At 71.0% G+C, this 57,671-nt stretch carries 50 protein-coding genes (1 of these 50 running past the window's edge); 10 read left to right on the forward strand and 40 right to left on the reverse strand.

Annotation, left to right across the window (positions count from 1 at the left end; all coding sequences use genetic code 11):
- Window positions 1–625 precede the first annotated feature (625 nt).
- From tyrS to argC, 9 genes are all read right to left on the reverse strand, one after another.
- The gene (gene tyrS, locus IL992_RS32270; protein WP_193207227.1) at window positions 626–1,891 is read right to left on the reverse strand and encodes a tyrosine--tRNA ligase; all 1,266 of its coding nucleotides are present in this window, start codon (window positions 1,889–1,891) and stop codon (window positions 626–628) included.
- A gap of 132 nt (window positions 1,892–2,023) precedes the next feature.
- Entirely contained in the window at window positions 2,024–2,707 is a 684-nt protein-coding gene (locus IL992_RS32275; RefSeq protein ID WP_193207113.1) for a DNA-3-methyladenine glycosylase, read from the reverse strand.
- A complete protein-coding gene (gene argH / locus IL992_RS32280; protein ID WP_193207228.1) occupies window positions 2,689–4,101 on the reverse strand; it encodes an argininosuccinate lyase in 1,413 nt (470 codons plus the stop codon). Before argH ends, IL992_RS32275 begins: the two co-directional genes overlap by 19 nt.
- Before the next feature lie 410 nt (window positions 4,102–4,511).
- The gene (locus IL992_RS32285; protein ID WP_193207114.1) at window positions 4,512–5,096 is read right to left on the reverse strand and encodes an arginine repressor; all 585 of its coding nucleotides are present in this window, start codon (window positions 5,094–5,096) and stop codon (window positions 4,512–4,514) included.
- Entirely contained in the window at window positions 5,093–6,049 is a 957-nt protein-coding gene (argF, locus tag IL992_RS32290) for an ornithine carbamoyltransferase (RefSeq protein WP_319018965.1), read from the reverse strand. Before argF ends, IL992_RS32285 begins: the two co-directional genes overlap by 4 nt.
- Before the next feature lie 136 nt (window positions 6,050–6,185).
- Window positions 6,186–7,331, reverse strand: coding sequence for an acetylornithine transaminase (locus tag IL992_RS32295; RefSeq protein WP_264295141.1), 1,146 nt, complete (start codon window positions 7,329–7,331; stop codon window positions 6,186–6,188).
- Between the two features lie 41 nt (window positions 7,332–7,372).
- Window positions 7,373–8,326, reverse strand: a complete 954-nt coding sequence (gene argB / locus IL992_RS32300) for an acetylglutamate kinase (protein ID WP_193207117.1) — start codon at window positions 8,324–8,326, stop codon at window positions 7,373–7,375.
- Complete coding sequence (gene argJ, locus IL992_RS32305; protein WP_193207118.1) at window positions 8,323–9,477, reverse strand: bifunctional glutamate N-acetyltransferase/amino-acid acetyltransferase ArgJ; 1,155 nt, start codon at window positions 9,475–9,477, stop codon at window positions 8,323–8,325. Before argJ ends, argB begins: the two co-directional genes overlap by 4 nt.
- A 108-nt stretch (window positions 9,478–9,585) precedes the next feature.
- Window positions 9,586–10,608 carry an N-acetyl-gamma-glutamyl-phosphate reductase gene (argC, locus tag IL992_RS32310; RefSeq protein WP_193207119.1) on the reverse strand — a complete coding sequence of 341 codons (1,023 nt, stop codon included), beginning with the start codon at window positions 10,606–10,608 and terminating at the stop codon, window positions 9,586–9,588.
- Between the two features lie 192 nt (window positions 10,609–10,800).
- Between argC and IL992_RS32315 the strand changes: the two genes are divergently transcribed.
- A complete protein-coding gene (locus IL992_RS32315; RefSeq protein ID WP_193207120.1) occupies window positions 10,801–12,456 on the forward strand; it encodes a class I adenylate-forming enzyme family protein in 1,656 nt (551 codons plus the stop codon).
- Between the two features lie 72 nt (window positions 12,457–12,528).
- Here the strand turns inward: IL992_RS32315 and IL992_RS32320 are convergent, their stop codons facing one another.
- Entirely contained in the window at window positions 12,529–14,157 is a 1,629-nt protein-coding gene (locus IL992_RS32320; protein ID WP_193207121.1) for an ABC-F family ATP-binding cassette domain-containing protein, read from the reverse strand.
- Between the two features lie 251 nt (window positions 14,158–14,408).
- On the opposite strand from IL992_RS32320, the gene IL992_RS32325 reads away from it, so the two are divergent.
- From IL992_RS32325 to IL992_RS32350, 6 genes are all read left to right on the forward strand, one after another.
- The gene (locus tag IL992_RS32325; RefSeq protein ID WP_193207122.1) at window positions 14,409–14,774 is read left to right on the forward strand and encodes a nuclear transport factor 2 family protein; all 366 of its coding nucleotides are present in this window, start codon (window positions 14,409–14,411) and stop codon (window positions 14,772–14,774) included.
- A gap of 358 nt (window positions 14,775–15,132) precedes the next feature.
- A complete protein-coding gene (locus IL992_RS32330; protein ID WP_193207123.1) occupies window positions 15,133–16,218 on the forward strand; it encodes a polysaccharide deacetylase family protein in 1,086 nt (361 codons plus the stop codon).
- A gap of 147 nt (window positions 16,219–16,365) precedes the next feature.
- A complete protein-coding gene (locus IL992_RS32335) occupies window positions 16,366–17,664 on the forward strand; it encodes an MFS transporter (RefSeq protein ID WP_319018966.1) in 1,299 nt (432 codons plus the stop codon).
- A gap of 206 nt (window positions 17,665–17,870) precedes the next feature.
- A complete protein-coding gene (locus tag IL992_RS32340) occupies window positions 17,871–18,902 on the forward strand; it encodes a polysaccharide deacetylase family protein (protein WP_193207124.1) in 1,032 nt (343 codons plus the stop codon).
- Between the two features lie 250 nt (window positions 18,903–19,152).
- Window positions 19,153–19,659 (forward strand): Uma2 family endonuclease, encoded by a 507-nt coding sequence (locus tag IL992_RS32345; protein WP_319018976.1) that lies wholly within the window; start codon window positions 19,153–19,155, stop codon window positions 19,657–19,659.
- A gap of 184 nt (window positions 19,660–19,843) precedes the next feature.
- Window positions 19,844–23,023, forward strand: coding sequence for a penicillin acylase family protein (locus tag IL992_RS32350; protein WP_193207126.1), 3,180 nt, complete (start codon window positions 19,844–19,846; stop codon window positions 23,021–23,023).
- A gap of 8 nt (window positions 23,024–23,031) precedes the next feature.
- Here the strand turns inward: IL992_RS32350 and IL992_RS32355 are convergent, their stop codons facing one another.
- The 17 genes from IL992_RS32355 to IL992_RS32435 form a co-directional block, all read right to left on the reverse strand.
- Window positions 23,032–23,277, reverse strand: coding sequence for a hypothetical protein (locus tag IL992_RS32355; RefSeq protein WP_193207127.1), 246 nt, complete (start codon window positions 23,275–23,277; stop codon window positions 23,032–23,034).
- A 109-nt stretch (window positions 23,278–23,386) separates the two neighbouring features.
- Window positions 23,387–25,957 carry a phenylalanine--tRNA ligase subunit beta gene (locus IL992_RS32360; RefSeq protein ID WP_193207128.1) on the reverse strand — a complete coding sequence of 857 codons (2,571 nt, stop codon included), beginning with the start codon at window positions 25,955–25,957 and terminating at the stop codon, window positions 23,387–23,389.
- Window positions 25,957–27,057, reverse strand: coding sequence for a phenylalanine--tRNA ligase subunit alpha (pheS, locus tag IL992_RS32365; RefSeq protein ID WP_142648954.1), 1,101 nt, complete (start codon window positions 27,055–27,057; stop codon window positions 25,957–25,959). Before pheS ends, IL992_RS32360 begins: the two co-directional genes overlap by 1 nt.
- A 109-nt stretch (window positions 27,058–27,166) precedes the next feature.
- The gene (locus tag IL992_RS32370; protein WP_193207129.1) at window positions 27,167–28,261 is read right to left on the reverse strand and encodes a sensor histidine kinase; all 1,095 of its coding nucleotides are present in this window, start codon (window positions 28,259–28,261) and stop codon (window positions 27,167–27,169) included.
- Between the two features lie 96 nt (window positions 28,262–28,357).
- Window positions 28,358–29,191, reverse strand: a complete 834-nt coding sequence (locus IL992_RS32375; RefSeq protein WP_193207130.1) for a TrmH family RNA methyltransferase — start codon at window positions 29,189–29,191, stop codon at window positions 28,358–28,360.
- 70 nt (window positions 29,192–29,261) lie between these two features.
- Complete coding sequence (rplT, locus tag IL992_RS32380) at window positions 29,262–29,642, reverse strand: 50S ribosomal protein L20 (RefSeq protein WP_193207131.1); 381 nt, start codon at window positions 29,640–29,642, stop codon at window positions 29,262–29,264.
- A 22-nt stretch (window positions 29,643–29,664) separates the two neighbouring features.
- Window positions 29,665–29,859, reverse strand: coding sequence for a 50S ribosomal protein L35 (rpmI, locus tag IL992_RS32385; protein ID WP_030504936.1), 195 nt, complete (start codon window positions 29,857–29,859; stop codon window positions 29,665–29,667).
- A 141-nt stretch (window positions 29,860–30,000) separates the two neighbouring features.
- Complete coding sequence (gene infC, locus IL992_RS32390) at window positions 30,001–30,675, reverse strand: translation initiation factor IF-3 (RefSeq protein ID WP_319018967.1); 675 nt, start codon at window positions 30,673–30,675, stop codon at window positions 30,001–30,003.
- A 199-nt stretch (window positions 30,676–30,874) separates the two neighbouring features.
- A complete protein-coding gene (locus IL992_RS32395; RefSeq protein ID WP_193207133.1) occupies window positions 30,875–31,714 on the reverse strand; it encodes a shikimate dehydrogenase in 840 nt (279 codons plus the stop codon).
- The gene (gene mltG, locus IL992_RS32400; protein WP_193207134.1) at window positions 31,711–32,865 is read right to left on the reverse strand and encodes an endolytic transglycosylase MltG; all 1,155 of its coding nucleotides are present in this window, start codon (window positions 32,863–32,865) and stop codon (window positions 31,711–31,713) included. The genes IL992_RS32395 and mltG (IL992_RS32400) overlap by 4 nt, the downstream gene beginning before the upstream one ends.
- A gap of 198 nt (window positions 32,866–33,063) precedes the next feature.
- The gene (gene mltG / locus IL992_RS32405; RefSeq protein ID WP_193207135.1) at window positions 33,064–34,098 is read right to left on the reverse strand and encodes an endolytic transglycosylase MltG; all 1,035 of its coding nucleotides are present in this window, start codon (window positions 34,096–34,098) and stop codon (window positions 33,064–33,066) included.
- Window positions 34,095–34,598: a Holliday junction resolvase RuvX gene (gene ruvX / locus IL992_RS32410; protein ID WP_193207136.1), complete on the reverse strand. Its 504-nt coding sequence runs from the start codon at window positions 34,596–34,598 to the stop codon at window positions 34,095–34,097. Before ruvX ends, mltG (IL992_RS32405) begins: the two co-directional genes overlap by 4 nt.
- Window positions 34,599–34,605: 7 nt before the next feature.
- Complete coding sequence (gene alaS, locus IL992_RS32415; RefSeq protein WP_193207137.1) at window positions 34,606–37,278, reverse strand: alanine--tRNA ligase; 2,673 nt, start codon at window positions 37,276–37,278, stop codon at window positions 34,606–34,608.
- 1 nt (window position 37,279) lies between these two features.
- Complete coding sequence (locus IL992_RS32420; protein WP_079316531.1) at window positions 37,280–37,549, reverse strand: hypothetical protein; 270 nt, start codon at window positions 37,547–37,549, stop codon at window positions 37,280–37,282.
- Complete coding sequence (locus IL992_RS32425; RefSeq protein WP_193207138.1) at window positions 37,546–38,016, reverse strand: DUF948 domain-containing protein; 471 nt, start codon at window positions 38,014–38,016, stop codon at window positions 37,546–37,548. Before IL992_RS32425 ends, IL992_RS32420 begins: the two co-directional genes overlap by 4 nt.
- Before the next feature lie 104 nt (window positions 38,017–38,120).
- Window positions 38,121–39,428, reverse strand: coding sequence for a replication-associated recombination protein A (locus IL992_RS32430; protein ID WP_193207139.1), 1,308 nt, complete (start codon window positions 39,426–39,428; stop codon window positions 38,121–38,123).
- Window positions 39,429–39,444: 16 nt separating this feature from the next.
- Window positions 39,445–39,912, reverse strand: a complete 468-nt coding sequence (locus tag IL992_RS32435) for a DUF2231 domain-containing protein (protein ID WP_193207140.1) — start codon at window positions 39,910–39,912, stop codon at window positions 39,445–39,447.
- Window positions 39,913–40,166: 254 nt separating this feature from the next.
- On the opposite strand from IL992_RS32435, the gene IL992_RS32440 reads away from it, so the two are divergent.
- Window positions 40,167–41,048: a peptidylprolyl isomerase gene (locus tag IL992_RS32440; RefSeq protein WP_319018968.1), complete on the forward strand. Its 882-nt coding sequence runs from the start codon at window positions 40,167–40,169 to the stop codon at window positions 41,046–41,048.
- A 61-nt stretch (window positions 41,049–41,109) separates the two neighbouring features.
- Here the strand turns inward: IL992_RS32440 and aspS are convergent, their stop codons facing one another.
- From aspS to IL992_RS32455, 3 genes are read right to left on the reverse strand one after another with little or no spacing between them, the layout of a single operon-like run.
- Window positions 41,110–42,870, reverse strand: coding sequence for an aspartate--tRNA ligase (gene aspS, locus IL992_RS32445; RefSeq protein WP_079316526.1), 1,761 nt, complete (start codon window positions 42,868–42,870; stop codon window positions 41,110–41,112).
- Window positions 42,867–44,123, reverse strand: coding sequence for a histidine--tRNA ligase (gene hisS / locus IL992_RS32450; RefSeq protein ID WP_139575019.1), 1,257 nt, complete (start codon window positions 44,121–44,123; stop codon window positions 42,867–42,869). Before hisS ends, aspS begins: the two co-directional genes overlap by 4 nt.
- On the reverse strand, window positions 44,123–44,806 hold the full coding sequence (locus tag IL992_RS32455; RefSeq protein ID WP_193207230.1) for an MBL fold metallo-hydrolase: 684 nt from the start codon (window positions 44,804–44,806) through the stop codon (window positions 44,123–44,125). Before IL992_RS32455 ends, hisS begins: the two co-directional genes overlap by 1 nt.
- A 268-nt stretch (window positions 44,807–45,074) precedes the next feature.
- Between IL992_RS32455 and IL992_RS32460 the strand changes: the two genes are divergently transcribed.
- Together IL992_RS32460 and IL992_RS32465 are read left to right on the forward strand one after the other, a co-directional pair.
- Window positions 45,075–45,923, forward strand: coding sequence for a peptidylprolyl isomerase (locus IL992_RS32460; RefSeq protein ID WP_193207142.1), 849 nt, complete (start codon window positions 45,075–45,077; stop codon window positions 45,921–45,923).
- A gap of 59 nt (window positions 45,924–45,982) precedes the next feature.
- On the forward strand, window positions 45,983–47,212 hold the full coding sequence (locus tag IL992_RS32465; RefSeq protein ID WP_193207143.1) for a DUF349 domain-containing protein: 1,230 nt from the start codon (window positions 45,983–45,985) through the stop codon (window positions 47,210–47,212).
- Between the two features lie 146 nt (window positions 47,213–47,358).
- Here the strand turns inward: IL992_RS32465 and IL992_RS32470 are convergent, their stop codons facing one another.
- The 10 genes from IL992_RS32470 to IL992_RS32515 all read right to left on the reverse strand — a co-directional run.
- Window positions 47,359–49,539, reverse strand: coding sequence for a RelA/SpoT family protein (locus IL992_RS32470; protein ID WP_193207231.1), 2,181 nt, complete (start codon window positions 49,537–49,539; stop codon window positions 47,359–47,361).
- A 280-nt stretch (window positions 49,540–49,819) separates the two neighbouring features.
- Window positions 49,820–50,326: an adenine phosphoribosyltransferase gene (locus tag IL992_RS32475; RefSeq protein WP_193207144.1), complete on the reverse strand. Its 507-nt coding sequence runs from the start codon at window positions 50,324–50,326 to the stop codon at window positions 49,820–49,822.
- Between the two features lie 84 nt (window positions 50,327–50,410).
- The gene (secF, locus tag IL992_RS32480) at window positions 50,411–51,451 is read right to left on the reverse strand and encodes a protein translocase subunit SecF (protein WP_193207145.1); all 1,041 of its coding nucleotides are present in this window, start codon (window positions 51,449–51,451) and stop codon (window positions 50,411–50,413) included.
- Window positions 51,451–53,241 carry a protein translocase subunit SecD gene (gene secD / locus IL992_RS32485; protein WP_319018969.1) on the reverse strand — a complete coding sequence of 597 codons (1,791 nt, stop codon included), beginning with the start codon at window positions 53,239–53,241 and terminating at the stop codon, window positions 51,451–51,453. The genes secF and secD overlap by 1 nt, the downstream gene beginning before the upstream one ends.
- A 41-nt stretch (window positions 53,242–53,282) precedes the next feature.
- Window positions 53,283–53,639, reverse strand: a complete 357-nt coding sequence (yajC, locus tag IL992_RS32490; protein ID WP_193207146.1) for a preprotein translocase subunit YajC — start codon at window positions 53,637–53,639, stop codon at window positions 53,283–53,285.
- A 243-nt stretch (window positions 53,640–53,882) separates the two neighbouring features.
- Window positions 53,883–54,932: a Holliday junction branch migration DNA helicase RuvB gene (ruvB, locus tag IL992_RS32495; RefSeq protein WP_193207147.1), complete on the reverse strand. Its 1,050-nt coding sequence runs from the start codon at window positions 54,930–54,932 to the stop codon at window positions 53,883–53,885.
- 112 nt (window positions 54,933–55,044) lie between these two features.
- Entirely contained in the window at window positions 55,045–55,665 is a 621-nt protein-coding gene (ruvA, locus tag IL992_RS32500; protein WP_193207148.1) for a Holliday junction branch migration protein RuvA, read from the reverse strand.
- Window positions 55,662–56,264: a crossover junction endodeoxyribonuclease RuvC gene (gene ruvC, locus IL992_RS32505; protein WP_193207233.1), complete on the reverse strand. Its 603-nt coding sequence runs from the start codon at window positions 56,262–56,264 to the stop codon at window positions 55,662–55,664. Before ruvC ends, ruvA begins: the two co-directional genes overlap by 4 nt.
- A 121-nt stretch (window positions 56,265–56,385) precedes the next feature.
- Window positions 56,386–57,558 (reverse strand): GNAT family N-acetyltransferase, encoded by a 1,173-nt coding sequence (locus IL992_RS48585; RefSeq protein WP_193207149.1) that lies wholly within the window; start codon window positions 57,556–57,558, stop codon window positions 56,386–56,388.
- A 70-nt stretch (window positions 57,559–57,628) separates the two neighbouring features.
- A protein-coding gene (locus IL992_RS32515) for a YebC/PmpR family DNA-binding transcriptional regulator (protein ID WP_079316516.1) crosses the window boundary here: on the reverse strand, window positions 57,629–57,671 show its end. Its footprint extends 710 nt past the window's final position; 43 of the gene's 753 nt are visible here — the last part of the coding sequence; the start codon falls outside the window, past its right edge — the gene reads right to left on this strand; it ends in the stop codon at window positions 57,629–57,631.

Consider the following 57,671-nt stretch of genomic DNA (forward strand, 5'->3'; position numbering starts at 1 on the left):
TGCCGTCAAAGGAATCCGTCACCGACACCACAAGAGTGCCGCTATGACGGGGTCATGCATGATTCATGCACTGGCTTTTAGCACACTGTTGAGTTCTCAAGAAACGGACGCGACCACCATCACCCGAGACCCCTCAAGGAGTCCTGAGATCCAGGGCGATTACTTCCGTTCGGCCGACTCTACGACGATCGCCGCATCGCAGACCTGGAGGGCCATGCGATCTCGGCCGATGCTCTTGTTAGAGTGACCGCCCCTCTCGGGGCAACCACTCCATACTAAACCCTCGCCCGCTTCGTGTCAAACCTTTCGGCCTGACCGCGACACGAACGACCCGGACTCGACGCGGACGCCTCGTCTGGATGGCTGTCGGAGTGGCTTGCCCGCCGGGTCCGGCCGCCTGTCGGCGTCCCGCACTCCCCGGGGCGAAGAAAACATTAGGCAACGCCGACCCGACCGTCAAATCACGCCGAGATGGCCGAAACCCTAGGTCAGACGGGCACTTACGGCGATCGCCACCCTCGACGCCATACGATTGTTACCTTCGTCACAACAACTCTTGGCCATGAAACAGCCGCCCCGGTCCGGGACCGGGGCGGCTGCCAGTGCGGTAGGTCAGTGCGGTAGGTCAGGCGACCTCGACGCCGCCGACCGTCTTCTTGCCCCTGCGCAGCACGAGGAATCGGCCGTGCAGCAGGTCGTCCGCCGAGGGCACGTACTCCTCGTCGGTGATCTTCGTGTTGTTCAGGTACGCGCCGCCCTCCTTGACGGCCCGGCGCGCCGCGGACTTCGACTCCACCAGGCCGCTCTGCGCGAGCAGCTCGACGTACGGCGCGCCCAAGGTGGGCACGACCGCCTTGGGCACCTCGGCGAGAGCGGACTCCAGTGTGCGGGCGTCGAGTTCGGCCAGTGAGCCCTGCCCGAACAGCGCGCGCGAAGCGGCGATCACGCGGGCCAGCTCATCGGAACCGTGCACCAGGGTGGTCAGATCCTCAGCCAGGGCGCGCTGTGCCTCGCGGGCCGCCGGCCGCTCGGCCACGGCCTTCTCGAGCTCCTCGATCTCCTCCCGTGTCCGGAAGGTGAAGACCTTCAGGAACCGCACAACGTCGCGGTCGTCGGCGTTCAGCCAGAACTGGTAGAACGCGTACGGCGAGGTCAGCGCGGGATCGAGCCAGATCGCCCCGCCTGCCGTCTTGCCGAACTTCGTCCCGTCGGCCTTGGTGATCAGCTTGCCGGTGAGCGCGTGGACGTGGCCGCCCTCGACCCGGCGGATCAGATCGACACCCGCGGTGATGTTGCCCCACTGGTCGCTGCCGCCGAGCTGCAACGCGCATCCGTGCCGCCGGTACAGCTCCAGGTAGTCGTTGGCCTGCAGGATCTGGTAACTGAACTCGGTGTAGCTGAGTCCCTCACCGGCCAGCCGGGCGGACACCGACTCCCTCGCCAGCATGCGGTTGACGGGGAAGTGCTTGCCGACGTCCCGGAGGAAGTCGATCGCCGACAGATTCGCGGTCCAGTCGAGGTTGCTGACCAGCGTGGCCGCTGTCGGTCCCTCATCGAACGACAGGAACTTCTCGACCTGCACTCGGATTCGTGACACCCATTCGGCGACGATGTCGCTGGAGTTCAGCGCCCGCTCGGTGCTGCGGCCGCTCGGGTCTCCGATCAAACCGGTGGCGCCTCCGACCAGGCCGATGGGCCGGTGGCCCGCCCGCTGGAAGCGGGTCAGGATCAGCAGCGTGGCCAGGTTGCCCACGTGCAGCGAGGGCGCGGTCGGGTCGAAGCCCGCATAAACGGTGATCGGACCGTCGGCCAGCGCCTTGCGCAGCGCGTCGATGTCGGTCGTCTGCGCGATCACGTCGCGCCACTCGAGCTCGTCGAGGATGTCAGCCATCTCCGACGTCGGCACGAGGTTGCCTGAAGTTGCGGTCACGGTCGTGGCTTTCGCTTATCGAATGGTGGATGTACGGGCTTCCGTACAAGCCTGCCTGATCACGAAACCTTATCGCCACTTCATACCTGCGCGTCAGCTCGTGGCGCGGCCTCGGCGCCGGGGAACATGCGCACGGTACGGCGAGACAGTGGGGTCGCCGTCGATCCAGAACCTCCAGGGCGTCTCGGCGCCCGCCGACACGCCAGTGCGGGGACCTGTCCTGACCTGGCCGGACGGCACGGGCCGGCCCTCGTGCACCTGGATCGGGCCGCCGGAGCAGCAGTCCGTTCCGTTGTGCTCCCGGACCAGGCCGAGCGCCACCGTGAGCCGGGCCGGTCCACGCGCGAGGTCGCGGTCCGGAATGCGCCGCACCAACCCCTCCAGGTCCGGGCCGTCGGCGTGCGGCATGCGCCGGACGCGTGCGGTGTGCACGCCCGCGATCACCTCGCCGGCGCGTAACAGTACGGCCGAACCGGTGCCCGCGGGCATGCACACCAGATTGGCGCAGTAGTGCATGCCGTACGTGAAGTAGACGTAGAGGTGCCCCGGCGGCCCGAACATGACCGAGTTGCGCGGAGTGCGCCCCCGATAGGTGTGGGAGGCCGGGTCCTGCCCCGGCCCGCCGTACGCCTCGACCTCGCTCAGCCGCACCGCCACCGACCCGTGCACGACCACGCGGCCGAGCAGGTCGGGGGCGACCGCGTCAGAGGGGCGGTCGAAGAAGTCGCGGCCGAGCGGAGCGCCCGCGACGTCCTCGATCAGTTCTCGCTCGCCCATGCCGCCTGACCGTCGACGACCTCCCGGAGGTTCGCGATCTGGTCGCGGACCCGGTCGGGCGCGGTGCCGCCGAAGGCGCTGCGGGCGGCCAGCGCGCCGTGCACGTTCAGCACGTCACGGACGCTCGCACCGGTGGCGTCGACGGCGAAGTGCGGCGAGACCTTGGCCAGCTCGTCGTCGGTGAGCTCGCCGAGGTCCTTGTCGTTCACCTGGCACCACACCACCAGGTGGCCCACGGCCTCGTGTGCCTCACGGAACGGGACCCCGCGGCGGACCAGCAGTTCGGCGAGATCGGTGGCCAGGGCGAAGCCGTCGGGCGCGCTGGCCTCCAGCTTGGCCTTGTTCACGCGCATCGTGGAGACCATGCCCGACACGGCGGGGAGGACCAGGAGCAGGGTGTCGACCGCGTCGAACACCGGCTCCTTGTCCTCCTGCAGGTCGCGGTTGTAGGTGAGCGGCAGGCCCTTGAGGGTCGTCAGCAGCGACATCAGCGAACCGATCAGCCGGCCGCTCTTGCCCCTGGCCAGCTCGGCGACGTCGGGGTTCTTCTTCTGGGGCATGATCGACGAGCCGGTGGAGTAGGCGTCGTCCACCTCGATCCACCGGAACTCCTGCGAGGCCCACAGCACGATCTCCTCGCCGAGCCGGGAGATGTGCACGCCGATCAGCGCCGCGCAGAACAGGAACTCGGCAGCGAAATCGCGGTCGGCGACGGCGTCCATCGAGTTCGGCGCTGGGGCGTCGAACCCGAGTTCGGCGGCGACGGCGGCGGGGTCGAGCGGGAGGGAGGACCCGGCCAGCGCGCCCGAGCCGAGCGGCGAGACCGCCGCGCGCCTGTCCCAGTCCCGGAGGCGGTCCACGTCCCTGGTGAGCGCGTGGACGTGGGCCAGAAGCTGGTGGCCGAACGACACAGGCTGGGCGTGCTGCAGGTGCGTCATGCCGGGGGCGGCGACGTCGGCGTTCTCCTCGGCCTGGCTGATCAGCGCCGTCTCCAGCTCGACGAGCCGGGAGACGATCATGCGGACGTGGTCACGCAGGTAGAGGCGCAGGTCGGTGGCGATCTGGTCGTTGCGGCTGCGGCCGGCGCGGAGCTTGCCGCCCAGCGAGCCGAGCCGTTCGAGCAGGCCGCGCTCCAGCGCCGTGTGCACGTCCTCGTCGGCCACGGTGGGGCGGAACTCCCCCTTGCGGCACGCCCGGTCGAGGTCGTCGAGCGCGCCCAGCATGCGGTCGAGTTCCTCCTGCGTCAGCAGCCCGGCGCGGTGCAGCACGCGCGCGTGCGCGCGTGAGGCCAGCAGATCGTACGGCGCGAGCCGCCAGTCGAACTGCACGCTCACCGACAGGCGCGTGAGGGCGTCCGCGGGTCCCCCCTCGAACCTGCCACCCCAGAGCCGCATCGGCTTGTTGTCCGCCACCGTCTTCTCCCTCCGATATTCAAGTCCCTGCAGAAAAGATGACCCCGCGCCGTTCCCGCCCGGGGCCGTCGTACGTTGATCCTTGCGCCTTCCGGTTTTCTCGGATGAACCTTCGGCGCCGATCCTTCACGCGGATCCTGCTGCGGGACTAATCCGCGACCTTAGCCGACATACGCCCCGGTCCCTGCACCGGAACCGGGGCGTGCACCGAATGAATCAGGCCTGGCGGGCGTCCCGCGCGGCCGCGATCTCGTTGTGGTCCGTCGAGTGCGGGGGTCTCCTGCCGACGTCGACCGGCAGGCCCTTCCCCGACGGCCTCCGCACCGGTCCTCCCGGCGAGGTAGGGGATGGCCACCGACGTACCGAGTCCGCCCGCAAGTGAACCCCGTCCGTCATGGTTCCTGATTCTCACTGCCGTGGTCGCGGACCTCCGCGGTGAGCTTGTGCCTGGTCACGTCGGGCGGACGGCGGGTGGCCAGGTTGAGCAGGGTCTCCGCCAGCGCCTGCCCCCCGGTCGGGTCACGACTGATGACGAGGATCGTGTCGTCACCGGCCACCGTGCCGAGGATGGACTCCCAGCCCGCGTGGTCGATGGCCGAGGCGAGGAACTGTGCCGCTCCCGGCGGCGTGCGCAGTATCACGAGGTTGGCCGACGCCTCGGCCGACACCAGGAGCTCCTCCGCGATCCTCCGAAGCCGCGCGTCCGGGTTCTCCGGAAAGCCGTTCGCGGGACCGGTGCGGTAGAGCGGTATCCGTCCTCCACCCTCACCGGGCAGCGCGTAGACCAGCGTGCCGTCGTCGGCCCGCAGCTTCAGCGCGCCCAGCTCGTCGAGATCGCGGGAGAGCGTGGCCTGGGTGACCTCGACTCCCTGCTCCGCCAGGAGCTTGGCCAGCTCGGGCTGCGAGCGGACCTTGTGCCTGGTCAGCAGCTCCACGATCCGCGCGTGCCGGGCCGCCTTCGTCAGCGGGATGGTCACGACCCCTCCGCACCCCGCGTCGCCAGCCAGTGCAGCAGCGCCTTCTGGGCGTGCAACCGGTTCTCCGCCTGGTCCCACACCACGCTCTGCGGCCCGTCGATGACGTCCGCGGCGATCTCCAAGCCCCGGTAGGCCGGGAGGCAGTGAAGCACGATCGCGTCCGGGTCAGCCAGGCCGAGCAGGGCCGTGCTCACCTGGTAGGAGGCGAAGGCCGCGACTCGCTCGTCCTTGCCGTCCTGGCCCATGGACACCCACGTGTCGGTCGCGACGACATGCGCTCCGGCCACCGCGGCCTCCGGATCGCTCACCGCCGTGACCGAACCGCCCGTAGCCGCCGCGATCTCGGCAGCCCGCTCCATGACCAGGGCGTCGGGCAGGTAGCCCACAGGCGCCCCGATCCGGACGTGCATGCCGGCCGTGGCGCCGCCGAGCAGGTAGGAGTGGGCCATGTTGTTGGCGCCGTCGCCGAGGTAGGCGAGCGTGAGGCCCCGCGGCGAGCCCTTGTGCTCCCGGATCGTCTGCAGGTCGGCGAGGATCTGGCAGGGGTGGAACTCGTCGGTCAGCGCGTTCACCACCGGCACCGACGAGTGGGCCGCCATCGCCTCGATGCGCTCCTGGCCCGCCGTTCGCCACACGATCGCCGCGACCTGCCGGGACAGCACCCGCGCGGTGTCCTCGATCGGCTCTCCGCGTCCCATCTGCGAGGTGCCGAGGTCCATGAGCAGAGGCTGGCCGCCCAGCTCCGCGACGCCGACGGTGAAGGAGACCCGGGTGCGGGTGGATGGCTTGTCGAACAGCACGGCGACCGTGCGAGGGCCCTCGAAGGGCCGGTAGCCGAACCGGTCCTTCTTCATGGCCTCGGCGAGGTCGAGCACCTGCGCCTGCTCCTGCGGCGACAGGTCGTCGTCCCGCAGGAAGTGTCTTACTCGCGCCGGGTCCGCGCCCTGCCTCACTCGCGCCGGGTCCGCGCCCTGCCTCACTCGCGCCGGGTCCGCGCCCTGCCTCACTCGCGCCGGGTCCGCGCCCTGCCTCACTCGCGCCGGGTCCGCGCCCTGGCTCGCGCCGGCGGCGGGGTTCACAAGGTCGTTCTCAGGCATCTGCGGCCTCCAGGATGCCGGGCAGCGCGTCGAGGAAGGTCTGCACGTCGGACTCGGTGATGACAAGCGGCGGCGCGAGCCTTACTGCGTCGGGCTGAAGGGCGTTGACGAGGAATCCGGCCTCCTGCGCCACCGCCTGCACCTGCCCCGACCTCGGCGCGGTGAGCACGGCGGCCAGCCACAGCCCGCGCCCCCTGACCCCCTTGAGCAAGGGATGCCGCACGGCGGCGATGCCCTCGGACAGCTGCGCTCCCACCTTCACGACATTACCGAGCAGTCCGTCGCGCTCGATCGTGTTCAGCACGGCGAGCGCCGCCGCGCACGAGACCGGGTTGCCGCCGAAGGTCGAGCCGTGGTCACCCTTGGCGAAGACCTCGCCGGCCTCGCCGAAGCCGATGCAGGCTCCGATCGGCAGGCCTCCGCCGAGGCCCTTGGCCAGCGTCAGGACGTCGGGGACGACCCCCTCGGCCTGGTGGGCGAACCAGTGCCCGGTGCGACCGATGGCCGACTGGATCTCGTCGGCCACGAGGAGTGCCCCCGCCGAGGAGCAGATCTCCCTGGCGGTGCGGAAGTAGCCGTCGGGCGGCGGGATGACACCCGCTTCACCCTGGGTGGGCTCCAGGAAGACCGCGGCGCAGTCCTCGGTCACGGCGTTCTTGAGCGCGTCCGCGTCGCCGAACGGGACGAACCTGACGTCGAGCGGGAACGGCCCGAACTGGTCGCGGATCGAGGGCTTGCCCGTGAGTGACAGCGCGCCGAGCGTGCGACCGTGGAAGCCGTTCTCCGTCGCCACCATGTAGCCGCGGCCGCGCGTCCTGCCGTACTTGATGGCGATCTTTACTGCCGCCTCGTTGGCCTCGGTGCCGGAGTTGGAGAGGAAGACCCGCGCCGGCTCTCCGAGCAGGGCGAGCAGCTTCTCGGCGAGCAGCACCTCGGGCTCGTGCAGGAACAGGTTCGAGGTGTGCGCGAGAGTGGCCACCTGCCGGGACACCGCCTCGACCAGGGCCGGGTGGTTGTGACCGAGCGAGGTCACCGCGATGCCGCCGATGAGGTCGAGGTAGCGGCGCCCCTCCACGTCCCAGACGGCGCAGCCCTCGCCGCGAGCGATGGCGACCGGCGGCACCCCGTAGTTGCGCATGAACGCCGCTTCGAAGCGTCCGCGCAGTTCGTCGTTGGTGGTCACCTGGCAACCTCCCCGTTCACGGCGCCCTCCGCCGTCGCTCCGGTCTCGCCTCGCACCGCCGGGACGGCGTCGTCAGGCTCGACCATCGTCCCGATGCCCTCGTCGGTGAATACCTCCAGCAGCAGCGCGTGGGGCACCCGCCCGTCGAGCACGTGGGCCTGTGGGACGCCCCCGCGCACGGCGGCCAGGCATGCCTCCATCTTCGGCACCATGCCACTGGACAGCGAGGGCAGCAATGTGGCGAGTTCGGACGCCCCGATGCGGCTGACGACCTCCTCACTGTTGGGCCAGTCGGCGTACAGCCCCTCGACGTCGGTGAGGACGATGAGCTTCGACGCCTGGAGCGCCACGGCGAGGGCGGCCGCGGCGGTGTCGGCGTTGACGTTGTAGATCCCGCCGTCCTCGCCACGGGCCACGGATGACACCACCGGGATGCGGCCGTCGTCCAGCAGGGCCCGCACGGCTCCGGCCTCGACCCGGACGATCTCCCCGACCTGGCCGATGTCGACCTTGACGCCGTCCACGACGACGTGCTTGCGCTCGGCGGTGAACAGATGGGCGTCCTCGCCGGACATGCCGACCGCGAACGGCCCGTGCCCGTTGATCAGCCCGACCACGTCGCGGTTGACCTGGCCGACCAGGACCATCCGGACGACCTGCATCGCCTCGGGTGTGGTCACCCGCAGCCCGGACACGAAGTGGCTGTCGATCCCGAGCAGGTCGAGGTGCGACTGGATCTGCGGGCCGCCGCCGTGCACGATCACCGGCCGCAGGCCGGCGTAACGCAGGAACACCACGTCGGCCGCGAACTTGGCCCGCAGGTGCTCCTCCGTCATCGCGTTGCCGCCGTACTTGATGACGACGGTCGCGCCGTGGAAGCGCGCCAGCCAGGGCAGCGCCTCGATCAGGGTGTGCGCCTTGTCCAGGGCGCCGTTCCGCCTGACGCTCATGACGAGTACGCCGAGTTCTCGTGCACGTATGCCGCCGTGAGGTCCGTGGTGTGCACGGTCGCGGTGTGCGGGCCGGCGGACAGGTCGATGGTGATGGTCACGTCGCGGGGCCGCAGGTCGACCTTGGCGCGGTCGTCTCCCGCCGCGCCGCCGCGGCAGATCCAGATGCCGTTGACCGCCACGTTGACCCGCTCGGCGTCGAACACGGCGTCGGTGGTGCCGACCGCGCTGACCACCCGGCCCCAGTTGGGGTCCTCGCCGTGGATCGCGCACTTGAGCAGGTTCGACCGGGCGACCGCACGGCCCACCGCCACCGCGTCCTCCTCCGACGCCGCGCCGACGACCTCGATCGCGATCGCCTTCGAGGCGCCCTCGGCGTCGACCAGAAGCTGCCGGGCCAGGTCCGCGCAGACGGCGGTGACGACCTTCTCGAACTCGGCGAGGTCGGGGCGCACGCCCGACGCGCCGCTCGCGAGCAGCAGCACGGTGTCGTTGGTCGACATGCAGCCGTCGGTGTCGAGCCGGTCGAACGTCACGGAGGTCGCCCTGCGCAGCGCCGTGTCGAGTTCCTCGGACGTGAGGTCGGCATCGGTGGTCAGCACGCACAGCATCGTGGCGAGCGCGGGCGCGAGCATCCCGGCGCCCTTGGCCATGCCGCCCACCATGTAGCCGTTCTCACCGCGGCGGAAGGAGATCTTGCTGACGGTGTCGGTGGTCCGGATCGCGTCGGCCGCCGCCAGGCCTCCGTCACGGCTGAGCTGGGCGGCCGCGGTCCCCACGCCGCCGAGCAGCGCGTCCATCGGCAGCCGCTCGCCGATCAGGCCGGTGGAGCAGACCGCGATCTCGGCCGCGGAGTCGTCCAAGGCCTCCGCCACCTTCTCGGCGGTGGCGTGGGTGTCCTGGAAGCCCAGCGGGCCGGTGCAGGCGTTGGCGCCGCCGGAGTTGAGGACGACGGCCCTGACCCGGCCGCCGCTGAGGACCTGAGCCGACCACAGGACGGGCGCGGCCTTGAAACGGTTGCGGGTGAAGACGCCGGCCGCGGCACGCGAGGGGCCGTCGTTGACGACCAGGGCCAGGTCGCGGGCACCGCCGCTCTTGATCCCGGCGGCGACTCCCGCGGCGCGGAAGCCCAGCGGTGCGGTGACGCTCATGCCGCCCCCTCGCCTGACGGCTCGGGTTCGCATTCGCGAATCGCGCTGTGCTTAACGATTCGCTCGCTTCGCTCGCTCATGCGCGCTCCTCCAAGGGGACGATCTTGCTCACGGGGCGACTCCATTGGTGGGAAGGCCGACTTCTTCCGGAAGGCCGAGAGCGAGGTTGGCGCTCTGGATCGCGCCGCCCGCGGTTCCCTTGGTGAGGTTGTCGATGGCGACGACGGCGACGATCCGCCCGGTCCGCTCGTCGAGGGTGACCTGCAGGACCGCCGTGTTGGCCCCGACCGTCATCGCGGTCGCCGGCCAGACCCCCTCGGGCAGCAGGTGGAGGAACGGCTCGTCCTTCACCGCCGTCTCGTACGCCTCCCGGACCGCGGCGGAGGTGACGCCGGATGCGGCCGGAGCCGTGCAGGTGGCGAGGATGCCGCGGCTCATCGGCGCGAGGGTCGCCGTGAACGACACCCGGACCGGCCGTCCGGCGACCGCCGACAGGTTCTGCTCCATCTCCGGGGTGTGCCGGTGCACCCCGCCCACGCCGTACGCGCTGACCGAGCCCATGACCTCGCTGCCGAGCAGGTTGGCCTTGGGCGCCCGGCCGGCTCCGGAGGTGCCGCTCGCCGCGACGACCACGACGTCGGGCTCCGCCAGCCCGGCCGCGAAGGCGGGGAACAACGCCAGCGTCGCGGCCGTCGGGTAGCAGCCGGGGACGGCGATGCGCCGGGCGCCGCGCAGGATCTCGCGCTGACCGGGCAACTCGGGCAGGCCGTAGGGCCACGTGCCGGCGTGGACGCCGCCGTAGAATGCTGTCCACTCTTGCGCGCTGGTCAGCCGGAAGTCGGCGCCGCAGTCGACGACGAGCGTGCCGTCGCCGAGTTCGGCGGCGACCGCGGCCGACTGACCGTGCGGGAGGGCGAGGAAGACGACGTCGTGACCGGCGAGCACGTCGGGGGTGGTCTGCTCGATCACCCGGTCGGCCAGCGACGGCAGGTGGGGTTGGTGGGCGCCGAGCCTGGTGCCCGCGCTGGACGCGGCGGTCAGCGCGCCGATCTCGACGGCGGGGTGTCCGAGCAGCAGACGGAGTAGCTCTCCTCCCGCGTAGCCGCTGGCTCCGGCGATCGCCGCCCTCATCCGCGCCCCCCGATTCTTCGCGACCCCTGCATGATCATGCAGCGGACCTCATGTTCTTGCTGGTGTAGAGAGTATGCATCGCAAAGCATGAGCATGCAAGCAGCGTTCCGAGGGATGGACATCTAGCCGACGTACCTACCGGTCGGTATCGTGAAACCTCCGGTTAACGAACGCATCCGGGAGTGCGCCAGCATGACGATCACGAACGAACAGGTCCAGGCCCAGCTCACGGCGCCCGGGCAGCTCTTCGAGATGGAAGAGGTCGAGGTCGGCGGTCACAAGATCCGGGCGTGGAAGCACGCTCCCGCGACCTTCCGGGCCCTCCTGGAGATCACCCGGTTCCACGGGGACAAGGTGTTCATCGCCTACGAGGACGAGCGCATCACCTACGAGGAGCACTTCCGGCTGGCCGCGACGCTCGCCAACCGCCTGGTGGACGACTACGGCGTGCGCAAGGGCGACCGCGTCGCCGTGGCGATGCGCAACTACCCCGAGTGGATCGTCTCCTTCTCCGCCGTGCTCGCCGCCGGAGCGGTGGCCGTGCCGCTCAACGCCTGGTGGACCGAGCAGGAGCTGGAGTACGGCCTGAGCGACTCGGGCGCCAAGGTGGTGATCGCCGACGGCGAGCGCGCCGCCCGGATGGCCGGCAGCGGCCTGCCGGTGATCGTCACCCGCGGCGAGGGGGCCAACTGGGCCGAGGTCCTCGGCGAGGTCCGGCCCGAGGTGACGCTGCCGCAGGTCGAGCTGGGCCCCGACGACCCCGCCACGATCTTCTACACCTCGGGCACCACGGGCAGGTCCAAGGGCGCCCTCGGCAGCCACCGCAACCTCGGTCAGGCGCCGATGACCGTCGCGTACGCGATGATGCGCACGGTGGCGATGGCCGGCAGGGACGTGGCCGCGGCGGCGGAAAAGCGCAGGATCACCCTGCTGACCGTGCCCCTCTTCCACGTCACCGGATGCTTCGCCGTACTGATGACCACGATGTTCAGCGGCGGCGGGCTCGTGCTGATGTACAAGTGGGACCCCAAGCGGGCCCTGGAGCTCATCGAGCGCGAGAAGGTGACCGTGATGAGCGGCGTGCCGACCAACGCCTGGCAGCTGCTGTCACACCCCGACCTGGACAAGCATGACATCTCCTCGCTCGGCTCCATCTCGTACGGCGGCGCCCCGGCCCCGCCGAAGCTGCTGGAACGGATCACCGAGTCGCTCCCCAACCGCACACCCGCCAACGGCTACGGCATGACCGAGACGACGGCGCTCGCGATCTACAACAGCGGCGGGGACTACCTGGCCAAGCCCGACAGCATCGGGCTGCCGCTCGCCGTCGTGGACGTGAAGATCTGCGACCCGCTCGGCGCGGAGCTGCCGACCGGCGAGGTCGGCGAGCTGTGCATGCGCGGGCCGATCGTGATCATGGGCTACTGGAACCGCCCGGAGGCCACGGCGGAGACGTTCGTGGACGGCTGGCTGCACACGGGCGACCTGGCCCGAATCGACGAGGACGGCTACGTCTACATCGTCGACCGCGCCAAGGACATGGTCATCAGGGGCGGCGAGAACGTCTACTGCGCCGAGGTCGAGGCCGCCCTGTTCGAGCACCCCGCGGTGGACGACGCGGCCGTGATCGGCATCCCGGACGACGAGCTGGGCGAGCAGGTCGGCGCGGTCGTACGGCTCAAGCAGGGCGCCGGTGCCACCGGTGAGGAGCTCCAGGAGTTCCTGCGCGGCCGCATCGCGGCGTTCAAGGTGCCGGTGCGGTTCTGGTTCAGGGAGGCCGAGCTGCCGCGCAACCCCGGTGGCAAGGTCCTCAAGACCCACCTGCGCAAGGAGACCCTGGGCCTCTGAGGGCCTGTATCGAATCCGATACCGCCCCGTCACCGCCAGGGCGGCCGGCCTCGATGGAGCGCTGCGGGGGTTTCAGCCTTCGTGGATCCGGCCGGCCTCGACGACGACGCGGCGTGTCGTGTGGACGGCCTTCAGCATGCGCCGGTCGTGGGTGACGAGCAGCAGGGTCCCCGTGTACGAGGCGAGCGCGGACTCCAGCTGTTCGATCGCCGGAAGGTCGAGATGGTTGGTGGGCTCGTCCAGGACGAGGAGGTTGACCCCACGGGCCTGAAGGAGAGCGAGGGCCGCCCTCGTCCGCTCGCCCGGCGACAGCGTGGCCGCCGGGCGGAGCACGTGGTCGGCGCGCAGGCCGAACTTGGCCAGCACTGTGCGGACGTCGGCGGGCGGCAGGTCGACGAGCGCGCCGAACGCGTCGAGCAGCGGCTCGTCGCCTTCGAAGAGCGCGCGGGCCTGGTCGACCTCGCCGACGACCACGCCGGGGCCGAGCGCCGCCGTCCCCTCGTCGAGGGGTATGCGGCCGAGCAGCACGCCGAGCAGGGTGCTCTTGCCCGAGCCGTTCGCGCCGGTGATCGCGACCCGGTCCGCCCAGTCGATCTGCAGGTCGACGGGCCCGAGCGTGAAGGCGCCACGTCGCGCGACCGCGCCGCGCAGCGTTGCGACCACGGCTCCGGAGCGAGGGGCGGCGGCGATCTCCATCCGCAGCTCCCACTCCTTACGCGGCTCCTCGACGACCTCCAGCCGCTCGATCAGTCTCTCGGTCTGCCGGGCCTTGGCCGCCTGCTTCTCCGTCGCCTCGGTGCGGAACTTCCGCCCGATCTTGTCGCCATCGGTGGCCTTGCGGCGCGCGTTCTTGACGCCCTTCTCCATCCAGGCGCGCTGGGCCCGGGCGCGGGTCTCCAAAGACGCCTTGGTCTCGGCGTACTCCTCGTACTGCTCGCGCGCGTGCCTGCGGGCGACCTCGCGCTCCTCCAGGTAGGCGTCGTAACCGCCGCCGTACGCGCGGACCTGCCGCTGGGCCAGGTCGAGCTCGACCACCCTGTTCACCGTACGAGCGAGGAACTCGCGGTCGTGACTGACGACCACGGTCCCGGCGCGCAGTCCCGTGACGAAGCGTTCGAGCCGGTCCAGGCCGTCGAGGTCGAGGTCGTTGGTGGGCTCGTCCAGCAGGAACACGTCGTAACGGCTGAGCAGCAGCGAGGCCAGCCCCACCCGGGCCGCCTGGCCTCCGGACAGGGATGCCATCTCCTGCTCCAAGCCGACCGTGAGCCCGAGGTCGGCGGCCACCTCCGCGGCCCGCTCCTCCAAGTCGGCGCCGCCGAGCGCGAGCCAGCGCTCGAGGGCTTCGGCGTACGCGTCCCCGGGATCGCCGCTCACGAGCGCCTCGGTGGCCGCGTCGAGGGCCCGCTGCGCGGCGGCGACCCCGGTCCGGCGGGCGAGAAAGGCGGCGACGGTCTCCCCGGGCCGCCGTTCGGGCTCCTGCGGCAGATGCCCGACGTTGGCGCTGGGCGGGCTGAGCCGTACGCTGCCATGCTCGGGGGCGTCGAGGCGGGCCAGCAGGCGCAGCAGCGTCGACTTGCCCGCGCCGTTCACCCCCACCAGCCCCACGACGTCCCCGGGCGCGACGACCAGATCGAGATCCGCGAACAGGACACGGTCGCCGTGCCCGGCGGCGAGTTCCTTCGCGACAAGAGTGGCGCTCATCAGGACACAGACCCTACTGGGTCCCGAGCCGACCCCGTCGAACGGTCTCACGGGCGGAGCGCCGCCACGCGGGGTGGAGCTCAGGGGCGCGGTGCCGGCTTGCCGACGGTCGCCCGGGCCGCTCGTCGGCTGACAACCGAGGAGATCTGCCCGTACGGAGCGGCGTTTACCTCCCGCGTAATCGCCTCTCCTCGGGGCTCCGTGACACCGTTCACACGTCGTCACGGAAGACATCCCCGAAGGAGTGGACAATGACCGACTACACCGCCCTGGCCGAGCGTTACATCGCCGCCTGGAACGAGCGCGACGCCGAGACCAGGGCGAAGGCGGTGGCGGAGCTGTGGACCGAGGACGGCGGCTACACCGACCCGCTGGCCGCCGTCACCGGGCACGACGGGATCGCCGCGGTGATCGCCGGGGCGCAGGAGATGTTTCCCGGGTTCGTGTTCACCCTGGGCGGGCCCGTGGACGGCCACCACGACACGGCGCGCTTCACCTGGCACCTCGGCCCGGAGGGCGCGGCCGAGCCCGTCGTGATCGGCTTCGACGTCGTGGCGCTCGCCGAGGACGGCCGGATCCGGAACGTGTACGGCTTCCTCGACAAGGTCCCCGCCTGACCGTGCTCATGAGGCTACGGAGTCGTCCGGGACTTCCACTCCCGGACGACTCCCGGAAGGCCGGCCACGTCGCCGCGTTCCTCGCGCTGCCGGTGGCGGCTGAGGGCCCACAGGTGCGCCGCCCCTGAGGGGCGTCACAGAGTCGCCGGGCGTGGTGCTCGTCGGCATGAAAAGTTCATCGGCGTTCCAGCATCACAGGCTGTCCTTATCGATTCGTGGAGCCGAAACTTTTCAGCCAATCTTTGACATGTTTCAGAGCCGTTCTCACAATGTTCCTCCGGCGAACCCCGGGGCCGGGCGGCGCTCCCCTACCGGTGACTCGCGCCGCCCGGCCCTTCCCCCGATCAGAGGAGCAGACATGGCCGACAGCACCGCGCCCACCGCAAGACGCACAGGCTTACGCAGAACACTCGCCACGGCGCTCGCGGGCGTCCTGACCGCGGCACTCGCGGCCGTGACCCTCTCCGCCACGGCCGCGCAGGCGGCCGACTGCAGCGCCGGGTACGTCGGCCTGACCTACGACGACGGCCCCAATCCCAGCAACACGACGAACCTGCTGAACACGTTGAAGGCCAACGGCCTGCGGGCGACGTTCTTCAACATCGGGCAGAACGCCCAGAACAACCCGTCCCTGGTCAGAGCCCAGGTCGACGCGGGCAATTGGGTCGGCAACCACAGCTACACCCACCCCCACCTGACCCAGATGAGCAGCTCGCAGATCCAGTCGGAACTGCAGCGGACCCAGCAGGCCATCCAGCAGGCCACCGGCTCCGCGCCCAAACTGTTCCGGCCCCCCTACGGGGAGACCAACTCCACGCTCAAGTCGATCGAGCAGCAGCTCGGCCTCAGGGAGATCATCTGGGACGTCGACTCCCAGGACTGGAACGGCGCCAGCACCGCGCAGATCGTACAGGCCGCCGGCCAGCTCCAGAACGGCCAGATCATCCTCATGCACGACCAGTACGCCACCACCGTCGCCGCCATCCCCCAGATCGCGGCCAACCTCCGCAGCCGCAACCTCTGCGCGGGCATGATCTCCCCGTCCACCGGACGGGCCGTGGCTCCCGACGGCGGCGGCCCCGTCTCCCCGTCCCCGTCGAACCCGCAGTCCCCCAGCCCCACTCCCACGCTCACGCCTCCGCCGGGACCGGGCGGGTGCACCGCGACGATGCAGACCGTGAACTCCTGGACCGGCGGGTTCCAGTCCAACGTGACGGTGCGCGCGGGCAGTTCGGCGATCAGAGGCTGGACGGTGACCTGGAGCTGGCCCGGTTCCCAGTCCATCAGCCAGCTGTGGGGAGGCCTCCAGTCCGGCTCCGGCTCCTCCGTCAGCGTGCGCAACGAGTCCTGGAACGGCGGCCTGGGCGCAAGCGCCTCCACCACCTTCGGCTTCGTCGCCAACGGCACCGCCGCCACGCCGACGCTGACCTGCAGCGCGTCCTGACGGACACCACGAGGGCCCCCTGATCCCGGGGAGACCGGACGGCCGTACGGCGTGAGGGGACGACCTCCTCGCCGTACGGCCGTCGCGTTCCCGGGCGAGGGGAAAAGCAGTTGCCGTCGGACGGGCGGATCGTTGAGATGACTCGTCGTGGCCGAAAGCGCTGATCGCTCCCTGAAATCCCTCGCCCGGCGGCTGAGACTGGATCTCAGCCCGCTGCGCGAGTTCCGCGACTTCCGCCTCCTGCTCGGCTCGGGGCTGATCACCACGCTCGGCACGGTCATCACGACCGTGGCCGTGCCCTACCAGATGAAGCAGCTCACCGAGTCCTACGTCGCGGTGGGGCTGGTGGGCATGGCCGAGTTCGTACCGATGGTGGTGTGCGGACTGTGGGGCGGCGCGATCGCCGACGCGCGCGACCGGCGCACGATCGTGATAGTCAGCGAGCTGGGGCTGTGCCTCTCCTCGGTGCTCCTGCTCGCCAACGCGCTGCTGCCCCGGCCACAGGTGTGGGTGCTGTACGCCGCCGGGGCGCTGGCCGCCGGGCTCGGCAGCGTACGCTCGCCCAGTGAGCAGGCGCTGCTCAACCGGGTGGTGCCGCTGGACCGGATGCCCGCGGCGTTCGCCCTGCAGGGCCTGGTCCGCAACGCCGCCATGATCGTGGGACCGGCCGCGGGCGGTCTCATCGTGGCCACGCTCGGTCCGGCCGCCTCCTACGGCGTCGACGTCGCCACGTTCCTGCTGTCCCTCGCACTGCTGGTCAGGGTCGGGGCCGTCCCCCGCGCCGAGGAGCCCACCCCCGCGTCGCTGCGCTCCCTGCTGGAAGGCGTGCGGTACGCGCTGCGGCGGCCGGACCTGATGGGCACCTATCTCGTGGACATCGCCGCGATGGCCTTCGCCAGTTCCACCGCGCTGTTCCCCTTCCTGGCCGAGAACCTCGGGGCGTCCAAGGCCGTCGGAGTGCTGTACGCGGCCGGCGGCGTGGGCGCGGTGATCGCCTCACTCACCTCGGGCTGGACGGCCCACGTCCATCGGCACGGGCTCGCCGTCATCGTCTCGGCCACCCTGTGGGGCGTCGCCGTGGCGCTCGCCGCCGTGATGCCGGACATCTGGCTGGTCTTCCTGTTCCTCGCCGTCGCCGGCGGCGCCGACATGGTGAGCGGTCTGTTCCGCGGCACCATCTGGAACCAGACGATTCCGGACTCCTATCGGGGGCGGCTGGCCGGCATCGAACTGCTGTCCTACTCGACCGGGCCGATGCTGGGCGACGCACGGGCCGGGTTCATGGCCCAGTTGGGCGGCGCCCGCTTCTCCCTGGGGGCGGGCGGCCTGCTCTGCGTGGCCGCGGTCGGTGTGATGGCGGCGGCGTTGCCCCGGTTCCGGAAGTACGACGCGAGGACCGACGAGCACGCACTCGCCCTCCGTCCGCCGGAGTCCGCGACGGCGTGAAATGTTCATCGGCGTTTCGGCTGGGCAACACACACTTGATCGGTTCACCGATATGAAACATTTCTAGGGAGTCTTTGACCTGTTTCAACGACGCTTCCCAGAATGATGCCCCGGCGAATCCCGGGGCCGGGCGGCGCCTTACCCGCATGGCGATGCACCGCCTGTCCCTCGACGCCCGATCCGGGTCCCCGACTGGAGGAGCAGACATGGCCGACAGCACCGCGCCCACCGCAAGACGCACAGGCTTACGCAGAACACTCGCCACGGCGCTCGCGGGCGTCCTGACCGCGGCACTCGCGGCCGTGACCCTCTCCGCCACGGCCGCGCAGGCGGCCGACTGCAGCGCCGGGTACGTCGGCCTGACCTACGACGACGGCCCCAATCCCAGCAACACGACGAACCTGCTGAACACGTTGAAGGCCAACGGCCTGCGGGCGACGTTCTTCAACATCGGGCAGAACGCCCAGAACAACCCGTCCCTGGTCAGAGCCCAGGTCGACGCGGGCAATTGGGTCGGCAACCACAGCTACACCCACCCCCACCTGACCCAGATGAGCAGCTCGCAGATCCAGTCGGAACTGCAGCGGACCCAGCAGGCCATCCAGCAGGCCACCGGCTCCGCGCCCAAACTGTTCCGGCCCCCCTACGGGGAGACCAACTCCACGCTCAAGTCGATCGAGCAGCAGCTCGGCCTCAGGGAGATCATCTGGGACGTCGACTCCCAGGACTGGAACGGCGCCAGCACCGCGCAGATCGTACAGGCCGCCGGCCAGCTCCAGAACGGCCAGATCATCCTCATGCACGACCAGTACGCCACCACCGTCGCCGCCATCCCCCAGATCGCGGCCAACCTCCGCAGCCGCAACCTCTGCGCGGGCATGATCTCCCCGTCCACCGGACGCGCGGTCGCCCCCGACGGCAGCGGCGGCCCGACCGGTCAGCCGACCGTCACGCCCACGAACCCCGGCGGCGGTAGCTGCACCGCGACGCTGTCCGCGGGGCAGCAGTGGAGCGACCGGTACAACCTCAACGTCTCGGTCAGCGGCTCCAGCAACTGGACCGTGACGATGACCGTCCCCTCCCCTGCCAAGGTCATCGCTACCTGGAACATCAGCGCCGGCTATCCCAGCGCCCAGGTGCTGACCGCGAAGCCCAACGGCAGCGGGAACAACTGGGGCGTGACCATCCAGCACAACGGCAACTGGACCTGGCCGTCCGTCTCCTGCCGGGTCGGCTGACCTCCGCACAGGGGTGCGGCGCTCTTCCGGGGGAGCGCCGCGCCCCCTGTCGTTTGCTCGTCGCACTTCGAGCACAGGAGTGTTCCGGCACCCCGCCAGCGGGGAAACACATCGCGAGGCGCTCATGCGTTGCTACGGTGAGCGCATGACGGCAGAGGCATGGAGCGAAGCGCCATTGAGTGACACGCACGGTCTCCCGAGCTGGGTCTTCCCTCCGGCGGAAGGCTTCACGGCAGCCGACCTCGATCACATGCCGCAACTTCCTGCGCACACAGAGTTGATCGATGGAAGCTTGGTCTTCGTAAGCCCCCAAGCCTCCTTCCACACACGAGCCGTCGACCTCCTCACCGCGGGATTGCGGCGTCACCTGCCTCGGCAGTTGCGCGTACGCCGCGAGATGAGCGTGATTCTCGGCCTGCGCCAGCGGCCCGAGCCCGACGTTTGTGTCATCCAGGCGGAGGCGGATCGCGGGCCGGACCAGACGGCGTACGAAGCGAGTGACGTGCTCTTGGTCGTCAAGGTGGTCTCGCCGGACTCGGAGGAGCGGGACCGCAAGCGCAAGCCGCAACTCTACGCGGAGGCGGGGATCGCCCACTTCTGGCGTATCGAGAACCAGTCCGACCGGCCCACGGTCTACGCCTACGAACTCGACCCGGCAACCTCGTCGTACGCCCTGACCGGGATCTACCACGACCGGCTCAAGCTGTCGGTGCCCTTCGAGATCGACATCGACCTCACCGAGATCGACGCGCTCTGAGCTTCGCCTCCACGAGCCGGCGGCAGAGCGGACGCGGGGCTGCCGCCACCGGCGAGGAATCACCCATTGATCCTCTGGTTACCCGCGCGTATCGTCCAGAGTTGAGCACCACTCACATTCACGCGCGTGAACAGCACGAACCTCGGTCCCTTCACCCCCCGACACCGCGAAGGGAAGTTCCCCCATGCACGCGCGCCTTCGACGGGCGATCACCGCTGCCGCCGCACTGGCCTTCGTCGCCGTCGGCCTGCCGGCGGCGCCGGCCGCCGCGGCCCCCTATTACCCACCCGACGACTACTGCCTGGGCCAGTGCGCGGACATCCTGCCACCCGGCCAGAACGGCAACGCCACACTCGTGGACATCCTGGGCAACCAGACCCTCGGCACGTACCCGGCCCACAGCAAGGACCAGCTCGGCAAGTACGCCGACCTGATCTCGGGTTACACCGGCCTGACCGACGAGCAGATCTCCGCGTTCTTCAACGACAGCGCGTTCGGCGTGCCGGCCAACCAGATCGACAGCACGGTCAGCCCGCGCTCTGACGTCACCATCGTCCGCGACAAGGCGACCGGCGTCCCGCACGTCACCGGCACCACCCGCGAGGGCACCATGTTCGGCGCCGGATACGCCGGGGCACAGGACCGCCTGTGGTTGATGGATCTCATGCGTCACGTCGGCAGGGGCGAGCTGACGCCGTTCGCCGGCGGCGCCGCCGGCAACAGGGATCTGGAGCAGAGCGTCTGGCGCAACTCCCCCTACACCGAGGCCGACCTCCAGGCGCAGATCGACCGGTTGAAGACGGCCGGGACGCGAGGCGCCCAGCTCTACGCGGACGTGCAGAACTACATCGCCGGGATCAACGCGTACATCGACCACTGCATGGCCAACCGCGACTGCCCGGGTGAGTACGTGCTCACCGGCCACCTCGACGCCATCACGAACAAGGGCGGCCCGGAGGACTTCCGGATGACCGACCTGATCGCGATCTCCGGCGTGATCGGCGGTCTGTTCGGCGGTGGCGGCGGCGCCGAGATGCAGTCCGCCCTCGTACGCGTGGCCGCGCGGGCGAAGTACGGCGCCACCGAGGGCGACCGGGTCTGGGCGGCCTTCCGCTCGCAGAACGACCCGGAGACCGTGCTGACCCTCCACGCCGGGCAGAGCTTCCCCTTCGGGGCGGCCCCGGCCGGCGCGACCGGAGTGGTGCTGCCCGACGCGGGCACGACCGCGCCGGTCGACATCACGGCCAACGAGACCGGCACCGCGACGTCCGCGACCACGCAGGTCAAAAGCGCGCTGACCGGGCTCACGGTGGACAACTCCAAGCCGGAGATGTCCAACGCCATCGTGGTCTCGGCCGCCAAGGCGACCGGAGGCCACCCGATCGCCGTGTTCGGACCGCAGACCGGCTACTTCGCGCCGCAACTGCTCATGCTGGAGGAGCTGTCCGGGCCCGGCATCCGGGCACGAGGCGCGGCCTTCGCCGGGCTCAACCTCTACGTGCTGCTCGGGCGCGGCACCGACTACGCCTGGAGCGCCACCTCCGCCGCCGAGGACATCACCGACACCTACGCCGTGACGCTGTGCGACCCGAACGGCGGCACCCCCACGGTCTCGGCGGATCACTACCTCTACCACGGCACCTGCACGGCGATGGAGACGCTGAAGAAGACCAACTCCTGGAAGCCCAACACCGCCGACTCCACCGCCGCCGGGTCGTACGACCTGGTCATCAAGCGCACCAAGTACGGCCTGGTCACCTGGCGGGGCACGGTCGGCGGCGTGCCGACGGCGTTCACCACGCTCCGCTCGACCTACCAGCACGAGGCGGACTCCGCGATCGGCTTCCAGATGTTCAACGACCCGGCCGAGATGGGCTCGGCGGCGGCCTTCCGCAACTCGGCCTCCACCATCGGCTTCGCGTTCAACTGGTTCTACGTGAACTCCTCCGACGCGGCGTACTTCATGTCCGGCAACGTCCCCGTGCGGTCGGGGGTGTCCGATCCGAACCTGCCCATGACGGGCGACGCCGCGCACGAGTGGAGCGGCTTCGACCCGGCGGCCAACACGGCGTCCTACGTCCCGGCCTCGGCCCACCCGCAGGCGGTCAACCAGGACTACTTCGTGAGCTGGAACAACAAGCAGGCCAAGGACTTCGGCGCGGCCGACGGCAACTTCAGCTTCGGCGCGGTCCACCGGGCCGACCTGCTCGACGCCCCGATCAAGGCGGCCCTGTCGTCGGGCACCCTCGACCGCGCCGGGGTCGTGAAGATCATGGCATCGGCCGCGACGACCGACCTGCGCGGGTGGAAGGTGCTGCCGAAGCTGCTGCGCGTGATCAACAGCGCGCCGGTCTCCGATGCCGCCCTGGCCTCGGCCGTCTCCAAGCTGTCCGCCTGGGCCGCCGCGGGCGCCAAGCGGGAGGAGACCGCCAAGGGCAGCAAGACCTACACGCACGCCGACGCCATCCGGATCTTCGACGCGTGGTGGCCGAAGCTGGTGCGGGCGCAGTTCCGGCCCGGGCTGGGCGACGGCCTCTATCAGGCGCTGGTCAACGCGCTGCAGATCAACGAGTCGCCGTCCGGGCACCAGCAGGGCGACGTCTCCTCACTGCCCGGCTCGGCCAACGAGGCCCAGGCCCACAAGGGCTCGTCGTTCCAGTACGGCTGGTGGGGCTACGTGGACAAGGACATCCGGGCCGTGCTGGGCGACGCGGTGGCCGCTCCCCTGCCGGCGAACTACTGCGGGGCGACCGTGGCGGCCTGCCGTACGGTCCTGCTGGACAGCCTGTCGGCGGCGCTGGCCGAACCGGCGGCGACGACCTACCCGGGTGACGACTCCTGCTCGGCGGGCGACCAGTGGTGCGCGGACGCCGTCCGGCAGTCGCCGCTCGGCGGCGTCAAGCACGCGCTGATCTCCTGGCAGAACCGGCCGACCTACCAGCAGGTCGTCTCGTTCCCCGCGCACCGCGGAGACGACGTGGCCGACCTCGCCCTGGACCGTACGGCGAGCGCGTCCAGCACCCAGGGCTCCAACAGCGCGGCGAAGGCCGTCGACGGGGACCCGGCCAGCCGGTGGGCCAGCGGGTGGAGCGACAACCAGTACGTCCAGGTCGATCTCGGCTCGGCGAAGACCGTGGGGCGGGTGATCCTGCGCTGGGAGGCGGCCTACGGCTCGTCGTACCGCATCCAGACCTCGCCGGACGGCGCCACGTGGACCACCGTCGCGCAGACGACCACGGGCGACGGCGGCGTGGACAACGTCGCGTTCGCGCCGGTCAGCGCGCGGTACGTGCGGATGCAGGGCGTCAAGCGCGCCACCGGCTACGGCTACTCGCTGTACTCCTTGGAGGTGTACGGCAAGTAGGACGACGGTCAGCCCGGCTCGCGCCAGCCCTCGCCCTCCTCGGCGAGGGCGTCGAGCCGGGCGAGGTCGGCCGGGCCGAGGGCGCCGGCTGGATCGTCCACGACGACCACCCACTGGGCGTCCTCGGCGTCGTCCTCGCCCGCGAGCAACTCACGGACGACGGTGGGGACGCCCAGTGCCGGGAACAGCTCGGCCACGACCTCGGCGGACTCCTCCGCGCTGTCCCGCTCGTGGAACACCAGCAGGTGACGCACCGCTCCTCCGGGAGAGACGACCGCGGGTGCCGGCACTGTGCTTATCAGAGGCGTGCTCACAAGAGCGTGCTCATTCGCACAGTGCCGGCACCCGCTCAGGCGAGCATGCTCAGACGCCGCGGAGCTGCGCTCCGGTGCGCTCGGCGGCGAGGGCGACGGCGGCGTCGCGCGCCGCCGTGGTCTCCTCGACCGTGAGCGTGCGGTCGGCCGCCCGGAACCGCAGCGTGTAGGCCAGGGACTTGTTGCCCTCGCCCACCTGCGGGCCGGTGTAGACGTCGAACAGCCTGATCGACTCCAGCAGATCGCCCGCCCCCGCCCGGAGAGCGGCCTCGACCTCGGCGACCGGGGTGGAGGCGGCGACGGTCAGCGCGACGTCCTGCGTCGCCACCGGGTAGGCGGACACGGCGGGCGTCTGCACCGGCCCGGCCGGGCTCAGCAGCGACAGCTCCAGCTCCATCGCGCAGGTGCGCGCCGGCAGCCCGTAGGCCTCGACGACCCGCGGGTGCAGCTCGCCGGCGTGACCGACCAGCACCGGCTCACCGGTCTCGGCGTCGGTGACGGTCAGCGCGGCGCACCGCCCGGGGTGCCACGGCTCGTGCTGGTCGGCCCGGACGCCGAGCTCCACGCCCGCCGCCCGCGCGACCGTGCGGGCCGCCTCGACGGCGTCCGCCCAGGACGCCTGCCGGCCTTCGCCCCACCAGCCGGAGCGCTCGAACTCTCCCGCCAGCACCACGGCCACCCGCAGCGGCTGCCTCGGCAGCGCCGTCTCGATCGCCGCCAGCTCCTCCTCCGTGGGCCTGCGGTCGACCGGGAGGACCGGAGCCGTCGCGGGGGCCTGCGGCTCGGGCCGGTAGACCAGCCCGGACTCGAACAGCGCCACGTCGGCGAACCCGCGGCCCACGTTGCGCACCAGGGTCTTCAGCAGGCCCGGCAGCAGCGTGGTCCGCATGTACGGCTCGTCCTCGCTGAGCGGGTTGACCAGCCGGGTCGCCCGCCTGCGGGGGTCCTGCTCGGGCAGCAGCAGGTTGTCGAGGTCGCGCGGCCCCATGAACGGATAGGCGAGCACCTCCACGTATCCCGCGTCGGCCAGGGCACGGCCCACCCGGCGGCGCAGCCGCTGCGCCTCGGTCAGCCCGCCCCCGGCCGGAGCGGGCGGCAGCACCGACGGGATGCGGTCATACCCCTCAAGCCGGATGACCTCCTCCGCGAGGTCGTTCGGGTCGGTCAGGTCGGGACGCCACGTCGGCGGCGTGACCGTGATCAGGTCGTCGCCGTGGACGGCCAGCCGGTCGGCGAGGTCGCCGGAGGCGAGCACGCCGGTGGCCGCGACGCCGTGCCCGGCCGTGGCCGCGGGGGCGGCGCCCTCCGTCACCACGCAGCCGATCTGCTCCAGCCTGCGGATCACGGCCTCCCGCTCGTACGGCACGCCCGCCACGCGGCTGGGGTGGTCGGCCGGGATGGTGATCCGCACCGGCGAGACCTCCACCTGGGCGTGGGTCACCCCGGGATCTGCGACGGCCCCGCCCAGCTCGACCAGGAGCTGGACGGCACGCCACGACGCGGCCAGGGGCAGCTCGCGGTCGACGCCGCGCTCGAACCGCTTGGACGCCTCGCTCACCAGGTTGTGCCGCCGCGACTCGCGGGCGATGCCGGTGGCGGAGAAGTGCGCCGCCTCGATGACGATGTCGGTCGAGGCCTCGGAGATCTCCGTGTGCAGGCCGCCCATCGTGCCGGCCATCGAGATCGGGCCCGAGTCGTCGGTGATGAGGATGTCCTCGTCGTGGAGCGTGCGCACCACGTGGTCGAGCGTCTCCAGCGTCTCCCCCGGCCGGGCCCGCCGTACGACGATCGGACCGGACAGGCGCGACCGGTCGAAGGCGTGCAGGGGCTGGCCGAGCTCCAGCATCACGTAGTTGGTGATGTCGACGGCCAGCGAGACCGAGCGCATGCCCGCGCGGGCCAGCCGCACCCGCATCCACAGCGGGGACTCGGCGGCCGGGTCGAAGCCGGTGACCGAGCGCAGCACGAAGCGGTCGCAGGCGGTGGGGTCGGCGATCGACGCGGGCCAGGACTCGCCGCCGCCGGACTCCGCCTCGCTCGCGGCCGGGTCGCGGAACGGCACGCCGAACGCGATGGCCGCCTCACGGGCGACGCCGCGGATCGACAGGGCGTATCCGCGGTCGGTGGCGACCTCCAGTTCGAGCACGTCGTCACGCAGGCCGAGCAGCTCGACCACGTCGGCACCGATCGGGGTGTCCTGCGGCAGCACCAGGATTCCCGGGGAGGACTCGGCGATGCCGAGCTCGGCCTCCGAGCAGATCATGCCGTCGGAGAGGCGCCCGTAGGTCTTGCGGGAGCCGATCTCGAAACCGCCGGGGAGCACCGCGCCGGGCAGCGCGACCGGGACCACTGCGCCCTCGGAGAAGTTCGTCGCGCCGCACACGATCTCGCGCGGCGTCGCCTCTCCCACCTCGACCTTGCAGTGCCGGATGGGCTTCTTGAACCCGGTCAGCTCCTCGAACTCGAGGACCCGGCCGACCACGACGTTCTTGATCTCGTGGCCGTGCGAGTGGATGGCCTCCAGCTTGAGGCCGGCGGCGGTGAGCCGGTCGGCCACCTCCTGTGCGGTGACCGCGGGGAGATCGACGTACTCCCGCAGCCATGAAAGCGGGACCTTCATCAGACCTCCATCCCGAACGGCAGGGTGAACCGGATGTCGCCCTCGACCATGTCACGCATGTCCTCGGCGTTGTGGCGGAACATCAGCGTCCGCTCCACGCCCATGCCGAAGGCGAATCCCGAGTAGACGGCGGGGTCGACGCCGCAGGCGAGCAGCACGCGCGGGTTGACCATGCCGCAGCCGCCCCACTCGATCCAGCCCTCCGACTTGCAGGTGCGGCAGGGCGGGTTGCCCGGGACCGCCGAGGAGCCGCGGCAGACGAAGCAGCGAAGGTCGAGCTCGGCCGACGGCTCGGTGAACGGGAAGTAGTGCGGCCGGAAGCGGGTGGTGATCCCCGCGCCGAACATCACCTCGGCGAACCGGTCGAGCGTGCCCTTCAGGTGGGCCATCGTCAGCCCCTTGTCGACCGCCAGGCCCTCGACCTGGTGGAAGACCGGCGTGTGCGTGGCGTCGAGCTCGTCGGTGCGGAAGGTCTTGCCCGGCGACACCACGTACACCGGCAGCGGGCGCGAGAGCAGGGCCCTGATCTGCACCGGCGAGGTCTGGGTGCGCAGCACCTTCCCGGAGTCGACGCTCTCCACGAAGAACGTGTCGTGGTCGGACCTGGCCGGGTGGTCGGGGGCGATGTTCAGCGCGTCGAAGTTGAACCACTCGCCTTCGAGCTCGGGCCCCTCCGCCACCTCGTAACCCATCGCCACGAACGCGTCGGCGATGCGCTCCTGCAGGGTGGTCAGCGGGTGCCGGGCGCCGCGCGGCGCCCGGTCCCAGGGCAGCGTGACGTCGACGGTCTCCTCGATGAGGACCCGCGCGTCGCGCTCGGCCTCCAGTTCGGCCTGGCGGGCGGCGAGCGCCTCGCCGATGGCCTTGCGCGCGGCGCCGATCCGCTTGCCCGCCTCGGCGCGCGCGGCGGGCGGCAGTGCACCGATCTCACGGTTCGCCAGCGCGATGGGCGAGCGGTCGCCCGCGTGCGCGAGCCTGGCCTGCTTCAGATCGTCGAGGTCGCGCGCCGCGGCGATGGCGGCGAGGGCGTCGGCCTGCGCCCGCGCGACCTCGTCGGCGTGCAGCGGCGTCACCTCGACCGGGTCATAGGTGTTCGACAAGAGAGAGCTCCGTATCCAGGGGCCTGCGAGCGCCCTGCGCTCAGCGTGGTCAGTTTAGTCCGATCAGCCCACCGGGCCGTCCTCCGCGCGATCGGCCTGTGGAAAAGGCTCAGGCGAAGTCAGGGGTGCCGGTGGGCAAGGTAAATCGGAACTCCGCGCCGCCACCGGGCGCGCGCTGCACGCTGATGGTGCCGCCGTGGGCCTCGACGAGGCCCTTGACGATGAACAGGCCGAGCCCGGTCCCCCCGCGACGGCGGCCGTTGCCCCGCCAGAACTGGCGGAAGACACGGCCGACCAGCTCGGGCGCCACGCCCTCACCCTGGTCCCGCACCGACACCGCCACTCCCCATTCGACCGGCTCCACCACTATGGTCACCGTACCGCGTCCGTGGCGCACCGCGTTTTCCACCAGGTTCGCGAGGATCTGGTCAATCTTGTCCTGGTCGAGCCACATCTCGGGCAGCTCGCCGAGGACCTCCAGCCGGAAGCGGTCCTCCGGCTCCCCCGCCGCCACCCGGCCCGCGATGATCCTGCGGGCCCGGGCCGGAACGTCCACGATCTGGCGGTGGATCTCCACCCTGCCCGACTCGATGCGCGAGACGTCGAGCAGCTCGGTGATCAGTCGCGTCACCCGGTCGGCGTCCGCGTTGACCGTCTCCAGCATGACGCGCTTCTGGGCGTCGGTGAAGCGCTCCCACTTGGCCAGCAGTGTCGCGGTGAACCCCTTGACACTGGTCAGCGGCGAGCGCAGCTCGTGGGCCACGGTCGAGACCAGGTCGGCACGGCTGCGCTCGATCCGGGCACGCGCCGAGGCGTCGCGCAGCGTGATCACGACGCGTTCGACCCGCCCGCCGCGCCGCGGTGTGCGGACGAAGCGCGCGGCGACGAGCATCTCCTGGCGGCCGGGCAGGTGCAGCGGCCGTTCCGGCTGTCGGCTGCGGATGGACAGCCCGCCCTGCGGGTCGAGCCACTTCCACCAGTCGCGCCCGTCCTGGTCGCGCATCGGCAGCACGTCGCCGATGAGCCTGCCCACCGCCGCCGCACGGGTCACTCCGGTCAGCCGCTCGGCGGCCCGGTTGATCATCAGGATCACGCCGTCGGCGTCGGTGGCGACGAGGCCGTCGGGAAGGTCGTCGACGTCGATGTGCGCCCGCCCTCCGGCGTCCCCCTCAAGGGCGCCGCCGGGGGTGTCGACACCTCGCACGAGACCGCCTCCTCGAGCTCCGGAACTGCGCGCGCCGCCGGGTCCTGCGCGACTCCTTCGCCGACAATAGCGGGTTTCCCGGGCTCGGCAGCAGCCTCAGCGCGCGGGGGTAGTGGGATCTTCCACGGAATGTAAGGTCTGCCGCTGAGCGCGCGCGGAAGCGTACAGGCAGACCGCGGCCGCGGTGGCGAGGTTGAGGCTCTCCGCCCGCCCGTAGATCGGGACGCGCACCACCTCGTCGGCCAGCGCGAGGAGCTCGGGCGGCAGTCCCCACGCCTCATTGCCGAACAGCCAGGCGCTGGGCGCGTCCAGGGCGACCTCGTCGAGCGTCCGGGTGCCCGCGCCGTCGGCCGCGAGCACGCGCAGCCCCGCCTCCCGCGCGTGCCGTACGGCGTCCGCCACGGAAGTGCCGGTCGCGACCGGCAGGTGGAACAGGCTGCCCGCGCTGGCCCGCACGCACTTGCCGTTGTACGGGTCCACCGACGCGTCGGTGAACACCACCGAGTCGGCGCCCGCCGCGTCGGCCGTACGCAGGACCGTGCCCGCGTTGCCGGGATCGCGCACGTGGGCGAGGATCGCCACCAGCCGGGCCCCCCGCGGCACCGCCTCGGCCAGCGGGACGTGCACGAACCGGCACACGGCCAGCAGGCCCTGCGGGGTGACCGTCTGGGTCAGCTCCGACATGACCTCGCCGCTCGCGCGGTGGACCGGCACGCCCGCCGCGACGGCGGCGGCCACGATGTCGGCGTGCCGCGTCTCCGCCTCGACCGTCGTGAACAGTTCGACCGTGACGTCCTTGAGCGCGAGGGCCTCGCGGACCGCCTGCGGCCCTTCCGCCAGGAACGCCCGGTCGCGGTCCCGGAAGGCGCGCTTGGTCAGCCTGCGGGCCGCCTTGACGCGCGGCGACTTGATGTTGGTGAGCTCCGCCATGCCCGCTTGTTCCCCCTCGACGTGAATGAGGGCCCACCGCAGGCGGCGGGCCCTCGTCTTTGCGCAGGTGTCAGGCGACCGGCGCGTTCACGTCGGACGGGAGCGCCTTCCTGGCGGACTCGACCAGCGTGGCGAAGGTCTGGCTGTCGTTCACCGCGAGGTCCGCGAGGATCTTGCGGTCCACCTCGATGCCGGCCAGGCGCAGGCCCTGGATGAAACGGTTGTAGGTGATGCCGTTCGCGCGGGCGGCGGCGTTGATCCGCTGGATCCACAGCCGGCGGAACGTGCCCTTCTTGTCCTTGCGGTCCCGGTACGCATAGGTCATCGAGTGGAGCATCTGCTCCTTGGCCTTGCGGTAGAGCCGCGACCGCTGCCCGCGGTAACCGCTTGCCCGCTCGAGGACGACCCGGCGCTTCTTCTTGGCGTTGAGCGCCCGCTTCACGCGTGCCATGTTGTTCTATCTCCCCGGGTCGTTACTTCGCGAGCAGCTTCTTGATCTTCTTGGTGTCGGCGTCGGACATGACGACGACGCCCTCGAGACGGCGCGTGCGAGTGGACGGCTTGTGCTCGAACAGGTGCTGCCGGTTGGCGCGGCGGCGGACAACCTTGCCGGATCCGGTGAGCCGGAACCGCTTCTTCGCACCGCTGTGCGTCTTCATCTTCGGCATCTCAGCCGTCTCTCCTCTTTCGTCCGTGCCGACGGCCCGGGCCGGTGACCCGGGCCGGCGGCCTGCCTTACTCCGCGAGACCGCCCCGGTCTCGGTTTCCGTGTACGTCTGCGGCGCCCCGCCCGATGATTCAGGCGGGCGTCACTGCGGCTGCGCGGCCTGCTCCTCGGCGGGCTCCGCCTCCTGCTGGCCGGCGCCGCGGGCCTTGGCGGCGGCCTTCTCGGCCTTCGCCTCGGCCTTCTTCTTGTGCGGCCCGATCACCATGATCATGTTGCGGCCGTCCTGCTTCGGCTGCGACTCGACGAACCCCAGGTCGGTGACGTCCTCGGCGAGGCGCTGCAGGAGCCGGAAGCCCAGCTCCGGCCGGGACTGCTCACGACCCCGGAACATGATCGTGACCTTGACCTTGTCTCCCGCCTTCAGGAAGCGCACGACGTGACCCTTCTTGGTCTCGTAGTCGTGCGGGTCGATCTTCGGCCGGAGCTTGATCTCCTTGATGATCGTGTGCGCCTGGTTGCGGCGGGCCTCGCGCGCCTTCATGGCCGACTCGTACTTGAACTTGCCGTAGTCCATGAGCTTGCAGACGGGCGGGCGGGCCGTGGCCGCGACCTCCACCAGGTCGAGATCGCTCTCCTGCGCCAGCTTCAGTGCGTCGCCGATGGAGACGATGCCGACCTGTTCGCCGTTCGGGCCGACGAGGCGCACCTCGGGCACGCGAATACGGTCGTTGATGCGGGGCTCGGTGCTGATGGGACCTCCAAAAGACTTCCGCTTGTCTCGACCGCGCGGGGGGCAAAACAAAACCCCGCACGTCACGCATGCGGGGTCACTGAGCTCTCCTGCCGAAAACTCCGGTGTGATCCTGGACCCGTCCGCCTTTCGGCGGAGCAGGTGGGAGGAGGACCTCCGCTTGCGCGTCCAGCTCATGCCGGACCGATCGAGTTCCTACGCTACCACAAACCGGAAGTCCCATCGACGTATTCCGGGGCCGCCACGGGGGCGCCACGGCGGCCGCTCAGGAGGCCGCGCGCCGCGCGATCTCGGCCTCGCCGGCGGCGCGCATCGCCTCCACCGGCACGTCCGCACGGCCGGTCATCAGCTCGACCTGCCGCACCGCCTGGTGCAGCAGCATCGGGAAGCCGCCGATCACGGTGCGTCCCCGCGCCCGTACGGCCCCGGCCAGCGGCGTCGGCCAGGGCGCGTAGACGACGTCGAACAGCGCCGCCTTCTCGGGCAGGCGGGCCGCGACCCGCTCGGCCAGCGCGTCGGCCGCGCCGGACGGCAGCGTGGAGACGACCAGGTCGGCCGCGGGGTCGAAGTCGTCGAAGGAGCGCACGGTCACCGTGGCGCCGAGGCGCTCGGCGACCCGCAGGGTCTCTCCCGCGCGGCCCGGGTCGCGCACGACCAGCGTGACCTCCGCGAGGCCCGTCTCCCGCAGGGCGGCGACGGCCGAGGCCGCGGTGGCGCCGCCGCCGAGGACGACCGCGGAGGCGGGCGCGGGCACGCCCGCCTCCGCGAGCGCCTCGACGATGCCGTACACGTCGGTGTTCTCGCCGTGCCGGACGCCGTCGCGGAACACCACGGTGTTGGCCCCGCCGACCGCCACGGCGAGGTCGGAGACGCTGTCGAGCAGCGGCAGCACGGCACGCTTGAGCGGCATCGTGAGCGACAGCCCCGCCCACTCCGGGCCGAGCCCGCCGACCAGGCCGGCCAGCCCGTCCTCGGCGCACTCGATCGCGTCGTACCGCCAGTCCGCCAGGCCCATCGCCGCGTACGCCGCCCGATGCAGGACCGGCGAGAGCGAGTGCGCGATCGGGGAGCCCAGCACGGCGGCGCGGCGACCGGTCGCGGTCATTTGTTGTTCCTGTTGAACTCGTCGCGGAGCTTCCAGAACTCCGACTCCTTGTCGGTGAACTTGGTGATGCCCCGCTTGGGGTCGACCGTCACGAAGTAGAGCCAGTTGCCGTCCGCCGGATGCAGCGCGGCCTCGATCGCGTGGTCGCCCGGGTTGCTGATCGGACCGGGCGGCAGGCCGAAGTACTTGTACGTGTTGTACCGCGAGGTGCTTTCCAGGTCGGCGTGCGAGGCCGCGATGCCGTACTTGTTCAGGCCGTACATGACCGTGCTGTCCATGCCCAGCTTCATCTGGGGATTGGAGGCCAGCCGGTTGTAGATGACCCGGGCGACCTTCGGCATGTCCTCGGCGCTGCCGGACTCCGCCTGGACGATGCTGGCGATGATGATGATCTGCTTGGCGGTGAAGCCGAGCTGCTTCGCCTGGCCCTCCAGGTCCACCCGATCGGCGGTCTGGTTGAACCGGTCGACCATCTTGGTGAGGATCTGCTGCGGGGTGAGCTTGCTGCTGATCTCGTACGTCGCGGGGAACGCGAAGCCCTCCAGGCGGCCCTTGGCGTACGCGGGAAGCCCGATGTCGGTGCGAGCGGCCTTCTTGAAGTCCTCGACCGGCTTGCCGGTGGCGGTGGACAGCTCCTCGTAGATCTTGCTGAGCCGCAGCCCCTCGCGAATGGTCAGCCGGTTGAGCATCCGGTTCTTTGGGTCGAGCAAGGCCAGGGCCGAGGCGGCGGACATGCCCTTGCGCATCTCGTACTGGCCCGGCTGGAGCGAGGAGCTCTTCCCGGCGGCGCCGATGGCGTTGATGAACGCCCGAGCGCTGGCCACGACGCCCTCGTCCTCCAGCATCTGGGCGACGTCGGTGGCGCTCGCGCCCTCCTCGATCTCGACGACGACCTCGCCGCGCCCCTCCCCGGTGTAGTCCTTGGCGATCATCACGCTGCGCGCCCAGGTGAATCCGAAGTAGCCGAGGCCGCCGAGGACCCCGACGATGATCACAACGGCGAACAACGTGGCGACCCTGCCCTTGCGCCGCTGTCTCTTGCGGCGTCTGCGGCTGCGCCGCTGCTGGGTCCGGCTACCAGGGGGCCGGCGCCGGGGAGAACCGTCGTCGTCCTCGGCGCCGAGCAGGAAGTCCATGTCCAGATCATTCATAGTGCGCTGGCCAATCTCTCGGTACGAGAGGCCTCCCGTCAAGCGAGTGTGCCAAACCGAGGGGGTTCGGGACAGGGGGTTCCGCGGGGGGCGTTCCCGATATATGGAGCCCCGCCCGGGGGCGGCGGGGCTGTGCGGACGCACCGGGCGCGCTCCGGAACCCGCGGGACGGCGCCGCGCGGATGCCCCGGGAGGCGATCAGTTCGTCCCGAGATACCTGTTCAGCTCCTCCCGATATTTCCTGAACTCCGCCTCTTTGTCAGTGAATTTGGTGATTTTACGCCGGGGATCTGTGGTGACGAACCAGTACCACGTGCCCTCGGCGGGGTGGAGGGCGGCCGCGAGCGCGCTCTCCCCCGGGTTGCCGATGGGCCCGGGCGGCAGCCCGGGGCGCGCGTAGGTGTTGTACGGCGAGTCGACCCGCGTGTCCTCGGTGCTGACTTTGAGAGTGTGGCGGTTCAGCGCGTAGTTGACCGTGCTGTCCATCTCCAGCTTCGCGCCGCGCGCGAGACGGTTGTACACCACTCTGGCGATCTTGGGGTAGTCGGCCGGGACGCCGCCCTCGGCCTGCACGATGCTGGCGACCGTCACCGCCTGCTTGGGCGTGAGCCGTACGCGCGGCGCGAGGTCCTCCAGCTTCACCTTCGCGGCGGCGACGCGGAACCGGGCCACCATCTTCCTGAGCAGATCGACGGCGGTCATCCCCGGCTCGATCTCGTACGTCGCGGGGAACAGGAACCCCTCGGCCGCCCCCTCGGCGTACGCGGGCAGGCGCAGACGCCGGGGCTCGGCGACGGCCGTGGTGAAGTCCTTCAGGGGGATGCCGGTCCGATCCGCGAGCGTGCGCAGCACCTCGCTCGTGCGCAGCCCCTCGGGCACGGTGACCGTGCGCACCACCCTGCTCGCGGGCGACAGCAGCAGATCGAGGGCGCCGGCGGCGGCCATGCGCCGCCGCAGTGTGTAACGGCCCGGGTGCAGCCCGCTCTCCTTGGAGCGCGTGACCACCTGCGCGACGAACGACTGGGCGCTGGCCACCACGCCGGCCTGCTCCAGCGTCTTGCCGATCTCGGCGACGCTCGCGCCCGGCGTGATCTCGATCGTGACCGTCCCCGAGCCGCTCCCGGAGTAGTCGGGGGCCTCGTTGGACTGCCCGACCACCTGGTGCACGCCGTACGCCACCGCCACCGCGACCAGGGCGAGACCCCCGGCCACGGCGGCGAACGCCCGCCTCACCTGGCGGTCCCGCCGCTCGCTTCCTCACCTGGCCCGGTGCCGGGCCGCGGTGGTTCGAGAGGTCTGCCGGGGGGATTGCCGGTGGCCCGCTCGCCGTCGAGCGCGGCCTGCAGCAGCACGACGGCCGCCGCCTGGTCGATCACGTCACGCTGGTTGCGGGCCCTCACGCCGCTGGAACGCAGGCCCTGCTGCGCGCTGACCGTGGTGAGCCGCTCGTCCAGCAGCCGGATCGGGACGGGAGCCACCCGGGCGGCCAGCCGCGCGGCGAACTCGCGCGCGGCCCCGGCGGCGTGGCTCTCCCTGCCCGACAGCGACGTGGGCAGCCCGACCACGATCTCGATCGCCTCGTGCTCGGCCGCGATCTCCGCGATCCTCGCCAGGTCGCCCCGGCCGCGCCGTACGGTCTCCACCGGCGTGGCCAGCAGACCCGACGGGTCGCTGCGGGCCACGCCGATGCGGACGGAGCCGACGTCGACCCCGATCCTGACGCCGTGCCTCATCGGCCGCTCACGCCACCGCGGAGGAGATGGCCTCCTCGACCGCGCGCAGCGCGTCGCCGATCGCCTCGGGCCGCGTGCCGCCGCCCTGGGCCACGTCGTCCTTGCCGCCACCGCCACCCCCGAGTGCCTTGGCGGCGACGCCGACGAGCCGGCCCGCCTTCAGGCCCCGCTCGCGTCCCGCCTCGTTGACCGCGGCGACGACGACCGGCCGGTCGGAGGGGACGCCGGAGACGACGACGACCGCGGCGCGGTCGCCAGGGAACCTGCCGCGCACATCGAGGGCGAGTTTACGCAGGTCGTCGGCGGAGGTGCCATCAGGCGCGCGGTGCGTCACCACGGAGACGCCCTGCACGTCACGAGCCTGCGCGGCCAGTTCGCCGGCCACCGCGAGCACCTGGGCCGAGCGCAGCTTCTCCAGCTCCTTCTCGGCGGCGCGCAGCCGGGTGACGATGCCCTCGATGCGCTCGGGCAGCTCCTCGCGGCGGGTCTTGAGCTGCTCGCTGAGCTGGGCGACCAGCACGCTCTCGCGAGCCAGGAACCGGAACGCGTCGAGGCCGACGAGCGCCTCCACGCGGCGCACGCCCGCGCCGATGGACGACTCGCCCAGCACCTTGACCAGGCCGAGCTGGCCGGAGCTGGCGACGTGGGTGCCGCCGCACAGCTCGCGGGAGTAGTCGCCGACCTCGACCACCCGGACCTCGTCGCCGTACTTCTCGCCGAACAGCGCGAGCGCGCCCATCGCGCGGGCCTGCGCCTGGCTGGTGTAGAACGCGTTGACCTTGAGGTCGTTGATCAGGACGGCGTTCACCTCGTCCTCGACGTCGCGCAGCATCGACGGGGAGACGGCCCCGGCCGCGGTGAAGTCGAAGCGGAAGCGGCCCGGGGAGTTCTCCGAGCCCGCCTGGGCCGCCGACTCGCCGAGGGCGTTGCGGAACCCGCGGTGGACCAGGTGGGTCGCGGTGTGGCTGCGCGAGATCGCGCGGCGCCGCTCCAGGTCGATGTCGGCCTGCGCCTGGTCGCCGACGCGCACCTCGCCGGTGCGCACCTTGCCGCGGTGCACGACCAGGCCGGGCACCGGCGACTGGACGTCCACGACCTCGATCTCCGCGCCGCCGGTGCGGATCAGGCCCTGGTCGGAGAGCTGGCCGCCGCCCTCCGCGTAGAACGGGGTGCGGTCGAGCACGACCTCCAGCGTGGTCCCCGCGCCGGCCGCCGGGACGGACGCGCCGTCGACGAGCAGGCCGATGACGTTGGCTTCGGCGGTGGTGTGGTCGTAGCCGAGGAAGTCGACCTTCCCGGCCTTCTCCAGGATGCCGGTGAACACCGAGATGTCGGCGTTGCCGGTCTTCTTCGCCGCGGCGTCGGCCTTGGCGCGGTCCCGCTGCTCCTTCATGAGCCGGCGGAAGCCCTCCTCGTCCACCTGGAGGCCCTGCTCGGCCGCCATCTCCAGGGTGAGGTCGATCGGGAAGCCGTAGGTGTCGTGGAGCTGGAACGCCTGGTCGCCGCTGAGCGTCGAGACGCCCTTGCGCTTGGTCTCCTCCACCGCGACGTCGAAGATCGCCGTACCGGTGCGGAGCGTGCCGAGGAACGACGCCTCCTCGGCGTCGATGACCGTGTGGATGTTGGCGGCGTCGGCCTTGAGCTCGGGGTACTGCTCGCCCATCACGTCGATGGTGACGGCGGTGAGCGCGTGCATGTGCCGCTCCTCGCCCGCGCCGAGCAGGCGGAGGTTGCGGATCGCGCGGCGCAGCATGCGGCGCAGCACGTAGCCGCGGCCCTCGTTGGACGGCAGCACGCCGTCGCCGACGAGCATGACGCCCGCCCGCATGTGGTCGGCGATCACCCGCAGCGACACGTCGGCGCGCTTGTCGCGCCCGTAGCGCGACCGGGTGAGGTCGGCCGCCGTGTCGAGGATCTTGTACGTCGTGTCGATCTCGTAGATGTTGTCGACGCCCTGCAGGATGGCCGCCATGCGCTCCAGGCCCATGCCGGTGTCGATGTTCTTGGCCGGCAGCTCGCCCGCCACGTCAAAGTCGATCTTGCTGCGGACCTTGCTGAGCTGGAACTGCATGAAGACGAGGTTCCACACCTCGAGGTAGCGGTTCTCGTCGGCGATCGGCCCGCCCTCGCGGCCGTACTCGGGGCCGCGGTCGTAGTAGATCTCCGAGCACGGCCCGCCCGGCCCGGGAACCCCCATGTGCCAGTAGTTGTCGGCGAGGTCGCGGCGCTGGATTCGGTCGAGCGGCAGCCCCACCTTGCGGTGCCAGATGTCCTGGGCCTCGTCGTCGTCCAGGTAGACGGTCGCCCACAGGCGGTCCTCGGGGAAGCCGAAGCCGCCGTCGGACTCGGGCCGGGTCAGCAGCTCCCAGGCGAACGGGATCGCCTGCTCCTTGAAGTAGTCGCCGAAGGAGAAGTTGCCGAGCATCTGGAAGAAGCTGGCGTGCCGGGTGGTCTTGCCGACCTCGTCGATGTCGAGGGTGCGCATGACCTTCTGTGCGCTGGTCGCCCGCCGGTACGGCGGCGTCTGCTGCGCCAGGAAGAAGGGCTTGAACGGGACCATCCCCGCGTTCACGAGAAGCAGTGTCGGGTCCTCGGCGACCAGGCTGGCCGAGGGCACGACTGTGTGCCCGCGCTCCTCGAAGAAGCGCAGGAAGCGGCGCGCGATCTCTGCCGACTCCATTTCAGCGGCCGTCCTTTACGTCGTAGATTCTGTTCTTGCCGGTGGTGTTTCCATCAACCGTGTCGAGCCCGAACTCGGCACGCAACTCGGTTTCCCTGCTCGCCGACAGGTGGCGCACCTCGCCGGCGAAGTCCCTGAGCTGGTCCGCGAGGGTCACCGCGCGGTCGGCGGTGCGCCTGGCCACGTGGTCGGGCCGCAACGACTGAAGCTTACGCATGGTCCAGACCGTGAGGAACGCGCCCAGGGACATGTAGAAGAGCCGCCGGATCATCCGCGTCCCCTCCCGATCGCCCGGCGCGCCACGGCGCGCTCGGCCGCGTGCCGCTCGCTGATCCTGTCACCGGTGCGGGGGCCGCCGCGGGCGACCCGCCGGGCCGGCACCCTGCGGGCGGCACGCCGGGCCAGCGCCAGGCGGAAGCCGTCCCGGAAGGCGGAGATCTTGAGCACCGGACCGGCGAACAGCGTGGACGCCACGCCGGTGATCTTGACCATGTTGCCGCTGACGTCACGCATGTTGTGCGTGATCTCCTCGGCCGCCACCAGCCGCCGGTTGGCCTCGGAGACGGTCTGGCTCATGTCGTCGAGGAGCGGGGCGATGCGGTCGCTCAGCTCGGCCACGGACTTGCGGGTCTCGGTCAGCAGTCTGGCCAGCCTGACCAGCACGACGACCATGAAGCAGACCAGGATCACCCAGAAAATGGCGACCACGAGGCCCGCCAGCTCTCCCGCGGTAAGCATGTGCCGATCTCCCTAGATCAACGGAGCTGGAATGGCAAGACCTTACCGCGAACGCCCTGCCCGCCGTTCCGCGCCACACACCCCGGGCCGCACACCGGCGGCGCTCAGCCGCCGCGCAGGAAGCTCCGGATCTTCGCCCAGCGCTCCGCGAACCGTGCCTCCGCGCCGTGCGTGGTCGGCTCGTAGTAGCGGCGCTCCCGCAGTTCCTCCGGGGCGTAGTCCTGGCGGACGAGGCCGTGCTCGAAGTCGTGCGGATACTGGTAGCCCCTGCCGTGGCCGAGCTTCTTCGCGCCCGGGTAGTGGGCGTCGCGCAGGTGGTCGGGGATGCGGCCCACCATGCCGCGCCGCACGTCGTCGGAGGCCGCGCCGATCGCCTTCACGACGGCGTTCGACTTGGGCGCCAGCGCGCAGTGGATGACCGCCTGGGCGAGGTTGATCCTGCCCTCGGGCAGGCCGATGAACTCCACGGCCTGGGCGGCGGCCACCGCGACCTGCAGGCACGTGGGATCGGCCATCCCGACGTCCTCACTGGCGAAGATCACGATCCGGCGGGCGATGAACCGGGGGTCCTCCCCCGCCTCCACCATTCGCGCCAGGTAGTGCAGCGCCGCGTCGGCGTCCGAGCCCCGCATGCTCTTGATGAACGCGCTGACCACGTCGTAGTGCTGGTCGCCCTGGCGGTCGTAGCGCACCGCCGCCTTGTCGACGGCCTTCTCCACGACCTCCACCGTGACGTCATCGGCCAGCATCGCGGCGGCTTCCAGGTAGGTCAGCGAGCGCCGGGCGTCGCCGCCGGCCAGCCGTACGAGCTGGTCGAGGGCGTCGGGATGCAGCGTGACGCGCCCGCCGAGGCCGCGCGGGTCGGCCACCGCGCGCTCCAGGACGGCGCGGACGTCGTCTTCGGCCAGCGGCTCCAGGGTGAGCAGCAGCGAGCGGGACAGCAGCGGGGAGATGACGGAGAAGAACGGGTTCTCCGTCGTCGCGCCGATGAACGTGACCCAGCGGTTCTCCACCGCGGGCAGCAGCGCGTCCTGCTGCGCCTTGTTGAACCGGTGGACCTCGTCCACGAACAGCACGGTCTGCCTGCCGGTCATGCCGAGCTCGCGGCGGGCCTGGTCGATGGCGGCGCGCACGTCCTTGACCCCGGCGGAGACGGCCGAGATCTCCACGAACCTCCGCTTGGTCGCGCCCGCCACGACGTACGCCAGCGTGGTCTTGCCGGTGCCCGGGGGTCCCCACAGGAACAGCGACATGGGGGCGTCGCTCTCCACCAGACGGCGCAGCGGCGTGCCGGGCCCCAGCAGGTGCCGCTGGCCGATCACCTCCTCCAGCGAGCGCGGCCGCATCCGCACGGCCAGCGGCTCCTGGCCCCGGTGCGCCTCCTCGGCGGCCGAATCGAACAGGCTCTCCACATCGCCGACACTACCGTCAGTGGCCCCACACGGCCGTCGCGCCCGTGTGCCCGGTCCGTACGGCGTAGTAGCCGACGGCCACGGCGAGGATCACGGCGGCGGCCGACACGACCAGGACACCGGCCCGCGAGCCGGCGCCCTCGGGGGCGCGGCGGGCCCGGGTGAGCCACACCATCACCAGGGCCACGACGGTCAGCACCGCGGTCACCGGCACGAGGATCTCCGCGAGGCCGCTGTGGACCTCGATCGCCTCGGAGGGCCGCCCCTGGAACATCCGGTGCTCCAGCGCCTCCCCGCTCTCCTTGGCCGCGAACACCGAGCCGAGGGCCACCACGGCGGTCACGACCAGGGCCCAGTCGAGCTTGTGCCGAAGGCGGGGCAGTGCGGCGTACGCGATCGACAGCACCGCGAGCAGCGGCGCGAAGATCACCGCCGCGTGGACGATGAGAGCATGGGCCGGGAGTCCGAAGACCTGGTCGAACATCGTGCATCGCTCCTGAGACGGCAACCGGGGCGCGGATCGCGAGCCGTACTCCCTTGTACGGATTCGCTCGGCAGGAGGTTCCCAGGCGGATCTGAGAGCAAGATGAGCGCAAACTGTCGTGATACCCCTGGGACGTCTGCTTTACACGAAGCCGACGGGATCACGGATAGAGTGACGCATCAGTCGTAACAAAAGGGGAAAGGGAAGGCATAGCGGTGACCGACACTGATCGGCAGAAGCAACCGGCTTCGCGCGTGAGCACGACCGGGCGCGCGACCACCCCCCGTCGCCGCCTGCGTGGCACCCTCGGCGCCGGGCTGGGGCTCCTCGCGCTGACGGGCAGCCTGGTGGCCTGCAGTGACGGCTCGGCCGGGACCACAGCCAAGGCCACCCCCTCGGCCTCCGCCTCGCCCTCTGACTCCGAGGGGCCCAAAGTAACGAACACCGAGCTGACGGGCCCCACGCCGACGGCCCAGCCCACCAGCCTGCGTCAGGTCACCTGCAAGTACCGCAAGGACGACTCGGGCGCCCCGTCGAAGTTCGTGGGTTTCCCGCCCGAAAAGCTGACCAGGAGGGTCATCCTGGCCAAGCAGATGATCATCACGACCAACCAGGGTGAGATCGTCATCGACCTGGCCACGAAGGACGTGCCGTGCGCGGTGAACTCGCTCGCGTTCCTGGCGAGTAAGAACTTCTACGACAACACCGTCTGCCACCGCCTCGCCACGGTGGAGACCGTCGGCCTCGGCATGCTGCAGTGCGGCGACCCCCTGGCCACGGGCAACGGCAAGCGCAAGGAGGACGGCTCGGGCGGCCCCGGCTACCTGTTCGACGACGAGAACCTCGGCGGCATGCCGCTCATCCGGGGAACCGTCGGACTGGCGCAGAACACGGAGGACGCCAACTCCAACGGCAGCCAGTTCTTCATCTCCTTCAGCGACGAGAACAGCCAGCTGACCGCCGCAGGCGGCGCGTTCACCATGATCGGCGTGGTGAGCAAGGGCATGAACGTGGTCGACAAGATCGCCAGGGGCGGGATCATCCCGTTCAACGGCGACCCCACCGCCGACGTGCGGGGCGAGGGCTCCAACGCCCCCAAGAAGAAGGTCGTGATCAAGGACGTGGCCATCGTCTGAGCGCCCCCGGACACAGGACGGCCCCCGCGACCGGTGTCGCGGGGGCCGTCCTGTGCCGGGATCAGCTCTGCTGCGCGGCGGGCTCGGGCCTGTCGCCCTTCGGCGTGGCGTCCACGCCGGCCTCCTTGCGCTGTTCCGGGCTGATCGGGGTGGGCGCCCCGCTCAGCGGGTCGAAGCCGGACGCCGTCTTCGGGAACGCGATCACGTCCCGGATCGACTCGCCGCCCGCGAGCAGCATGCAGACGCGGTCCCAGCCGTAGGCGATGCCGCCGTGCGGCGGCGGGCCGTACTTGAACGCCTCCAGCAGCCAGCCGAACTTGCTCTCGGCCTCCTCCTTGGAGATGCCGAGCACGTCGAACACGCGCTGCTGCATCTCGGCGCGGTGGATACGGATCGAGCCGCCGCCGATCTCCATGCCGTTGCAGACCATGTCGTACGCGTACGCCAGGGCCTCGCCGGGGTTGTCCTGGAAGGTGTCGGCCCACTCCGGCTTCGGCGAGGTGAACGGGTGGTGGACCGGGGTCCAGCCGCCCTCGCCGTCCTCTTCGAACATCGGGGCGTCGACGATCCACAGGAACGACCACTGCGACTCGTCGATCAGGTCGCAGCGGCGGCCGATCTCCAGGCGGGCCGCGCCGAGCAGGTCGCGGGAGGCCGCGCGCGCACCGGCCGCGAAGAAGACCGCGTCGCCGGGCTTGGCGCCGGTGGCCTCGGCGAGGCCGGCCAGCTCGGTCTCCGACAGGTTCTTGGCCACCGGGCCGCCCAGCGTGCCGTCCTCCTGCACCAGCACGTACGCCAGGCCGCGCGCGCCGCGCGACTTGGCCCACTCCTGCCAGGCGTCGAGCTCCCTGCGGGTCTGCGAGGCGCCGCCGGGCATCACGACCGCGCCCACGTACGGCGCCTGGAAGACGCGGAACGAGGTGCCGGAGAAGTAGTCCGTGAGGTCGGTCAGCTCGACGCCGAAGCGCAGGTCGGGCTTGTCCGAGCCGTACCGCGCCATCGCCTCGGCGTACGTCATCCGGGGCAGCGGCGTGGGCAGCTCGTAGCCGAGCGTCTCCTTCCAGATCCGCCCGATGAGCGCCTCGCCCAGCTCGATCACGTCGTCCTGGTCCACGAACGACATCTCGATGTCGATCTGGGTGAACTCGGGCTGCCGGTCGGCCCGCAGGTCCTCGTCGCGGAAGCAGCGGGCGAGCTGGTAGTAGCGCTCCAGGCCGGACACCATGAGGAGCTGCTTGAACAGCTGCGGCGACTGCGGCAGGGCGTACCAGTTGCCCGGCTGGAGCCGTACGGGCACCAGGAAGTCGCGGGCGCCCTCGGGCGTCGAGCGGGTCAGGTTCGGCGTCTCGACGTAGACGAAACCGCGCTCGCGCATGACCTCGTTGGCGAGGTAGGTCGCCTGGGAGCGGATCCGCAGCGCGTCGGCGATCCGCTGACGGCGGATGTCGAGGTAGCGGTACTTCAGCCGCGCCTCCTCCGACACGCCCGAGCTGCCCTCGATCGGGAACGGCAGCGGCGCCGACTCGCTCAGCACCTCCACCTCGGAGGCGACGACCTCGATCTCGCCCGTGGGCAGATCGGGGTTCTCGTTGCCGGCCGGGCGCTGGCGTACCTCGCCTGTGACCTTCACGCAGTACTCCGCGCGCAGGTCGTGAGCGTGGTCCTCCTCGCGGAAGACCACCTGGGCCGAGCCGGAGGCGTCGCGCAGGTCGATGAAGACCACGCCGCCGTGGTCGCGCCGGCGCGCCACCCATCCGGCCAGCGTCACCTTCTGGCCCGCGTGCTCCTTGCGGAGCGTGCCTGCCTCGTGGGTGCGGATCACGAGAGTTTCCCCTTCAAGAACTCGACGACCTCCGCGAGCGGAACCGCGGTCTGGTCGGCTGTGGTCAGGTCCTTCACTTGCACGGCTCCCGCCTCGATATCTCGGTCGCCGAGGATGAGCGCGTAGCGCGCGCCGCTGCGGTCGGCGGCCTTCATCGCGCCCTTGACGCCACGGCCGCCGAAGGCCATGTCGACCGCGAGACCGGCCCGGCGCAGCTCGCTCACGAGCGGGAACACGCGCCGCCTGGCCTCCTCGCCGAGCGGCACGGCGAACACCTCGACGCCGCGGGGGCGCTCCGCGAGCAGGCCCTCGGCCTCCATCGCCAGCACCGTGCGGTCCACTCCGAGGGCCCAGCCCACGCTCGGCAGCGCCGGGCCGCCGATCTGCTCGCTCAGCCCGTCGTAGCGCCCTCCCCCGCCGACCGCCGACTGGGCGCCCAGGCCGTCGTGCAGGAACTCGAAGGTCGTACGCGTGTAGTAGTCCAGGCCGCGCACGAGCCGGGGGTCGTCCTCGTACGCCACGCCGGCGGCCGTCAGCAGGCCTCTGACCTCCTCGTGGTAGGCCTTGCAGGCCCCGCACAGGTGGTCGGTGACCAGCGGCGCGTTCTCCAGCTGCGCGCGCACCTCGGGGCGCTTGTCGTCGAGCACCCGCAGCGGGTTGATCTCGATCCGGTTGCGGGTGGGCTCGTCGAGGTCCAGGCCGCGCAGGAAGTCCTGCAGCGCGGCGCGGTAGGCCGGGCGGCACTCCTTGCAGCCCAGCGAGTTCAGCAGCAGCCGGACGCCGCGCAGGCCCAGCGAGGCGTAGCCGTCCATCGCCAGCACGATCAGCTCGGCGTCGAGCGCCGGGTCCTCGGCCCCCAGGGCCTCCGCCCCCACCTGGGAGAAGTGGCGGTAGCGCCCCGCCTGGGCCCGCTCGTAGCGGAAGTAGCTGCCCGAATACCAGAGCTTGATCGGCAGCGGCCCGCCGTACAGGCCGTGTTCGAGCACGGCGCGCATCACGCTCGCGGTGCCCTCGGGGCGCAGCGTCAGCGACTGGCCGCCCCGGCTCGTGAACGTGTACATCTCCTTGGTCACGATGTCGGTCGACTCGCCGACGCCGCGCGAGAACAGCGCCGTGTCCTCGAAGGCCGGCGTCTCGATGTAGCCGTAACCGGCGCGGCGGGCCGGCGCGGCCAGGGCGTCCCGTACGGCGAGAGCCCACTCCGAACGCGGGGGCATCCAGTCGAAGGTGCCCTTGGGCGCCTGAAAGGTCATCACAATCCCCTGGTCGGGCCTGCGTGCGGCGCGACGTCCCTGAGGAAGGGGTTGGTCGCGCGCTCGCGGCCGATGGTCGTCTGAGGTCCGTGGCCGGGCAGGACCGTGGTCTCGTCCGGCAGCGTCAGCGTCTTGGCGAGGCTGCGCAGGATGGCGGCGTAGTCGCCGCCGGGCAGGTCGGTACGGCCGATGGAGCCGGCGAACAGCAGGTCGCCCGCGAACAGGACCTGGGAGTCCTCGACGGGCGTCCGGAACGTCACCGACCCCCTGGTATGGCCCGGCCTGTGCTCGACCGTGAGCTCCAGCCCGGCCAGCGACAGCACGGCCCCGTCGGCCAGCTCCCGTACGTCGTCCGGCTCGGAAAGTTTCAGCCCGCCGAACACCTGGCCCGCCTGCGGCGGGAACCCCTTCGCCGGGTCCGACAGCAGGTCGCGGTCCTCCGGGTGGATCCACGCGGGCACGTCGCGGGCGCCGCACACCGGGGCCACCGACCACACGTGGTCGATGTGACCGTGGGTGAGCAGCACCGCGACCGGCTTCAGCCGGTGCTCGCGCAGCAGCGCGTCGAGATCCTCCACGGCGTCCTGACCTGGGTCGATGACCACGCACTCCTCGCCTGCAGCGGGAGCGACGACGTAACAGTTGGTCTGGAACGACCCTGCGGGAAACCCGGCGACGAGCACGGAAGCGGCCTCTGCGTCTCTACGGATCAATCAAGGATTGCGCGAGCGAATGTAACCGAAGGGTACCGGTGCGGGTCGGCAGGCTGCGAACCAATACCCGTCAGCCGATACGATTCGCCCACCTCAATAGTCATTCTTGGAGCAGTCGAGCCGGATGCTATAGAACAGGCCGCCGTTCCCGGAGCACCTCCCGGGTGTGGCGGGCACGCGCCGGCGAGATCGCGTCCGGGCGTACGACCATGGGAAACAGGAAAGTCGGGAGGTCGAAGTGGTCACCGGCAAGGACCGGCAGAAGCAGCTGGCCCGGGAACACTACGAACGGCAGCTGCGGGCACGCGCGGAACGCGAGCAGAAGTCGCGGCGCACCGCGATCATAGGCACCACCGCGGCCGTGGTGGTGGTGATCGGCGGCGTGGTGGCGGCGACGACCCTTCTCGGCCGCGACGACAGCGGCGCCACGGCGTCCGCGTCGCCGTCGGCGAGCATCAAGCCCGCCGTGGCCGACCCCAAGCCGTACGACCCGGCCAAGGGCACCTGCGGCTACGTCACCGACGAGGGCAGCGGCCAGGTCAAGAACGTCGGCATGCCGCCGGAGAAGGTGAGCACCGCCCCGGCGACCATGACCATCAGGACCAACCTCGGCGACATCGTCGCGAGGCTGGACAGCGAGAAGGCGCCCTGCACGGTCAACTCGTTCAAGTTCCTGGCTTCCAAGGACTACTTCGACAACACGAAGTGCCACCGGATGGGCACGGACTTCCCGATCCTGCAGTGCGGCGACCCGCTGGCCAAGGCCGACGGCAAGAACCCGACCGACGGCCAGGGCGGCCCCGGCTACCGCTTCGCCAACGAGAACCTGGCGGGCGCGAAGTACACGCGGGGCGTGATCGCGATGGCGAACAGCGGCCCGAACACCAACGGAAGCCAGTTCTTCATCGTGTTCGGGGACACCGGGCTGACGCCCGACTACACGCCTTTCGGTACGGTGACCAAAGGACTCGAAATCGTGGACAAGGTCGCCAAGAAGGGCGTCATCCCCAGTGCCGGCGGGGACGGCACTGGTGCCCCGAAGCAGCCCGTGGTCATCAAAGACGTGACAATCACCAGCAAGAGCTGACGTAATACAACCAAGGGCACATCGAGCCCTGGAGGCTGATTCAAGTGCGGGAGGACACGGTGAGCACCGACCCGTGGGGCCGGGTAGACGAGGACGGCACCGTCTACGTGCGTACGGCTGAGGGAGAACGGGCCGTCGGGTCCTGGCAGGCCGGTGAGCCGGAGGAGGCGCTGGCCTACTACCGCCGGAAGTTCGACGAGCTGGCGGGCCAGGTGCAGCTCCTGGAGCAGCGGGTGCGCGGCACCGACCTCGCGCCGGCCCAGGCCGAGGCGAGCATCGCCAAGCTGCGGGAGTCGGTGACCGAGGCGCACGCGGTCGGCGACCTCGGCTCCCTGCAGGACCGGCTGACGGCGCTGACCGAGCTGGTCGGCAAGCGGCGCGAGGAGCTGCGGGCGGCGCGCGACCAGGCCCGGGCGCACGCGCGCGAGGTGAAGGAGCGCATCGTCGCCGAGGCCGAGCGCATCGCCGAGGAGACGACGCACTGGAAGTCCGGCGGCGAACGGCTGCGGCAGCTCGTCGACGAGTGGAAGGCCGCCGAGCGGGTCGACCGGGCCACCGAGGCGACGCTGTGGAAGAGGCTGTCCACGGCGCGTACGGCCTTCGCCAAGCGGCGCAAGGCGTACTTCTCCTCGCTCGACCAGCAGCGCGACGCGGTGCGCGGCACCAAGGAGCACATCGTGAGCGAGGCGGAGGCGCTGGCGGACTCGACGGACTGGAACGCCACCGCGGCGGCCTACCGGGAGCTGATGCGCCAGTGGAAGGCCGCGGGACGCGCCTCCCGCGAGGTCGAGGACGAGCTGTGGACGCGCTTCAAGGCCGCCCAGGACCAGTTCTTCCAGGCCCGCTCGGCGGTGTTCGCGGAGCGGGACGCCTCCTTCGCGGCCAACGCCGAGGTGAAGGAGGCCCTGCTGGCCGAGGCCGAGAAGCTGCTGCCGGTCACCGACGCGCGGACCGCCCGCACGGCGCTGCGGGGCATCCTGGAGCGCTGGGAGGCCGCGGGCCCGGTGCCGCGCGACCAGCGCGATCGTCTGGAGGGCGGGCTGCGCAAGGTCGACGACGCGGTCCGCAGGGCCGAGGAGACCGAGTGGAAGCGCTCCAACCCCGAGGCCAGGGCCCGCGCTCAGGACACGGTCAACCAGCTCCGCAGGTCCATCGACCAGCTGGAGACGCGGCTGGCCAAGGCCCAGACGGCCGGCCGGGACAAGGACGTCAAGGAGGCGGAGGAGGCGCTGGCCGCCCGCCGCTCCTGGCTCCAGGAGGCGGAGCGCACGCTCGCCGAGTTCTCCTGACCCGCTTCGAGTGCGTCCCGGCGTGACCTCGTGTCACGCCGGGATTCGCATGTCCGCCGCTTCGTGAGGACGCCGCGCCGCCGGGCAGGGGCCGTCCGGTCGTCGGCCCGCCGGGCCGTCGTTCCGGGCGCCCCGGCCGCGGGCCGTCAGCTGGTCACGCGGTAGACGTCGTAGACGCCCGCGACGGTGCGCACCGCCTTGAGCACGTGGCCGAGGTGCTTGGGGTCGCCCATCTCGAAGGTGAACTTGCTGATCGCCACCCGGTCGCGGCTGGTCGTCACCGAGGCCGACAGGATGTTCACGTGCTGGTCGGACAGGGTCCGCGTGACGTCCGACAGCAGGCGGGGCCGGTCGAGCGCCTCCACCTGGATGGCGACGAGGAAGACCGAGTCGTCCCCGGGCGACCAGGAGACCTCGACCAGCCGGTCGGGGTGGGCGCTGAGCTGTTCCACGTTCGGGCAGTTGGTGCGGTGCACGGACACGCCGTGCCCCCGCGTGACGAACCCGACGATCTCGTCCCCCGGCACCGGGGTGCAGCAGCGCGACAGGCGGACCCACACGTCCGGGTCGCCCGCGACCATCACGCCGGCGTTCGAGTTGGCCCTCAGACGGCCCTTGAGCCGCGTGGGGACCTGGGCCTCGGCGATGTCCTCCTCGGCCCCCTCGACGCCGCCCAGGGCCTGTACGAGCTTGTCCACGACCGACTGTGCGGTGAGGTGCCCCTCGCCGACGGCCGCGTACAGGGCCGAGACGTCGGCGTAGCGCAGGTCCCTGGCCAGGGCCAGCAGCGCCTCGCCGGACATGAGCCGCTGCAGCGGCAGGCCCTGCTTGCGCATGGCCCGCCCGATCGCCTCCTTGCCCGCCTCGATGGCGGTCTCGCGGCGCTCCTTGGTGAACCACTGGCGGATCTTGTTGCGGGCCCGGCCGCTCTTGACGAACTTCAGCCAGTCCCTCGACGGTCCCGCGTCCGGCGACTTCGACGTGAAGATCTCGACGGTGTCGCCGTTGCCGAGGCGGGACTCCAGCGGGACCAGCCTGCCGTTCACCCGCGCGCCGATACATCGGTGGCCGACCTCGGTGTGCACGGCGTACGCGAAGTCGACCGGGGTCGCGCCCTCGGGCAGGGCGATCACCTGGCCGCGCGGGGTGAAGACGAACACCTCCGAGACCGACAGGTCGAAGCGCAGCGACTCCAGGAACTCCCCGGGGTCGGAGGTCTCCTTCTGCCAGTCGAGGAGCTGGCGGAGCCAGGCCATGTCGTTGACCTGCTTGACCTTGCCGGGACCGGCCCCGGTCATCTCCTCCTTGTACTTCCAGTGCGCGGCCACGCCGTACTCGGCGCGGTTGTGCATGGCCCGCGTGCGGATCTGCAGTTCGATGGCCTTGCCCTCGGGTCCCATGACCGTCGTGTGGAGCGACTGGTACATGTTGAACTTGGGCATGGCGATGTAGTCCTTGAACCGCCCCGGCACCGGCTTCCACTGGGCGTGGATCGTTCCGAGCGCGGCGTAGCAGTCGCGGACCGTGTCGACCAGGACGCGGATGCCCACCAGGTCGTAGATGTCGTCGAAGGCCACGCCCTTGGCGATCATCTTCTGGTAGATCGAGTAGTAGTGCTTGGGCCGGCCGCGCACGGTCGCCTTGATCTTCGCCTCGCGCAGGTCGGCGGAGACCTTCTCGATGACCTCGTGCAGGAACAGGTCGCGGCGCGGCGCGCGCTCCGACACCATCCGGGCGATCTCGTCGTACCGCTTCGGGTAGAGCATGGCGAACGCGAGGTCCTCCAGCTCCCACTTGATGGTGTTCATGCCGAGCCGGTGGGCCAGCGGCGCGAAGATCTCCAGCGTCTCGCGGGACTTCTGCTGGCGCTTGTGCTCGGGCATGTAGCGCATGGTGCGCATGTTGTGCAGCCGGTCGGCCAGCTTGATCACCAGCACGCGGATGTCGCGCGACATCGCGACGACCATCTTGCGCACGGTCTCGGCCTGCGCCGCGTCGCCGAACTTCACCTTGTCGAGCTTGGTCACGCCGTCGACGAGCAACGCGATGTTGTCGCCGAAGTCGGCTCGTAACTCGTCGAGGCTGTAGGCGGTGTCCTCGACGGTGTCGTGCAGCAGGGCGGCGCACAGCGTCTCGTCGTCCGTGCCCAGCTCCGCCAGGATCGTCGCCACCGCGAGCGGGTGGGTGATGTACGGGTCGCCGCTCTTGCGCTTCTGATCGCGGTGATGGTAGGCGGCAACGTCGTACGCGCGCTCGATCAGCCGCAGGTCTGCTTTGGGATGGTTGGCACGGACCGTCTTGAAGAGCGGTTCCAACACCGGATTCATAGCACCCCACTGCCCCCCGAAACGGGCGAGCCTCCGTCGCGTGGCCGGCGACGCCGGCTTGTCCTCCGGGACCGCCGCGGGGTCGCGCGCCGCGTCGGGGGGCACGTCTGCGACGGGCTCGGGGGCGTCGCGGGAGTTCACTCCGCGATCGACCCGCGCGCTGTCGGGCACGACCACATCACGGGGCACACAGACTCCTCACGTCGAGTCCAGATTCCACAGTGTATCCGTGCTGCCACAGCACTCTCGGCCGCGTGCCCCCCTGACCGGCCCGCGCGGCTCAGACGGTGAGCAGGGTGCGGACGTCCAGGCCCGGCAGCCGGTCGCGGCCGGAGAGGAAGGACAGCTCCATCAGGAAGGACACGGCCACGACCTCCGCGCCCGTCCTTCCGACCAGCTCCACCGCCGCCCGGGCCGTGCCTCCCGTGGCGAGGACGTCGTCCACGATCAGGACCCGGTCGCCGGGGTCGAAGGCGTCGGCGTGCACCTCGATCGTCGCGGAGCCGTACTCCAGATCATAGGACGCCTCGTAGGTGTCGGCGGGCAATTTGCCCTTTTTGCGCACTGGTACGAACCCCGCACCGCTGCGGTAGGCCACCGGCGCGGCGAGGATGAAGCCCCGCGCCTCGATGCCGATCACCTTGTCGAACGCCAGGCCGTCCCCGAGCTCGTGCACGACCTGCGTGAATGCCGCGTGGTCCGCCAGGAGCGGGGTGATGTCCTTGAAGAGGATGCCCGGCTTCGGATAGTCCGGGACATCCCTGATGAGAGCCGTCCAGTCAGTCACGACGCCCAAGCCTAACGGGCTCGCGGAACACGCAGGCGCCCCCGGAACCGGACGGGTTCCGGGGGCGCCTGCGACGAGACGGGGTCAGCGCTTCTTGCGCTTCTCCGTGGTCGTGATGGTGACGTTCTGCGAGCCGGCCGACACGGGCTCCTTGGCGGCGGCCTTGGCGGCGGAGACCTGCTTGGCGTGCACCCGCTGGGCCAGCGCCTGCCACTTGGGCTCCCGCTCCTTGAGCGTGACCAGGATCGGCGTCGCCACGCACAGGGACGAGTACGTACCGACGATCATGCCGACGAACAGGGCCAGCGACAGGTCCTTCAGCGTGCCGGCGCCGAGCAGCGTGGTGCCGATGAACAGGATCGCCGCCACCGGCAGGATCGCCACCAGCGAGGTGTTCAGCGACCGGATCAGCGTGTGGCTGAGCGCGTTGTTGGCGGCCTGCGTGTAGGTCATCTTCGCGCTCGTGCCGAGCTTGCCCGTGACCTCCTTGATCATGTCGAAGACGACGACCGCGTCGTACAACGAGTAACCGAGGATCGTGAGGAAGCCGAGCATGGTCGCCGGGGTGACCTCGAAGCCCGACCAGGCGTAGACGCCCGCGGTGATCACGAGGTCGTGGACGAGGGCGACGATCGCCGCGAGCGCCATCCGCCACTCGAAGGCCACCGACAGGTACAGCATAATCGCGATCATGAAGACCGCGAGGCCGATCCAGGCCTTCTGGGAGACCTCGCCACCCCAGGTCGCGCCGATGACCTGGGAGCTGACCTGCTCCTCCTGGATGCCGTACTTCTGGGCGACCGTCTGCTGGACCTTGTTCACCTCGTCGCCCTTGAGGCTCTCGGTGGTGACCCGCCAGTTCGGGCCGGCCTGCTGCACGATGACCTGGTGGACTCCGGCGTCCGCGACGGTCTCGCGGACCTGTTCGAGGCTGGAGCCGGGGGTGCGCTTGAAGTCGAACACCGAGCCGCCGCGGAACTCCACGCCCAGGTTCAGCCCGTGCAGCGCCAGGCCCAGGATGGAGACGGCCAGCAGGAACACCGACAGGCCATACCAGATCTTGCGCTTGCCGACAAAGTCGATGTTGATGTCGCCGCGGTAGAGGCGGCTGATCACTCCCGGCATCACGCCTCCTGCAGGGTCTGCTCGGCGGGGCTGGTGCGGCCCATGCGCTCCGCGTCGAGTCCGGACAGCTTGTGGCCCTTCGAGAAGAACCGCAACCGCGCCACGAGGGACATCAGCGGCTTGGTGAACAGGAACACCACCACGATGTCGACGAGCGTCGTCAGGCCCATCGCGAACGCGAAGCCGGCGACGTCGCCGACCGCGAGGAAGAAGAGCACCACCGCGGCGATGAACATGACGGCGTCGGCGACCAGGATGGTGCGCCGGGCGCGTCGCCAGGCCACCTCCACCGCCGAGCGCAGCGTGCGGTGACCCTCCTTGATCTCGTCGCGGATCCGTTCGAAGTAGACGATGAACGAGTCCGCGGTGATGCCGATCGAGACCACCAGACCGATGATGTGCGGCAGCGAGAGCCGGAAGCCGGCGTTGTGGCTCAGGACGTCGACCGTCAGGTACGTGAACACGGTGGCCACGCAGAGGCTGGCTATGCCGATGAGCCCCAGGCCGCGGTAGTAGAGCAGCAGGTAGATCATGACGACGATCAGGCCGAGCGCACCGGAGATGAGGCCGCCGTTGAGCTGGTCCTGGCCGAGGGTCGAGGAGACCGACACGACCGAGCTCTGCTGGAACTTCAGCGGCAGCGCGCCGTACTTGAGCTGGTCGGCCAGCTCGGTGGCGGTCTTCTGGGTGAAGCTGCCGGAGATGCGGGCGCTGCCGCCGGGGATGGCCTCCTCGATCGTCGGAGCGACGATGACGACGCCGTCCAGCACGTTGGCGAGCTGGTTGCGCGGGGCCGGCAGGCTGGTGATGCGCCGGGTGATGTCGGCGAACAGCGTGGCGCCCTTCGACTTGAAGTCGACCTGGACGATCCACTCACCGGTGGTGGGGTCGGTGCCCGCCTGCGCGCCGCTGATCTCGGTGCCCTGCACCGCGGCCTTGTCCAGGATGTACCGCGCCGAGCCGTCGTCGCTGCAGGCGACGATCTGCTTGTTCGGGTCGTCGATGGCGCCCTGGCCGCGGTTCTTCGCGGTGCAGTCGATCTTGCGGAACTCGGCGAGCAGCGCCGGGTCGATGCCGCTGGTGTCCTGACCGGCCAGTGGGTCGCTGTTGTCCTCCGGGCTCGCCGTCGGCGTGGGACTGGGAGCCGCCGAGGGCGACGCCTTGGCCCGGGCGCCCCGGGCGGTCCCGGCGCCCGCCCTGTGGTGGGTCGTGGCCCTCGTCGAGGTGCTCGGCTCCGGCGACGGCGCGGTCAGCGCCTTCGACAGGGCACGGCCGGCGGGTGACGCGTTGCCGTTCGGCGCCGCGCTCTCCCTGGCCGGCGTGGACTCCTTCGACGTGGCCGCGGGCGTCGCCGCCGCCGACCCGCTCGGCGTGGGAGCCGCGGTGGGCACCTGAGCCGGCGGCGCCTTGGCGGCGGCCACCGCGAGCACCTGCCGCATGCGCAGTTCGGCCGTGGTCGACACCAGGCGGAGCGCCTCGTCCCGGCCCGCGCCCGGGATCTGGATCACGATGTTGTCGTTCGACTTCGCGACCTGGGCGTCGGAGATGCCGGTGCCGTTGACGCGCTGCCGGATGATGGTCACGGCTCGGTCGAGGCTCTCCTGCGACGGCGACTTCCCGTTCGCCGTGACCGGCGTGAGCGTCACGGTCGTGCCGCCCGCGAGGTCGAGGCCGAACTTGGGGACGAACGCCTTCTGGAGGGCGACCGTCGCGCCCATGACGAGGATGAGCGCAAGGAGCAGCAGGAGCGTGCGTCCAGGCTTGCTCTGGCTACTGGTCGGTGGGGCCACTGGAGGTCAGTTCTTTCGTCGAAAGGTTGTGATCAGCCTACTCAGGACTGCTTGGTGCTTGTATCGTCACCGTTCCCCGTGTCGGGACCATCCGTCACGGTCTCTTCGGCCTCCCCGTCCGTCACCTCGTCCACGGGAGTGAGCACCCGGCCGATCGCCGCCTTGACCCAGCGGGTCTCGACGCCGGGGGCCACCTCCAGTACGACGTCGTCGTCCTGGAGTGCGACGACCGTCGCGAACAGGCCTGTCGTGGTCATGACCCGGACGCCCGGGGTGAGAGAGTTCTGCATCTGGATCTGCTCCTGCTGCCGCTTGCGCTGGGGGCGGATCAGGAGGAAGTAGAAAACCACTACCAGCAAGATCAGTGGCAGGAACGTCCCAAGCGGGTTGTTACCCACGGGGGCCACCCTTCCGTAACGTGATGAACCGGCCTGACGCCGGAGGTCTTGTGCGCTTCACACGCGGGCCACCGCGACTTCTCGCGTGTGCGGCCAGTCAAGCCACGCAGTGTATGCGAGCCCGCTGAAGCCCGGCAACGAACCCACGGCCCGGCGGGCAGGAAAGTTCCCGTTTCATGGGCTTCGCAATCGGTCTGTTACCTCTTTGCCCCAGTTTCCGCTTCCAGCTGCCGCGGCCGGCACTCAGGACCCGTCGAAGAGCGTCGGCACCGCCACCGAGCCGACCGCGTCAGGAGGCGGAGTCAGGCCGAGATGCGCCCAGGCGGCGGCGGTGGCGACGCGGCCCCTCGGGGTGCGGGCCAGCAGCCCCTGCCGCACCAAGAAGGGCTCGGCCACGACCTCGACGGTCTCCGGCTCCTCCCCCACGGCCACGGCGAGCGTCGACAGGCCCACCGGGCCGCCGCCGAACTTGCGCAGCAGCGCGTCGAGCACGGCACGGTCGAGCCGGTCCAGCCCCTCGGCGTCGACCTCGTACAGGTTGAGCGCCGCCGCCGCGATCTCACGGGTGATCACGCCCTCCGCGCGGACCTCGGCGAAGTCGCGCACCCGCCGGAGCAGGCGGTTGGCGATGCGAGGCGTGCCGCGCGAGCGGCGAGCGATCTCGTGGGCGCCCTCGTCCGGCAACTCCACCGACAGCAGCCGCGCGGAGCGCCGCAGCACCTGCTCGAGCTCGGCGACCTCGTAGAAGTCCATGTGGGCGGTGAAGCCGAACCTGTCGCGCAGCGGCGCGGGCAGCAGCCCCGCCCGGGTGGTGGCCCCGACCAGCGTGAACGGGGCGATGTCGAGGGGGATCGAGGTGGCGCCTGGGCCCTTGCCGACGACGATGTCCACCCGGAAGTCCTCCATGGCGAGGTAGAGCATCTCCTCGGCCGGGCGGGCCATGCGGTGGATCTCGTCGATGAACAGGACCTCGCCCTCGGTCAGCGTGGACAGGATCGCGGCGAGATCGCCCGCGCGCTCCAGCGCCGGGCCCGAGGTCATCCGCAGCGGCGCGCCGAGCTCCGAGGCGATGATCATCGCGAGCGTCGTCTTGCCGAGCCCGGGGCCGCCGCTCATCAGGACGTGGTCGGGCGGGCGGTTGCGGCGCAGGGCGCTCTCCAGCACCAGCGACAGCTGCTCGCGCACCCGGCCCTGGCCGATGAACTCGTCCAGGCGCCGGGGACGCAGCGCGGCCTCGATCGCCCGCTCGTCGCCCTCGGGTTCCGGCGACACGAGATCCCGCTCGAAGCTCACTCGACACCATCCGCTCGGCCTGCCGGGACCCGTCCGCTTCCCGGTGAAAATTTCATCGAACCATCAGCCCGCCGCGCGCCCCGCACGGGGCGAGGCGCGGCCCGTCACGAGGTCACCGCACGCTCAGCGCCCGCAGGGCGGACTTGAGCAGCGACGCCACCTGGGGGCTGCGGCCGGCCGCGACCTCCGCCTCGGCCTCCGCGGTGACCGCCGCGAGCGCCTCGTCGGCGTCCCTGGACGAGTAGCCGAGCCCGACCAGTCCCGCGTGGACCTGGTCGCGCCAGACGGGCGCCGCCGCCGCGCCGTTCAGCGCGGCGTCGACGGCCGCCGCCGGGGCGCCGAGCTTGTCCTTGAGTTCAAGCACGATGCGCTGCGCGCCCTTCTGGCCGATGCCAGGCACCATCGTCAGGGCCTTGATGTCGGCGCTCGCCACCGCGACCCGCAGCGCGTTGGGCGCGTGGACCGCGAGCATGGCCAGGGCCAGGCGCGGCCCGACCCCGCTGGCCGTCTGGAGCAGTTCGAAGACCGTGCGCTCGTCGTCGGAGGCGAAGCCGTACAGCGTGAGCGAATCCTCGCGGACCACGAGCGAGGTGGACAGCCGGGCGGGTTCGCCGACCCGCAGCCCGGCCAGGGTGCCCGGGGTGCAGTGGACGAGCATCCCGACGCCGCCCACCTCGACCACGGCGCTGTCGGCCCCGATCGCCGCCACCTGCCCCGCAACGGATGCGATCACCGCGTGTTCCCTCCCCGGTCCGGACGCCCGGCCGCGACTTCGCCGGGCCTCACAGTCCTACCAGAGCTCGCGGGGCCCGCACCCCCGGAACGGGCCCGGGCCAGGGCGTCGGCTAGGCGGTGCTGCACGCCGCCGCGCCAGACGTGACAGATGGCGAGGGCGAGCGCGTCGGCCGCGTCCGCGGGCTTGGGCATGGCGTCGAGCCGCAGCAGCCGGGTGACCATCGTGCCGACCTGCTTCTTGTCGGCGTTGCCGTTGCCCGTGATGGCGGCCTTGACCTCGCTCGGCGTGTGCAGCGCGACCGGCAGCCCCCGCCGGGCGGCGCAGACGATCGCGACGGCCGACGCCTGGGCCGTCCCCATGACCGTACGGACGTTGTGCTGGGCGAAGACCCGTTCGACGGCGACCGCGTCGGGCCTGATCTCGTCGAGCCAGCGCTCGATCTCCGCCTCGATGACGACCAGCCGGGACCCGATGTCGTCGTCGGCCGGGGTGCGGACCACCCCGACCGACAGCAGGCTCAGCGGCGCGCCCGGACGGCCCTCCACGGCGCCGAGACCGCACCGCGTCAGCCCCGGGTCCACGCCCATCACCCGCAGTTGGGGCAACCGCACCGGCACGCCTCCCTGATCCCGGCGGCGCGGCCACCGCGCGGCCGCCACTGCGCCGAACATCTGTTCGGTCGGTCACTCTATCGCGATCAGCGGCCGCGCGGGTGCGTCAGAAGTAGTCGATCATGTACGCGGTGCAGCCGAACGCGGCGTCCAGCGCGTCGTCGGCGTCGGGAGAGCCGCCGGTCAGCAGGCCGGCACGGCGGAGCGTGGCCGTGGGCACGCCGGCGAACAGCGCGGACATCCCGCCGATCGTGAGCCGCGTCGCGTCCCCGGAAGGCGCGTCCCGCCGGGTCACGGAGCCGGAGCCGCCGTCCACCCGCAGCAGCCAGTCGCCCGCGTTGCCCGGGCGCCGGGAGTCGGTCACCTCGACGGGGGTCTCGACGCGGACCCCGGCGGGGAAGCCGCGCCCCTCGACCGCGGCGGGCAGGTCGATCAGCCGGAACATCCACCGGGTCTGGGTGACCTCGTCCTTCGACCGCTCCCGCAGCATCCAGAGCACCGGGTCGGCCGGGTCGGCGCAGGCGGTCACCGACCTCGCGACGGACGAGGCGCTGCCGACCATCGACCACAGGGCCCGGGCCGTCGCCTCCGACCCCGCCAGCAGGTTGTCGACCTCGATGTTCCCGTCGCTCCACCGGTAGACGACGAACCCGTCCTCGGCCAGGTAGCAGAAGTCGTCGTCGTCCTCCAGCCACAGCCGCCAGGTCCGCTCGTCGAAGCACAGCGGCCCGCTCGCGCGCGTGGCGGCGTGCAGCCTGCCGATCAGGGCCACGAGCTCGGCCGCGTCGGCGGGACCCATCCGGCGCAGCTTGACCGCGCCGGCCGCGCCGCCGGGGCCGTCCAGCGTGCGCAGCGCCTCGGAGGGCAGGGTGATCCGCTGGAGCACGCCGGCGTGCTCGTAGCCCGCGCTCCGGTACAGCGGCGTGGTGGCCGGGTAGAGCGCGGAGACCGCGTGGCCGAGCTCCGCGCAGCGCTCGATCACCGCGTCCATGAGCGCCCGGCCCACTCCCCTGCCGCGGTCCTCCGGCGCCACCGTCACGCTCGCCACGCCGCCCATGGACAGCGGGCGGCCGTGCCACCACTGGACGTACGGGTTGACCCTGGCCGCGCCGAGGAGACGGGAGCCGTCGAAGGCGCCCAGGAAACGGCCTTCGGGCAGCATCGGGGAGACGAGCTTGCGCCAGGTCTCGGCGGCGCCGCCGGACAAGGGGCCGAAGGCGCGCCTGCGGTTGTCGAGGACGGCGTCCAGGTCGTCGCTCGTGAGATGACGGATTTCCACAACCGGCCAAGCTATGCGGGCCCCGGCGGCCTGTGCCACCGGTTTTCCGCCCCCCTGCCCGGCTCCGGAGTCAGGCCTCGACCTTCTCCATGACCTCGTCGCTCACGTCGAAG

Origin of the sequence: Microbispora sitophila, assembly GCF_014892245.1 — a bacterium.
Classification (GTDB): domain Bacteria; phylum Actinomycetota; class Actinomycetes; order Streptosporangiales; family Streptosporangiaceae; genus Microbispora; species Microbispora siamensis.

Bases quoted from the DNA above. Each gene is read 5' to 3' on its own strand.
- ruvX (WP_193207136.1), bottom strand. From the start codon at position 34,598: ATGAGGCACGGCGTCAGGATCGGGGTCGACGTCGGCTCCGTCCGCATC.
- IL992_RS32425 (WP_193207138.1), bottom strand. From the start codon at position 38,016: ATGCTTACCGCGGGAGAGCTGGCGGGCCTCGTGGTCGCCATTTTCTGG.
- IL992_RS32275 (WP_193207113.1), bottom strand. From the start codon at position 2,707: ATGGGCGAGCGAGAACTGATCGAGGACGTCGCGGGCGCTCCGCTCGGC.
- IL992_RS32350 (WP_193207126.1), top strand. From the start codon at position 19,844: ATGCACGCGCGCCTTCGACGGGCGATCACCGCTGCCGCCGCACTGGCC.
- IL992_RS32295 (WP_264295141.1), bottom strand. From the start codon at position 7,331: ATGCGCAACTACGGGGTGCCGCCGGTCGCCATCGCTCGCGGCGAGGGC.
- IL992_RS32395 (WP_193207133.1), bottom strand. From the start codon at position 31,714: ATGACCGCGACCGGTCGCCGCGCCGCCGTGCTGGGCTCCCCGATCGCG.
- rplT (WP_193207131.1), bottom strand. From the start codon at position 29,642: ATGGCACGCGTGAAGCGGGCGCTCAACGCCAAGAAGAAGCGCCGGGTC.
- tyrS (WP_193207227.1), bottom strand. From the start codon at position 1,891: ATGGCTGACATCCTCGACGAGCTCGAGTGGCGCGACGTGATCGCGCAG.
- rpmI (WP_030504936.1), bottom strand. From the start codon at position 29,859: ATGCCGAAGATGAAGACGCACAGCGGTGCGAAGAAGCGGTTCCGGCTC.
- argB (WP_193207117.1), bottom strand. From the start codon at position 8,326: ATGAGCGTCAGGCGGAACGGCGCCCTGGACAAGGCGCACACCCTGATC.
- IL992_RS32360 (WP_193207128.1), bottom strand. From the start codon at position 25,957: ATGAAGGTCCCGCTTTCATGGCTGCGGGAGTACGTCGATCTCCCCGCG.
- IL992_RS32375 (WP_193207130.1), bottom strand. From the start codon at position 29,191: ATGGCGGAGCTCACCAACATCAAGTCGCCGCGCGTCAAGGCGGCCCGC.
- IL992_RS32345 (WP_319018976.1), top strand. From the start codon at position 19,153: ATGCCGCAACTTCCTGCGCACACAGAGTTGATCGATGGAAGCTTGGTC.
- IL992_RS32340 (WP_193207124.1), top strand. From the start codon at position 17,871: ATGGCCGACAGCACCGCGCCCACCGCAAGACGCACAGGCTTACGCAGA.
- mltG (WP_193207134.1), bottom strand. From the start codon at position 32,865: ATGAATGATCTGGACATGGACTTCCTGCTCGGCGCCGAGGACGACGAC.
- IL992_RS32315 (WP_193207120.1), top strand. From the start codon at position 10,801: ATGACGATCACGAACGAACAGGTCCAGGCCCAGCTCACGGCGCCCGGG.
- hisS (WP_139575019.1), bottom strand. From the start codon at position 44,123: ATGACCTTTCAGGCGCCCAAGGGCACCTTCGACTGGATGCCCCCGCGT.
- argJ (WP_193207118.1), bottom strand. From the start codon at position 9,477: ATGAGCGTCACCGCACCGCTGGGCTTCCGCGCCGCGGGAGTCGCCGCC.
- argH (WP_193207228.1), bottom strand. From the start codon at position 4,101: ATGCGGCTCTGGGGTGGCAGGTTCGAGGGGGGACCCGCGGACGCCCTC.
- IL992_RS32330 (WP_193207123.1), top strand. From the start codon at position 15,133: ATGGCCGACAGCACCGCGCCCACCGCAAGACGCACAGGCTTACGCAGA.
- IL992_RS32435 (WP_193207140.1), bottom strand. From the start codon at position 39,912: ATGTTCGACCAGGTCTTCGGACTCCCGGCCCATGCTCTCATCGTCCAC.
- IL992_RS32320 (WP_193207121.1), bottom strand. From the start codon at position 14,157: ATGAGCGCCACTCTTGTCGCGAAGGAACTCGCCGCCGGGCACGGCGAC.
- argC (WP_193207119.1), bottom strand. From the start codon at position 10,608: ATGAGGGCGGCGATCGCCGGAGCCAGCGGCTACGCGGGAGGAGAGCTA.
- IL992_RS32420 (WP_079316531.1), bottom strand. From the start codon at position 37,549: ATGATCCGGCGGCTCTTCTACATGTCCCTGGGCGCGTTCCTCACGGTC.
- IL992_RS32325 (WP_193207122.1), top strand. From the start codon at position 14,409: ATGACCGACTACACCGCCCTGGCCGAGCGTTACATCGCCGCCTGGAAC.
- IL992_RS32470 (WP_193207231.1), bottom strand. From the start codon at position 49,539: ATGAATCCGGTGTTGGAACCGCTCTTCAAGACGGTCCGTGCCAACCAT.
- secF (WP_193207145.1), bottom strand. From the start codon at position 51,451: ATGCCGGGAGTGATCAGCCGCCTCTACCGCGGCGACATCAACATCGAC.
- alaS (WP_193207137.1), bottom strand. From the start codon at position 37,278: ATGGAGTCGGCAGAGATCGCGCGCCGCTTCCTGCGCTTCTTCGAGGAG.